The following is a 57,671-nucleotide window of genomic DNA, read 5'->3' as shown; positions in this document are numbered from 1 at the left end:
CGAAATCATCCAACTGGGGAATCAATTAGGAGTTCCTTGGGAGCTAACTTGGTCTTGCTATGCTGGTGGAGATGTCGCCTGCGGCGTGTGTGATTCTTGTCGCTTGCGGTTGGCTGCTTTTGCCGACTTGGGACTCGTTGATCCACTGACCTATGCTTCTTGAGTTAGGAGTTAGGAGTTAAAATTCATCAGCTTTTCGCCATTTAACTTTTATAATTATGGCGGGCAAGATGTCCACCCCATAACAAGACTTGTCGGTTAAAGGGAAAGGGGAAAGGGAAAGAAAAAACCTTTAACCTTTTCCCCAAATCAAATTCCGAGTTAAAAATGCACAAAGCGAGCAGTATTACACCCCATAAGAGTTTGATTTAATTCAATTATGTAACTTAGATGTTTTTCAGCTAAACTCCTAACTCTCAACTCCTAACTCTTGCAACCGTCGCAGTTGAATTTGATGCAGGCGTGGCCCAACAACTGATACCACTGTGAATTCAAGATTTTCATAACAGAAAATTTCGCCTTTTACAGGAATTTTCTGTAACTGATACAGCAAAAAGCCCCCTAGCGTTTGGTATTCTCTAGTCAGGGGTAAATTGAGATGCAAAACCTCATTGAGGTCTTCGAGGTTAATTTGTGCTTGCACTAGAAATTTTTGCTCATCTAACATCTGAATCAGTAAGTCGTCGCTGCTTTCAGGAACGCTTGCGTCGCCGATGATTTCGGCAATGACATCTTTGATAGTCACGAGTCCCACAGTACCGCCGAATTCATTTACTACCATGACCATAGCAGGCTTCTCTTGCTGCATCATGGGCAACAGTTCACTCAAGGGCGTGTGTTCGGGAACAAACCGGGCGGGACGCATCCAAGGTTGGATTTGTGTCTCTAAACTTAGGTTTCCGACAGCCAAAGGTTGTGCCAAATCTTTAAAATAAATAATGCCGCGAACATCGTCTAAAGATTCACCAATCACGGGGTAGCGTGAGTAACCAGTAGCAGCCATTTCTCTAAGTAATGTCTGGAAGGTAGCATCTTTTGGCAGCGTGATAATACTGGTACGGGGGATCATCACATCTTGGGCCATGACATCCCCAAACTCAAAGACATTATTGAGCAGTTCTCGTTCTGCACGCTGTAAACCCGTAGATCCCCATTCTGTAGAGATAATCAGTTGCAATTCTTCGGGAGTCACAGGCGGCCTCCAGCCTTGTCCTGTGTATTGGATACCAAAAATCCGCAATAAAAAACGAGTTGATTGGTTAAGAATCCAGATGAAGGGGCCAAAAAAACGCACGATCGCCTTTACTGAAGGGCCCAAAAACCGAGCTAGCTGTTCTGAGTACAGCATAGCTAAGGATTTGGGACATAATTCTCCGATGACAATTTGCAAATAGGCGATTAAGAAAAAGGCAATGGGAATTGATAGGGAATGAGCCAGGAAGTTAGTCATCCCACTGGGTAAAGGCCAGGATTTTAACCATGTATTTACCAGTACGACAATCGTACTTTCTCCAATCCATCCCAGCGCCAAACTAGAAAGGGTAATGCCTAACTGGGTGGTAGATAGTAGTCTGTCAATACTACGTTGTAGCATTTCGACTGCGATCGCTGGAATATCCCCTGCCTTAACTAGCTGGTGAATACGCGATCGCCGCACACTCACCATCGAAAATTCTGCCGTCACAAAAAAGGCATTTATGGCAATCAGTAGTAGCACTGACAACAACCGCAGGGTCACGTCCGTCCAAATTAAACCAGGAAAACTACTCACCACCAAAGCTCGTGTAAAACTCACGCCCTCCATTTAGGAGAATGGGCAAGAAGCAAGCGGTCAGGAAGTAGGGAGTAGGGAGGGGGCAGGGGGCAGGGAGCAGGGGGACAAGGGGGAATTACTGAATAAGTCTCTCTCTTGTCTCCCCCCTCTTCCTTGTCTACCTTGTCTCTTCTTCATGCCCAATTCCCAATTCCCCAATTCCCAATTCCCCAATTCCCAATTCCCCAATTCACCAATTCCCAATTCCCAATCTATCTTTCTACAGGAATATCCGATGCCTCTAACTTCAATTTTTGAGCTGGATAATCAGTAAGAGCAAGTGATATTTTTTTAACATCATCAAGTAAAGCTGTGGGAATGCTCACTGTACCTGAAAATGCTGGCCCATTTACTGGCAATTCTGTTGGTAAACCTTCTGTACTAGCACTCAGAGTTCGTCCTTTGTCATCGGTAACATCTAAAAAGCTATACAGGAAGCGCACAGAATCCTTACCTTTGTTCTGCATTTTCACTTTCAGTAGCAAATCACCACCAGAGTAGTGGGCAGATTGCACAGTCATGGTTACACCTTCGCTTTGGGCAGTAACTGGAAAACCTGGCAGAGGTTTTTCTTCAACCACTTCTGGGGGTTTCTCCTCTGGTTTCTGCTTGCTGGTATTGGTTTCTTCGTCATCTTCTTCTAGCTTTTCTGATTTAGCAGCCTTGGTCTTACCATCAATTCGCGCCTTGACGACTTTGAGAATCTCTTCTTCTTTTAATAGCACTAGCCCTCCCTGTTGAGAGCTATTTGCCTTATTGCTGGCAAATTTGGTTGTGGGTCGCCCATCTGGTGTGGTAACGCCTTTAAGTGCTGAACTCCCTAGTTCAAACCCCAAAAAGGCGCTCACAGAACCCGCTCCCATCATCAGGATTAACAAAATCAAAGTAAGAAGTACAGTAGAATTTATTTTCATTGCTGACAAGCTATCACATAATAATGCTGGTCTATTTAAGAATAGTGAAGCTTTTGACCTCAGTCCTTAAACGAACTTAATCAATATTAGTTTGCCCTATTTCATAATTAAATTATGTAGTATAAAAATTTGGTAAGCTATATGGCTTACGCACTTTACAAAATAATAATCTTGTCTATCAACGTAAATACGTTGTTTCAGGTTTTTGCAAATCACTTTTTATGGGTTGCGATCGCCATGCATGTATCATTTATACAGTACAACCTGTCTTTGACGGGTTGTGCCACAGTTTCGCTTTAATGGGATTTATATACGTTTTAGCTATCTCAATCTGTGTGCGCCACTCCACTATTACAGGAATATCATCAATTGTAAAAGAACTTAATTTTCCCCTGGAGGCTCCTCTGGTTAAGCTCCAGTAGCTTAAGTCACTTGTTTTAGTGGCTTAGGTTTTGGTGTAACTTTTTTATTTCTTGCCAAAGGAGGGACTAGACATCTCCTCCCCAGAAATTAATTATGTGTTACTCGAAACTCTTGTAGATAAATTGCATTGCAACATATTTAAATTATTTTTCATTTCTATATCTATTGTTTATTAGCTCTCTTTCTCGTTTCAAAATAAGCCAATAGACAGTGGAAGTTAGCAAGAAAATAAATAGCTGGTAAATAAGCTGCTAGGAAGGGTTGACTTTTAATGTAATTTAATATAGGCTTTTGCTGTGGCTGTAGAATAAAATTTCGTCATTGGTAGTAATATATATTTTAGATGTAAAGATTAAATGTAAAGAATTGATGTTTGTGGCAATATAAAAAATTATGAAACTTATCGCTATAAATATTCTCCGTTCCCTCATAGGTTTAGAAAACATACCTTACCTGAAACTTACTATAGCAAAATTATTCTTATCACAAGCAGCCCGTAAAGCAGCCAACTATGATTATTTGACTGGAAAAGTTATCAAAAAAGCTTTACACTCTTCCTCGATTTGTGTAGATATAGGCTGTCATCACGGGATTATACTAGGCACAATGTTGAGCCATTGTAGCCAAGGTAGGTTTTTTGCATTCGAGCCATTACCTGTTTCATATAAGTATTTGATTAAGCAATTTGATTTGCCAAATGTTGAAATATTTAACATGGCATTAAGTGATACAAAAGGGACTGCAAAATTTAACTATGTAGTAGATTCTCCTGCTTACAGCAGTTTACAAAAGGGTCAGTATCTTACATCAGATAAGAAGATAGTTGAAATAAGTGTAGAAACCGATCTCTTAGATAATATATTAAATAATAAATTAGATAGTAATCAAAAGGTATCATTTATAAAAATAGATGTTGAAGGAGCGGAACTCCAAGTTTTATCTGGCGCAAAAAATATTATTAAAAGAGACAAGCCTATTATAATATTCGAGTTTGGTTCAGTAGCGGCAGATTACTATGCAACTAAACCTGATGATATTTATAACTTACTTTGTTTGGAATGTGAACTTAAAATTTCTTTACTGGATTCATGGTTGAATGGCGAAAAGCCTTTAAATGAAGAGGAGTTTAAAAAGCAATATTATGAGAGTATTAACTATTATTTTATCGCTTATCCCTAATCTAAAATGAGTCTATTGCTTTAACTCTTGCTTTGGCATTGCTCACTGTAAATGCGATCGCTCCAAACTTATGACAAAATTCTCTCTTTATAAGTTGCTCGCTGTCGTGCGAGTGCGAATTTTGTTTTTTGAGCAGACAAATCTTTCTAAATTCATAGATTTTTTATTTGATTTCTAGCTGATTCCCAGGTTGAGTATTCATAGGCGAAAAATTCGTGCTATGATTATAGAATTGTCTAAGGTACAATAGCTTACACTAAGAATTAGCTAATAAAGTTGAACTAAAAGTTTAAATAATTAACTCTTAGTAACAAAAAGCTAAGAAAACAAGCGCCTTTGGCCGATTGGGGAGGCAGCGAACTCATAATTCGCCTTCAGGCTGGTTCGATTCCAGCAGGGCGCACTGAAGATTAAAAAATAGTAATAGAAAGAAGGGTATGGGGCATAGGTATAGGCGCTTACACTGAGCGTTGCTGAAGCGTTGGTTGGCAATTATTATCCCTTGCTCGCCGCTCCCTGTTCCCCACTCCCTAATTTTACCTAGATGGTAAGGTTTCAAACCTGAATTCAGTTCCGACTTTGAGTTTATTGCTATTCAAAGCAGGAGACATTATCAGTGATGTGTTATAAGGATTTGGTAAATCAGGAGTGCGAATATAAGGATCGTTGCCAACTTGCTGAGTCAGGGCATCATGATATAAAGAGTTAACCAACTCAGCATCGCGGGCAACTTCATTTTCTGGGAACGAACCACCGAAACCGGAACCAGACCCTAGCAATAAGTCTAGCTGACGTCTAAGGCTGCTGCTATTTTCGTAGAAATTGCGATCGTGACGAAAATAAGCTCGTTCAAATACATTACTCATAGTTTCAGCCTTGGGGGTTTCAGTTTGGGCAGATGCTACTGAGGGGAAAGTTATACTAGCAGCAAGCAGCACCAATAAGCCACCAAAGGTTTTAAATGTTATACCCACGTTCCTAACTCCTCAATTTTTGTGCAATCTTAATTTATGCTTAAGTTCAGAACTCTGATGAGTTCAACCTTTGGTGTAGCACAACTTTTAATGTTTTGTAATGACGTATCCTACTGAAACTCTTACCCACTCAGATATTTGGTCAACTACTGCTGATTTGACAACCTTGCGCCACAAGCTACTAGATTTATTTTCTCAACTGGCTTATCAAGAGGGTGATTTTGTTCTCGCTTCTGGGCTACGTAGTTCTTATTATGTCAATAAGATGCAGGTAACACTCCACCCGCAAGGAGCTTTAGCTGTTGGACGATTGCTATTTCCTTTACTACCTGTAGATACTCAGGCTGTAGCAGGTTTAACAATGGGGGCTGACCCAATGGTGACAGCAGTGAGTGTAGTTTCTGTTTATGAAAACCGCCCGATACCAGCGTTGATTATTCGCAAGGAAGCCAAGGGTTATGGAACGAAAGCTTATATAGAAGGCCCGACTTTACCAGAAGGCGCAAAAGTAGTAGTTTTGGAAGATGTGGTGACAACTGGGCAATCTGCTCTGAAAGCAGTTGAGCGTCTTAAGGATGCAGGCTATACCGTAAATCAAATAATTTCACTGGTAGATCGACAACAAGGCGGAGGTGAGTTGTACCAGTCAGCTGGGTTGAAGTTTGAAACTTTGTTTTCGATTCAAGAAGTTCAGGAACGCTACCGAGAACTTGCAAATTCATAAGTGTCGCTTGCCAAATTATTTGACAATTTGACAGATTTGTGTAATTTAAAATATTACTCTTATTACTCTTAAAACCCTAATAAGGGTTTTATTATTTTAGGTTCAAAATAGCCTTTACTGCACTGGCGATCGCAAAAGATGCTTTTTCGATTTCTTCTTTGGTTGTAAATTTCCCAATACCAATTCTTAACGCTAGGTCTAAACCTGTAAGAGCAGGTAGTTTAGGTGAATCAGGCGATGTGGTGAGCGTATTAATTAGATAGCAAGTCTAGGAAATAAAAGGTGTAGGGAGTTGGCGCGATCGCTACGCCAGCCGCATCGCGCATTGCACCAACTCTTGATAATTGAAATAACTAGAGAACTAATTGAATGACACGTTTCATCCATGACAAATTTGCCAAAGACTATCTTGAGGAATTGCTAAAAGATTACGGAGAAGTCAAGTCATCAGAAAAAGTCTCAGGAGAGATTAAAGAAATAGATGTTTTCTTCACTCCTGATAAACAGCAAGGCTCTAATTTACAAATACTGGGTTTACTAGGAAAATTCGCTGAAAATCCTGCACTCATAGAACCATTCCGTAATCCAGCTTCTAGCGATGAAATATGCGACTGTATTCTAAAATTATTAGAAGTCAAAGCTCTCTTACACCGAGAAGCTAAAGCTAATAAAACCAAACTTCAGGACTCAGAAATTCCCAAATTGTGGGTTCTAACTCCAACGATATCTGAAACTAGATTGTCTAGCTTTGGAATTATGCAAAAAGAAGGTTGGTTATCAGGAGTACATTTTCTCGCAGATGCCTTGCGGACAGCGATTGTGGCGATACATCAATTACCACAGATACCGGAAACATTATGGTTGAGGCTTTTGGGTAGGGGAAGCGTGCAGTCGCAAGCGATTATCGAATTGCAAGCGTTACCATTAAATCATCCATACCAAAAAGCAACCCTGGAATTAGTTTACAACTTGCGCGAAAACTTGAGAGTAAATCAAGAATTAGAAGCAGATGATAGGGAGTTAGTTATGCGATTAGAACCACTTTATCAAAGAGATAGAGAACAAGCGAAACAAGAGGGAAGGCTAGAGGGAAGGCAGGAAGGAGAACAACATTTAATTATACGTCTGCTCAATCGCCGTGTTGGGGAAATTAAAGAATCATTAATCGAGCGAATTAAAGGATTATCGATTGAACAATTAGAAAATCTAGGAGAAGCATTACTAGACTTTTCTAATGTTGCTGATTTAGAAGCTTGGTTTAACCAACAATAAGGATAAAAATTGTGAGGAGTTGGTGCGATCGCGCCAATTCTTTATCATTTAAATAGCACGCACAGAGACTTCATTGATACACGATCTGTATCTAACAGCCAAAGGATCATAAAGTGCTATTTATACTAACTCGCGCTCAGTACGCAGTTCCTGAGCCAGATCCGCAAACTCTTCATCTCCCTCAAACATCCCAATAAAATCTGTCCATGATTCAGCAGGTTTATCCGCAACAATCATCACCAAAGCTTCCAACTAGTGAGAATCACTTGCGGTTTCATCGGATGCTGCTCGAATAAAGCGTTTTAGTGAAGATTCAATACATTTTCCGGCTAAATAATTTGCCCTTACCCGCAAATCTTCTCTAAGTTTTGTTTCCTTACTTCTGACCCCAAACCCTTCATAAATAAATTTTTGGCAATCGCTCAACAAGCGATCGTAAGCTGTATGAATCTCTCGGAGGGCATGAACTAACTATATTGCGTAAAGTTTTCGCAGTGATACCATCATCCTCGGCTTCAGTGCCGATAGAAGGTAAATTACAAGCTGCTGTATCAAATATTAAATATGGCTTCTTCTCTTTGATGTATAAACCTATGTTCTTATTAATTTAACTAATTAAACTTCACTTTCGTGTTAATGCAGGTGTTTATACCATAAAAGAAGATCGCAATACCTAATGATATAAAAAGGTAAAAAACGCGTGATATTAATATAGGCTCCATCTACACAAAAGATTTACTATTTTAATCTGTTTCGGTGTGTATGGATAAAGATTAGGTTAATTTTGCATAACTTGAAGATATTCTGGAGGATGCTCGTTCAATTTGCCCTTTCATTTCCTTGCAGAAGTTTTAAGACATGATGCACTCTAGTAGATCGCCAATTAACTGAATTACTCTACACAATCGACAACTCAAATACTTATCTATAACTTAAAGCCAGCAGCGGGATTTGAACTCGCGACCTTCCGATTACAAGTCGGATGCACTACCACTGTGCTATGCTGGCAAGTTTGGTTATCGCTTTTAAATGGCAACCACAATTTATTATTGTACCATAATCAATTTATTTGTCTAGCAGCGATCGCTAAAATTATTTCCTTGTGACTACATTGGGCTAGGAAATCCGAAAGTTTGGCAAAAGCTAACTCAAATCCTGGGTTGGACGCAAAAATATTTGTATGGTTCTAAAACTGTATTTTCTTGCCACAGCTAAATAAAGGGACAGAAATATATAATTATTTTTTACAGATTACAAGCATGGCAGCATTGCTCGGACGAGATTTACTAAGTCTAGCGGACATCAGTCCTACGGAAATTCAAGAACTCCTGCAATTGGCAACTCAACTTAAATCACAACAGTTGAAGTTGCAGTGTAATAAAGTTTTGGGGTTGTTGTTCTCCAAAGCTTCTACTCGCACGCGCGTAAGTTTTACTGTGGCGATGTACCAATTGGGTGGACAAGTAATCGATCTTAACCCTAATGTCACTCAAGTTAGTCGCGGGGAACCTTTACAGGATACGGCGCGGGTGTTAGATCGATATCTGGATATTTTGGCAATTCGCACTTTTGCACAGCAAGATTTGGAAACTTTTGCTCACTATGCCAAGATTCCGGTGATTAATGCGCTTACTGATGCAGAACATCCTTGTCAGGTATTAGCGGATTTATTGACGGTTCAAGAAAGCTTTGACACTCTTGCTGGGTTAACTTTAACCTACGTGGGTGATGGGAATAATATGGCTAATTCTCTGATGTTGGGCTGTGCTTTAGTGGGAATGAATGTCAGAATTGCCACCCCTAGCGGATATGAGCCAGATTCTAAGATTGTAGAACAAGCAAGAGCGATCGCTAATAACAAAACGGAAGTCCTAGTTACTCACGATCCAGAATTAGCCGCCAAGAGTTCTACTGTACTTTATACTGATGTTTGGGCAAGTATGGGGCAAGAAGCAGAAGCAGACAACCGGATGCCAATTTTCCAGCCTTATCAAATTTCGGAGCAGCTATTGAGCCTTGCTGACCCAGAGGCAATTGTTTTACACTGCTTACCAGCCCATCGTGGTGAAGAAATTACTGAAGCTGTTATTGAAGGTTCTCAATCACGAGTTTGGGAACAGGCGGAAAATCGCCTCCACGCGCAAAAAGCTTTACTTGCAAGTATCTTAGGGGCAAAGTAAGGGAATAGGGCACAGGGGACAGGGTATAGTTTTCTTCCTTATAACCTGTAAGCTCTAACCTGTAACCTGTAATATTCTTATTTGTCAAAAGGCAAAAGAGAAGAAAATAATTTTACTTTTGCCTTTCATATTTTTATTTTCTCTTGTTATGGGGAGTTTTTTGTAGTACTAATGTTCTAGAGACATTAATAATTACTTCCCACAAAATTTATGGAACGTCTAACGGAAGCTCAACAAGAACTTTACGAATGGTTAGCAGAATACATCCGATCGCACCAGCATTCACCTTCAATTAGGCAAATGATGCAAGCGATGAACTTGAAGTCACCAGCGCCAATTCAAAGCCGCTTGGAACATTTACGCACTAAAGGATATATAGAATGGACTGAAGGACAAGCGCGAACAATTCGGATTTTACGTCCTGTGAAACAAGGTGTACCAATTTTAGGGACAATCGCTGCTGGTGGTTTAATAGAACCGTTTACTGATGCTGTAGATCATTTAGACTTTTCTAATTTCGATTTACCTCCCCAAACCTACGCTTTGCGGGTAGCTGGCGATAGCATGATTGAAGATTTAATTACTGATGGCGATGTGGTATTTCTGCGTCCAGTAGCAGAACCAAATCATTTAAAAAATGGTACTATCGTTGCCGCCAGAGTCGATGGATTTGGTACAACATTAAAACGTTTTTATCGCCAAGGCGATCGCGTTACCCTCAAACCAGCAAATCCTAAGTACAATCCCATTGAAGTCATGGCTCAACAAGTACAGGTACAAGGTTCTCTCATTGGTGTTTGGCGTGGTTACAACTGAGTAATCGGGACTGGGAACTGGGAAAGATAAATACTAATGCCCAATGCCCAATTATTAGGGTTCATGACCACCTTTGTGTTTAACTTATGTACCTGACGAAAAATTCAGTGCAACAACTGCCCACTTTCCGCTTGAAATTACCATTTACAAGGGAAAGTAAGGGCAGTTATCACACGCAACCATTACCAGGATGCCCAAGAATGCCTGTGTCTCTGCAATTGCGACAATATCAGCGCCAAGCGATCGCTAGCTGGTTTACCAACAATGGCAGAGGGACGCTGAAAATGGCTACTGGTAGTGGTAAAACTATTACTGCACTAGCGATCGCTTGTGAATTATATCAACAGATTAATTTACAAATTCTGGTGGTGGTTTGTCCCTACCGCCATCTCGTTACTCAATGGGCGCGAGAGTGTGAAAAATTTAATTTGCAACCCATTTTAGCTTTTGAGAATTTACGCACTTGGCAAAGTCAACTTTCTACGCAAATTTATAATCTGCGTTCTGGTTCTCAACGGTTTGTCACTGTAATTACTACGAACTCCACATTAATTGGAGATGGGTTTCAGTCTCAACTCAAATATTTTCCTGCCAAAACTCTAATTATTGGAGATGAAGCCCATAATTTAGGCGCACCCAAGTTAGAAGAAAGTTTACCGCGCAGCGTTGGATTGAGACTGGCTTTATCTGCCACACCGGAGAGGTATTTTGATGATTTTGGGACGCAATCTTTATTTGATTATTTTGGCCCAGTTCTGCAACCGGAGTTTACTTTGAGGGATGCGATCGCTCAAGGTGCTTTGGTGCATTATTTATATTATCCGGTGCTGGTGGAGTTAACTGAAGCAGAGAGTATTGCTTATTTAAAGCTAACTAAAAGAATTGGGCGATCGCTACTTTATCGGGATAAAGAAAATGGCGGAAATTTTGAAGACAATGAAGATTTAAAACCGTTGTTGATGCAAAGGGCAAGATTAATTGGTGCGGCGGAAAATAAATTAAATGCTTTACGGGATTTAATGGCAACTCGCCGCGAAACTAGTCACACTCTTTTTTATTGCAGTGATGGTTCACAAGATACAGGACAACGTTCATCTCTACGCCAACTCAAAGCTGTTGCTAAAATTCTGGGTGTAGATTTAGGTTACAAGGTAAGCACCTATACCGCCCAAACAACTTTACAAGAACGAGAAATCTTACGGCATCAATTTGAAAGTGGAGAGTTGCAAGGTTTAGTCGCAATTCGTTGTTTAGATGAAGGTGTCGATATTCCAGCAATTCAAACTGCGGTAATTTTATCAAGTTCTGGTAATCCTCGCCAATTCATTCAGCGACGGGGGCGAGTTTTACGTCCTCATCCTGGTAAAGAACGCGCGACAATATTTGACATGATTGTTTTGCCACCAGATTTAGATAGAGAAACTATAGAAGTTGAACGTAATTTGTTGAAAAAAGAATTACGGCGCTTTGTGGAGTTTGCTGATTTGGCTGATAACGCAGGTGTTGCAAGAATGAAGTTACTTGATTTACAAAAACGATATGGTTTATTAGATATTTGATGATGAACCAAAGAATAGTTGCATTTTTTTATAAAATTTTTCGAGTTTTGAAAAAAGAATCATTAAGTATGAAATAATAAAAGTATGGATTAAATTATAATGGGATGTAAGTTGCTTTAAAAATTTTACTTACATCCCATTATGATCTAGATTACTTAAAATATATAATAACCGAAAACCATTAAAGAATAAAGTATTTTTTCAAAGAAAATTAGGATTTTAAAGATAACGCTAATAGTGAGTTTACGGAGGCTATTCTAGCACTAGAGAAAGTTAAAATGTAGAAAAACAAAAACTATATTTTAAAATCCGATATGTCACAAGAGGCGAATATCGATGATGTTCAAGAGCCAATCACTAGCGCACCGCCAGAAGTTCGGCGAATTATTGAGCGGGTATGGAAGTTGGAAAAAGGCAGGTTAGATAAGAAGATTAACAGCCATATAAATGATAATATTTTGGACATTATTAAGGAGGAGGTGCGATGAAGCTGACTTCAATCAAGCTCTGCAACTTTCGCTCCTTTTATGGTACGACACCAGAGATGATCATCGCTGGGGGAGATGCTCAGAACACGACAATTATTCATGGCAATAATGGCTCTGGTAAAACTAGCTTGCTGAATGCCTTTACGTGGGTATTGTATGATAAATTTAGTGCAGCGTTCGCATCGATAGAGCAGTTAGTGAATAAGCGTGCGATCGCAGAAGCTCAAAAAGGTCAAGTTGTAGAATGTTGGGTAGAGATTGGCTGGGAACATGAAGGTAAACGCTATCGAGTGAAACGCGCCTGTCGGGGTTACAAAAACGAAGGTGATTTTGACGCTGGCAAAACTCAATTAACGATGTGGGTTGGTGCAGATGATGGCAAATGGAATATACCAACTCAGCAACCAGACGATATAATTAATCAAATTTTACCGGCTACTTTACATCAATATTTTTTCTTTGATGGCGAACGAATTGAAGAAATAGTCCGTTCTGATAAAAAAGCTGAAATTGCCGAAGCTACAAAAATCTTCTTGGGTGTGGAAGTAATCAACCGTTCCATCAGACATTTAGGAGATGCTAAAAAAACTTTAGAAAATGAATTGAAAGCAATTGGTGATTCTGAAACTAAACAGTTATTACGACAGCAAGAAAAGATAGAACGAGAACGTGAACGCATTACAAAACGGCAAACTGAAATTAAAGAAGAGTTAGAATATCAACAAACTTTTAAAAAAGAGACAAGTAACCGTTTGCGAGAATTGAGTGCTGCTAAGGAATTGCAAGAAAGATGGCAGGATTTAGAATCGCAGAAGACGGCGAATCAAGAAGAATATAAAAAAACTAAGGAAGCGCTAAAAAAAGTTATTTCGGCGCGAGGTTATACAGTTTTACTCTCAGAAACTACATCACAGTTCCGAGAGATTATCAATGATTTAAAGCAGCGAGGCGAGTTAACATCAGGAATTTCGCGGGAATTTGTGAATGATTTACTCAATTCTCAACGCTGCATTTGTGGTGCAGAGTTACACGAGGGTAATCATTCTCATACTCATGTGAGTACTTGGTTAAATAAAGCAGGTTCCTCGGCGGTGGAAGAAACTGCAATTCGGATGCTAGCACAAGTAGATGAAATTGATAAGCAAGCAATAGGATTTTGGGAAGAAGTTGATAGAGAACAAGCCAGAATTAATCAGTTAAGGCAAAGCATATCTCAAATTGAAGGCGATTTAGACAATATTCAAGAACGGTTGCGAAAAGATGCTAATGAAGAAATTAGCAGTTTACAAAAACGTTTAGATGAAATTGAAAGTAAAATTGATGAATTAAATCGAGAACAGGGTGCAAATCAGCAGCAAATTGCTCAACTCACAACTGAAATTGAAGCTTTAAACAAACAAATCGCCAAGCAAAAGCTGAATGAAGATAAGCAAACCTTAGCACAGCGACGAATTAACGCCACTCAAGATGCAATCGAACGGCTAACGGAAGTTAGAAATCGTCAAGAACAACAATTTCGTCTGCAACTAGAAAAGCGAGTACAAGAGATATTCACGGAGATTTCTGTAACTCCATACATTCCTAAAATTAGCGATAAATATGAACTGACATTAGTAGAAAATACTACAGGTGTGGAAGCGCCAGTTGCAGCTTCTACCGGGGAGAATCAAATTCTCAGTTTATCTTTTATAGCCAGCATCATTGACAAAGTGCGGGAATGGAGTGAAAAGCGGAAAATGATGATGATTCCCGATAGTAGTACTTTCCCAATTGTGATGGATTCACCGTTTGGAAGTTTGGATGAAAATTCGCGGCGACACATTGCGAAGACAATTCCCCAATTAGCCAATCAGTTGATAGTTTTAGTTACTAAGACTCAGTGGCGGGGTGAAGTGGAAGCAGAAATGACACAGAGAATTGGTAGAGAATATGTGCTTACGTATTATTCATCTAAGCCAGATTGCGAACAAGATTATATTGAGTTGGGTGGGGAAAGATATCCTTTGGTGAAACAAAGTCCGAACGAGTTTGAGTATACGGAAATTATCGCAGTTGAACGAGACGGGTAATTACTCATGCAGAGGCGCGGAGGTTTTTTTAGTTACAGTTGAGAAAAGGAATGAGGTGATGGTGGCGAATCCAGACAGAAATTATATGTCTCCACAGGAATATCTGAAATGGGAAGAAGGACAAGAAATTAAATACGAATATATTGATGGTGAAGTTTTCGCCATGACTGGAGGTACTATTCCTCACAATAGCATTGCTTTAAATTTGGCTTCAGTATTAAAAAGCCACTGTCGAGGAGGTTTATATCGTGTCAATATGGCAGGTGCAAAAGTAGGTGTATCTGAAAATGGGCCTTTTCATTATCCCGATGTTGTGGTGAGTTGCGATGAACGGGATAAACAAGCTATTCAATTTCTCCAATATCCTTGTTTAATTGTTGAAATTCTGTCCCCAAGTACGGAAGCTTACGATAGAGGTACAAAATTTACGCGGTATCGTCGCATTCAGACTTTGCAAGAATACGTCGTTATCGATGCTGAAAAAATTGGTTTAGATTGCTTCCGGTTAAATGATAAAGGATTTTGGGAATTACATCCTTATGAGGAAGGGGATGAGGTTCATTTAACTAGTGTTGATTTTCACTTTCCGATTTCTTTGATTTATGAGGATGTTCAGTTTGTAGGAAAAACGAACCGCCAAGACGCAGAGGACGCGGAGAGAAGAGGGTTAAATTGAGATTATTCTTAAGTAATTAGAAAATATATGAGTATTAAAACTGAAGCAACTATTGAAGATTTGTACCACTTACCTGATAATTGTAAGGCAGAGATTGTCAATGGAAAATTGATGCTGATGTCTCCAACTGGATTTTTACCAGGACGTGCAGGTGGTGAAATTTATGCAAGTTTACGGGATTATGAACGTCTGACAAAAAGCGGCTATGCTTTACCTGATAATGTCGGTTTTATTGTCAATCTCCCTCATCGTCGTTCTTTAAGTCCTGATGCCGCATTTTATACTGGCAAACCTACAGGTGGGAAGTTTCTTAATGGTGCGCCTGTGTTTGCTGCTGAGGTGAGAAGTGAAAATGATTATGGTGAGACAGCAGAGAAAGATATGGCTAGCAAACGCCGTGATTATTTTGCGGCTGGTACTTTGGTAGTTTGGGATGTGGATGTACTCAAAGAGGAAGTTATCAGAGTATATCGTGCTGGTAATCCTGAAGAACCCCAAATTTATCGCCGTGGTGAGGTGGTGGAAGCTGAACCCGCAGTGCCAGGATGGACTATGTTAGTGGATAATTTGTTTATTTAGTGTTTGTTTAGCGATCGCCCGCATACTAGTATAAAATAATGCGGCAAGAAGTGCGATCACTTTTGACTTTCGGTTAAGATGGCAACACGGTAAATATTAAAACAATGCCTGCAAACAGAATCAAGATTGCTAAAGATAAGGCTGAGTTGGTGAAATCTCTAGTCGCATCAAAAGACACAACTGGGCCTTTTCAAACTTATGTAGAAGTTATGGTGTTTGCAGCAGCTTTGGGAGTAAAGCAAAAAAAACGAGTTCCTTTAGAAGGAATTGCTAAAGATTTATCTCCATTACGACAAGATTATTTTGCCAGTAGCTTTATTCTGTTAATTAATTTGTTGTCAATCACTGAAACTAAAGACATCAGAATTATAGGTGATGATGATCTAGCTGACGAGCAGCGCATCCATATTTTTGAAGAGTATGCTAATGGTGGACTAGAAATTTTACAAAATAAATTGCATGGAGCAGTAGACTATTCAGAGAGACTTCTATTGGTTCTTAGCTCGGAAAGATTTAAGGAGGAACAACATGAAGAAGAATTTGATTTAAGCAAATTTTTAGCTTAAATTATCATGCCTAAAATATTTTTTGATTTTTTCCATTCCAGGGCATGTCTAAATATGAGTACATGAAGAGAGTAAACGTTTAAAACTAAATGAACTATCCAATAGTAAAAGTTACACTCCCTTCATCTCAAATTTTATAACTTTTACCAACCAAGTTGAATCTTTGCTACATGAACAGCCGTTTTTACGGCACTTCCACTAGCAGTGATTTTGTAAGGTTTTGCTGGATCTTTGGGATTTGGATCTTTTCTAACTACATTATTCTCCCATAGCTGATTTTCTCTTGACCAATCTAGTTTAACCAGTTTTAAAAGCATTACCTCATCAAAACAATTGTTCTCATCGTCATAAGTAAAGTAGAGCAATCTACCTAAAATTTCCAGCCCAACACTCACACCCAGTAAGCAGTCTTCCTTAAATGCAGTAATTTCCTCAACTGTCAATTTTTCAACAGGACGATCAAAAATATACTTAGTATCAGAGCATTTTGAGAAAAACTGATTCAAACACTCAATTAATACCTCGGCTAATGCATCAGAATCACGATTTAAAAGCTCATCATTTGGATTATTTGCAAAAGCACAGCTTACAGTCTTAGCTATGTAGTTGCTAGTATAAATGAATTTAGTACCAGAACCAGGAGATGCCTTAACCAACTGCGTTTTACCTCGAAACATAGGTACTTGCTCAACTAATTTTTGGGTAATTCCGTCACGCCCCAAAGCACCAAATGAGACTAACAAAGATTTAGGTAAAGGAGCGCTTTGAGCCATATCCCGAAAATCTGTTTGGCACTGACGAAAATCACCTTCTAAAACTAGGGTAATTGGAAAAGAGTCTTTACTAATTAAGTCTCGGTCATTGCCTATACTCATTATTAATTCTTGGATGGCGCGAGTACGATGTTGTCCATCCGTGATGTCTAGAAAAACTGATAGTGGAATCCTGACATAGCATACACCCAAGCCCAAGCGTTTGATCTCAATAATGGTAGGGTTTTGAGGATTGTCTGCCAAATTTGCAGTTAATGTCCCCAAAATCCACTTTTTACCAGCCGTAGCACGATCAATGACGTACTGTTTGATTTCTTCAGCGTGTCCTTTAATAACTGGACGATTCTTACCTGAGTGTGGATCGTTATTTGCTGCATCCGAAGGTTTAGCTTTCAGGAGTGTGGGCAAAAGACTAGCAGGAACATTGATTTGCAACATAGTTCGCCCTCCCTGCTTGAACTCCAGTGCAGGATACCACTTAGAGTCATCGTAGTGTTCATACATGTAAGGCTTGACAATATGTTTAAATAGTTCTTCCTCTGGAACAGGTTGAGGTGTAGTGGTATTGATGGTGTTGATATCAAAGTTTGTCATATAGAAGTTCCTTGCGAAAAAAGAGACAGAAATATTTGCAGCAGAAAAATTTCCCACAGATCAAAAAGTTTAGGGGCGAGTAGTCAGAATGCGCCCTGGTTCTTGTAATTAGCTAATACTGGTTTGCTTGAATATTTGACGCAACTCCTCTAAGCGCACCCATTGAGCATCTTTTTTTATTTCTATGTATTCCCATCCCCCAACGGAACTACCATTAACTTCTGTCGCTAATGGGCTAGGTAGATCGAATTCTTGCCCCTGAAAAATAATCGTGCCTCTACCTGAAATTTCCATGCTATTTATATAGCTCCGACACAACTCTTTAGCGCGATCGCGTTTGAGCCTGACTCTGATAGGCATACCCTGCTTGGTGATCCCAGCATCGTATAACTGAGTGAGAGTAATGCGAGTGTTATTTCCTTCCGATTCATGAGCTTGATACTCAGGTTTCAGTACTAGTGATAACTGTTTTGCAGATTCTTTAGGTTTGCTGGAATACCTTTGAAAAGATGTTTGTCTGATGCTAGACATTTTAGTCATTTGCCAGTGCAGTAGCTGTGTACGGAGCGCAGAAGGCATTTGCGATAGATCCTCTTCAGTCAGATTAATATTCATGATTTTTCTTTCCGTAAATAAGCTCACTCTATATAGCAACTAAAGAAACATTGTAATCCATATTCATAAGTTTTGTATCTATAAAAGAAAGTTTTGTGGATAAATTAGGTATTTTTTGGTATGTTATATTTAACAAACAAAATTAGCACTTTTAATCAGCTAGCTTGTCAAAATTAACTTACATAAAACTTCTGATTAGGAAACATCCCAATATCTCAACTTCACGGCAAAGCTAAAAAGTATAATTATGGACATTCCATTTGAGTACGTATTCCCTGCAATAAGAGGAATACAAGCAGGGCGGGAATATTACGTATCTATGTGTCCCTTGCGACTCATCCCCAAGCTCTTCTCTTTTGATGATGAAGAGATTCCGCCAGAAATGAGAGCGCAACGAACACTGAACAAATCCCGTGTACCGGAAATTGCCAAATACATTTTGCACAATCCCACGGGCTATATTTTTTCAGCTATCACGGCATCAATCAACGCCAAGATCACTTTTGAATCTATTGGTTTAGAGGCGGAATCGCAAAAAATTGGGCGATTAAGAGTTCCAATGGATGCTCCGTTTATCATCAATGATGGACAACATCGAAGGGCTGCTTTTGAACTAGCTCTAAAAGAGAATCCTGAACTGGGGTATGAGACAATAGCAGTTGTCTTCTTCCTGGATATCGGTTTAGAGCGTTCTCAGCAGATGTTTACTGACTTAAATCGCTATGCAGCACATCCCGATCCATCCTTAAATATTCTTTACGATCACCGTGATAAAAAAGCTATACTAGCTCGATCTGTAGTCAAGCAAGTAAAAGTTTTTCGTACACTTACACATACTGAGCGCAGCACTTTACCTACCCGTTCTGGTAAGTTATTCACTCTCAGCAGCATTTATAATGCTACACTTGCTCTTCTGGCTAACTATAAAAATGCTGAACTAGAACAACAAATTGAACTAGCAATACGTTATTGGGAGGCTGTTAGTACCTATATTCCAGATTGGGAACAGGTTTTAGGGCGCAAAGTTAGTGCGGGCGAAATGCGCCAAGATTATGTCCACAGCCATGCGATCGCATTAGCAGGATTAGGCGGAGCAGGAGCCACACTGATTTCAATTTATCCAGACAATTGGCAAGAGCATCTTCAAGGACTACAAACTATTGACTGGCTACGCTCGAACCCTGATTGGGAAGGGCGCATTATGCACAGTGGACGTATTTCCAAAGCTCGAACTTGCGTTAGTTTTATGACTGCATACATTAAAAAACGTCTTGAATTACCTCTAACAGTTGAAGAAGAGCGTTTAGAAACTACCCGTATGCGCCAAGATAAAAAAGATGACGATAAATCTAAAGATAAATAATAAACCTCAATGCGTAATTTGTGGTGAGGTGATCGTACTTCATCCTCATTACAGAAAAGAACACAAAACCTGCCGCCGTTCTGACTGCATGAAAGCATATAGAAACAAACATACTTCTGAACTGGACATTAGCAGAAGAGCAGCACAAAGAGCGGGCAATAAACAAAATGATGTAGAAATGATTTCTTGTAGTGTGTGCGGAGAACATTTTGAAATTATTCAACACACACATTTAAGAAAGCATGGACTAACTTTAGCCCAATATAAACAGGAGTATCCTTTTGCGCCTTTGATGACTGACAAAATGAAAAAATTGCGAGGTAGAGGCTCAATAGTTCAATCTCGTTATTTAAATTATGCAGGCAAGCAACCTGATAATTATCTATTTGAATTTTTAACAGGAGCGCTCTTAGGCGATGGGAGCATTGAAAAGCAACAACGCAGAATCAACGCTCGATATGCGGAAGGAGGTAACAATGAACTGTATCTTAAGTGGAAGCATGATTTACTTGAGCAATACTTTCCTTGTTCGTGGAAAGAAAAAATGTCATCTCCACACACTAAAACTGGCAAAAGGTATCATGGATGGTGGATCAAAACAAATGTACATCTTTTACTAACTGAGTGGCATGGCCAATGGTACACAGAAAACAGGAAGATTCTACCACAAAGCTTAATAGACAACTATCTCACTGAATTTGCGCTTGCAGTTTGGTTTTGTGATGACGGGCATTCTAGTCCACACTTTCCTCGCTCATACCTATATACTATGGCATTTTTACCAGAAGAAGTTAGATTTTTATCTGAGTTGCTTCACTCTAGATTTGGACTATTTAATAGTATACTTAATAATAAAAATAAACAGCCTTTTCTTATCTTGTCAGGTAATGCAAGTCAGCAAATTAGAGAAATTATTAGGTCTTTTTCAATACCGGGAATGGATTATAAAAGCCAGCAATTATCCGCAAGAAAAAGATAGATTACCAAATAGAATAACTAAAGATTAATTTAAAAAACATTATAGGAGTTAATATGACAGAAAAGCAGTTGTCTATCTTCCCACCACGCACTGTTCAAGACTTAGTAGAAGATATAGAAAAAATAACTAGAGAAATACAAGATTTATACTGTCTTGATGCAATACCTTGGATTATAGGGGTATCTTGGGGAAAAGATTCAAGTACAGTATTACAAATAATTTGGAATGCTATTGCTGGGCTTCCAGCAGAAAAACGAACCAAAATAATCCATGTAATTACAACAGATACTCAGGTAGAAAATCCAATAGTCTCTGCTTGGGTTCGCAAATCTTTAGAACAGCTGAAGGTTGCTGCCAAAGAAAAAGAAATACCAATAGAACCTAATCTGCTAAAACCAGAAGTTAAAGACACTTTCTGGGTAAACCTTATAGGTAAAGGCTATCCAGCCCCACGCAATCAATTTCGTTGGTGTACTTCGCGTTTAAAAATTAACCCTGCTAACGAATTCATTCGTAAGATGGTGCGAGCCAATGGTGAAACAATTCTTGTTTTAGGTACTCGCAAAGCAGAGAGTACAAAACGTGCCACCACTATGGAAAAGCATCAAGTAGGTAGAGTACGCGATCGTCTCAGCCCCAATGCCAGTTTACCCAACTCTCTGATTTACACTCCCATCGAAGACTGGAGCAACAATGATGTATGGATATATCTAAATCAATGGGAAAATCCTTGGGGACAAAGCAATAAAGAATTATTCAATATGTACCGAGGTGCGACAGCAGATAATGAATGCCCCCTAGTTGTTGATACATCTACACCTAGCTGTGGAGATTCGCGCTTCGGATGTTGGGTTTGTACAATGGTTAGTAAAGATAAGTCGATGGAGGCAATGATCCAAAATGACGAAGAAAAAGAATGGATGCAGCCTCTGTTAGATATTCGCAATGAATTAGATGTTGAAGATGATCGTGATAGAAGAGATTTCCGTCGGATCTGGGGTGAGGTTCAACTTTTTGAACGTAACGTAGATGGTAAAATTGAAGTTGACAATATTCCTGGCCCATATACTAAAGAATGGCGAGAACATTGGCTTAAACGTGTTCTTTCAGCACAAACTGAAATCCGTAAAAAAAGTCCAAAACAAGTAGACGAGATTACCCTTATAAACTCTCTAGAACTTAACGAAATTCGTAGGATTTGGCTAGAAGAAAAGCACGAATTTGATGACAGCCTACCCCGAATTTATAAGGAAGTTACAGGAGAAAGCTTTGACTATGACGATACTTATTATGGTACTGTCAATAGTTTGCTAGGAAGCGATGAATGGGAGGTACTTGAAAAAGTATGTAATGGCGATCCAATGCACCTAGAACTGATGGCGAAGTTATTAGGTACAGAACGTCAGTTTTACACAATGGCCCGTCGCAAGGGCATTTATGATGCTTTAAAGAAATGCTTTGAAAGTAGTTCCCGTTCGGAAAAAGAGGCGATGGATAATGCCCACTACAAACGGGACTTGAAAAAGGCTGCCCAAGAAGGTGACGTTGCTACTGTTAAAGAAGTAATTAGCAACCCCAACTACAAAAATAATTCAAAAAAAACTGTAGCAAAAAATGAGCTTTCTAATTCTAAACAACTTACTTGGGCTAGCTTAAAGTTGTCAGTTGATAATAATATCGACTCTGATGAATAGGAGCTATTAAGAAAAGTTCCTATTTATAATTAGTTAAATTGTTTGGTTCCGCACTGTGATATTTATCGAACTAGTTCTACAAAATTTTGGCCCATACCTTGGGAGGCAAGTCATTAACTTAGTTCCTAAAAATGATCTTAATGATTGCCCTATTATTCTATTGGGTGGTATGAATGGAGGTGGTAAAACTACCCTTTTAGATGCTATTCGTCTTGCTCTTTATGGACACAGAGCGCAATGTTCTACCCGTGGTAATTTAAGCTATAGTGAATTTCTCAATCAGTCTATTAATCATCATACTAAGCCACAAGAAATTACAACAATAGAACTTGCTTTTGAGCATATAATTGATAATGAAACTCAAGTGTTCAGAGTTATACGCACATGGACAAAGAATCAGCGTAATGGTAAAGACAATTTAGGTATTTTGGTAGATGATTGGCCAGATGTTTCCTTAGTTAAAATCTGGGATGAGTATATAGAAAATCTTATTCCTTTAGGAATTTCTAACTTATTTTTGTTTGATGGTGAACAGGTAAAAGAATTAGCAGAAAATGAAATAACTCCACCTGTTGTAATAAATGCAATTCAATCACTCTTAGGTTTAGAATTGGCAGAAAGATTATCAATAGATTTAGAAATTCTAGTTCATCGCCAACGCAAAGATATAGCTGGCGCTAAAGAGTTAGTTACGTTAGAACAAATTGAAAAACAGCTTGATTACCTGAGAAAAGATTATACATTAGCTAAACAAGAACTAGCCGCTTTACAGAATAATTTAGATTACAGCCGTAAACAGCACTACTTAGCGCAAGAAAAATTTCTCTCAGAAGGAGGTAAAATTGCAGCAGAAAGTAGTCAGTTAAAACAACAAAGCGATGATTCCAGTGCTGCATTAGAACAAGCACGCCAAAAAATTATAGAATTGGCATCTGATATTTTACCTCTGGGTTTAATTTTACCCCTATTAATCCAAGCTCAATCACAAGTAGAAAAAGAATATCGCACCTCACAAGCAAAAAGTGCATTAAATGTATTAATAGAGCGAGATAAACGTCTTTTGAATTGCATAAATCAGTTAAATTTGCTAACTGAACAAATTGACAAAATTAAATCTTTTTTGGCATCTGAAAATCAGTATCTTCAACAAGAAATTTGCTCTGAGAAAGACTTATGGTTGACAGACGATACTGAAATACTCAAACAGCTAGATAATCTCCTTCAGCAGGATCTGCCTAGTCAAATAAAACAAGCTCAAGAACAATTAGTTAATATCAGCAATCAAGAAGAAGAAATTCTAGCTATAGAAAAACAACTAGCCACAGCAGCATCTCCAGAAGAGTATGAAAAGTTAGCTAATGCAGTAAGAACATCACAAGTTTTACTGATTGAAAGTCAAACTACATACGATGTAGGTCAACGCCGAATAGAAGAGTTAGCGGCTGCAATTGAAAAGAAGAAAAAAGATTTACAAGAATATAGTAAACAAAACATAGATAGCAAAAATTACGAACATATCATATACGCTTCTGCAAAAGTTCAAGATACACTCAAGCTTTTTCGTGAGCAATTAGCCATCAAAAAGCTAGGTCAACTTGAAGATGAAATAACTAAACACTTCCGTTTCCTTCTGCATAAATCTGATTTAGTGCATCGGATCACTATTGACATAAGTACATTTAGCCTTTCCCTTTATGAATTCAATGGTCAACCCGTCCCTAAACATCGTTTATCAGCAGGTGAAAAACAACTACTTGCGATCGCCTTCCTCTGGGGTTTAGCTAAAGTCTCTGGACTCCGCTTACCAGTAGCTATAGATACACCATTAGGTAGACTCGACTCCTCCCATCGCCAAAACTTAGTGGATAAATATTTCCCCGCCGCCAGTCATCAAGTAATTCTGCTATCTACCGACACCGAGATTGGAAAGAAAGAAGTAGAAACACTGCGAGAGAAAGAAGCGATCGCCCGCGAATACCTGCTCAAATACGACTCCTCCACCCGTCAAACAACAGTGGTAGAAAATCAATATTTTTGGTAGGAGATATCGTCTAAAAAAGATATTTACAATATATATCACGACCTTTGGAAAGTAGATAAGCAATTATGAACTCGCCCCATGTATTAAAAATAGAGAATGACCTACGTGTTCTGTCATTAGAAGAATTAGAATGGTTATTAGAACTAATAGCAAAACAAGTGCAAGAAAAAAAGCAAATAGTAAATAAATTCACTGATGTTAAATATATGAATGAACAACTAGTTGCAATGGCTATTGATTTAGATATACAAACAGAACTCACCTCTATCAATAATGAATTTAAGGTTACAGAAATGGATGGTTTGGAAAAATTGTGAGCATCGAGAGAGGACAAATTTATTTTGTCAATCTTAATCCAGTGCTGGGTTGAGAACAAGCAGGAACAAGACCAGTTTTAGTTTTATCTATAGATGCTATAAATCAATCACCTTTGGTTGTGACTGTAATTGTCGGTACGAAAGGAACAAATATTAAGCGTGATTATCCAACTAATATACGAGTTTCGCCAGGTGACAGTGGATTGCTGATAGAAACAGTATTTTTATGTTTTCAAATTCGTTCTTTAGATCCAAATCGCTTTCCTGCTGATCCATCTGGCAAAATTTCTGACTCCAAGATGCTTGAAGTTGAAACTGCGGTTCGCTACTGTTTGGGTTTATGAGCAAAAACTCCTTCAATTTTTAGAAAGATTATGGAATCCCCAATCGAAAGAATTAAACTTTCTCAAACAGCCAAAGACCAACTTACCAAACTCAGACGCAGTACCAAAATCGACCAATGGAATATCTTATGCCGTTGGGCGTTTTGTCGTTCCCTCGCAGAAGCAACCACACCCTCTCCCGTCCCAATTCCCCAAGATAGCAATGTAGAAATGACTTGGCGCGTGTTTGGCGGCGAAATGTCTGATATACTCCTCCTCGCCCTCAAGCAACGCTGTCACAATGACGGCTATCCCACCGATAAAGAAACCTTAGCCACCCAATTTCGCTTACATTTGCATCGCGGTATTGGCTACTTAGCAGGCGATCCAAATATCAAGAAAATTGAAGATTTAATTGAACTGGCTGTTAAACCTTGAAAGAATATTAGCTGCTAACTGTCTTAATTACGAATTACGAATTACGAATTACGAATTAGTATTATGCCTGAAGCGCTAGAAATTGAGCGTCATAGAGCTGCGATCGCTCGCACTGACATATCTCGCCCTGTAAAATTGGCTATAGAATGGGCAATCCTGAACCCAGACACCACTTTTTTTGACTACGGTTGTGGCTACGGTGGTGATGTTCAGCGAGTAAAAAACTTAGGTTACACCAGCGCAGGCTGGGACCCTTACTACTATCCTGATGTACCACGCACCCCCGCCGATGTGGTTAACCTGGGTTATGTCCTCAACGTCATTGAAGACTCAGAAGAACGCCGTCAAAGCCTGCTCCAAGCCTGGGAACTCACTGGGAAAGTTTTAATTGTCGCGGCTCAAATACTCATTAATGCTCCCAGCAAAACCCAACTTGCTTACAATGATGGCATTGTGACGCGCCGCAATACTTTTCAGAAATATTACGAACAAGAAGAACTAAAAACTTATATTGATGAAGTTTTAAATGTTGATGCAGTACCGATCGCACTAGGCGTTTACTTTGTTTTTCGAGATGAAGCTGAAAAAGAAAGCTACAAAGCTATCCGCTTTTTTTCTGCGACTTCTACACCGCGAGTCCGCATCCCCACAAAGCGGTTTGAAGATTATCAAGAACAGCTGCAACCACTCATGGCTTTTTTTACCAAGCGCGGTAGACTACCTGTGAAAGGCGAATTGGAAAATGAGCAAGAATTACTAAGCGAATTTGGTAACTTCCGGCGCGCCTTTGGTGTAATTTTACAAGCTACTGATGAGGCTGAATGGGATGCGATCGCTTACCGTCGTTCTCTAGATATCCAAGTTTATCTTGCCCTCACCCACTTTGATAAACGTCCTGCATGGCAAAAGTTAGCGCCAGAAATGCGTCACGATATCAAAGCCTTTTTCAGTAGCTACGAGGAAGCGTGCCTTGTAGCCGACCAAAAGCTTTTCAGCTTGGGTAAAGCTGGGGTAATTAAAACTGCGTGTGAAAAAAGCAAAATAGGTAAACATACACGCGGTGCTATTTACGTCCATGTTTCGGCATTAGCAGCACTCGATCCCTTGCTACGAATTTGTGAAGGTTGCGCTAGCCGCACCATTGGGCGTGTAGATGGAGCCACATTGATCAAATATCACACTGATAAGCCGCAAATATCTTATCTGTTTTACCCCAATTTCGATACCGATCCCCACCCAGCCTTAAAAGCTAGCATCTGTATTGACTTAAAAACCCTCTTCATCACTCACCGAGACTACGAAACTAGGGCAAATCCGCCGATTTTGCACCGAAAGGAAACATTTGTTACCAGCGACTACCCACGCTACGAAGAATTTGCTAAACTCACTCAACAAGAACAGGAATTAGGATTGCTCAACGACAAAAGCGACATCGGCACTTGTGAAGGTTGGGCAAAATGCCTTGCTACCCACGGGGTAGAAATCAGGGAGCATCAAGTTTATTCAATTAAGGAAAATTAAGGAATAATCACACTGTTAGATCATTGTTGATATGTATCTTAAATAAAGGAAATCCTAGCAGATTTGTGTGCTTATACGAAATTAGACAGCAGGTATGGCAAGATAACTGCAATTCAACTTAGATAACAAGGAATCTTCAATATTGTGCAAGTAAATAAATCGCTGCTACGAATTTTTGGCAGCCAGAAGATGGGAGCTTTGTTATTTCTTGGCTTTTCATCAGGGTTGCCGTTATATTTAACTAGTCAGACATTACAAGCCTGGTTGACCAAAGAAGGGATCAGCTTGGCAGCGATCGCCGCTTTTAGTTTAGTCAAGCTACCCTATTCTTTAAAATTTCTCTGGTCGCCTTTACTAGATAGATTTGTACCGCCTTTTTTGGGGCGGCGTAGAGGTTGGCTGGTAATTATACAAGTAGCATTACTGTTAAGTATAGCTGCGATGGCTTTACAAAATCCATCCCAAGGGCTACAACCCTTAATAATTGCTGCTGTAGCCGTTGCTTTTTTTAGCGCCAGCCAAGACATTTTAGTTGATGCTTACCGCACTGATGTAGTGGAAGTAGAAGAAAGAGGTGCTGGGGCATCTATTTACTTGTTGGGTTATCGCATTGCCATTCTAGTAACTGGTTATGTCACCCTATTTTTGGCAGATAGAATGCCTTGGCAAGCTGTTTACTTATTGATGGCGCTGTTGATGCTCGTAGGCTTGCTAAGTTCTATTTTTGCACCAGAACCAGTCCTGCGCGATCGCCCGCCTCAGACTTTATCCGCCGCCGTCAAATTACCCTTTATTGAATTTTTCCAGCGTCATGGCTGGCTACAAGGACTTTTAATTTTGGTATTTATTGTGATCTACAAGTTGGGAGATTCTTTACTGAAGAATGTATCCACCCCATTTTTGTTAGATAAAGGCTTACATTTTACTCAAACCGACATCGCGTTTCCTGGTGCTTTGGGAATTTTCGCCACTATTGTTGGCACCTTAACAGCAGGAGCAATAATGACTAAAATTGGTGTTAATCGCTCGCTCTGGATATTTGCTATACTTCAAGCTGTCGGTAATTTGGCTTTTTTTGCGCTAGCAGTAGTCGGCAAAAATTTCTATCTGATGTTAGCTGCCGTTAATATCGAACAATTCTGTGCTGGTCTAGAAACTGCTGCTTTTGTAGCATTTTTGATGAGTCTTTGTAACCAAAGCTTTTCAGCTACACAGTACGCCTTACTTTCCAGTTTACAAGCTTTTAGTAGAGATATTCTCACCGCTCCAGCAGGTACATGGGCACAAGCCACCGGTTGGTCTACATTCTTTCTACTGACAGCAATAGCAGCTTTGCCAGGATTACTATTATTGCCATTTTTTGCCCCTTGGAACCCCAAGCCAGTGGTAGTATTATCCAGACCAGGACTTGACGACGAAGAAGAGGATATATGGGGAATCAAGTAGTTATTGCTGTCGGCACATTTATTCTCTTACTGACTGGTTTATTACTTGGGTATGTTCTCTCGCAGTTAGTTCTGGGATATCTAGCATTTAATCTCCTAACTTTTTTCGGAACACTTAGCCTAATTTTAATTTTTGGTACACTTTATTACGTTTTATTTTGGCAGTTACGAAGAGATCAGTCTCGACCATCAACTATAAATCAAGGGATATCAAACCAGGTAGACGAAGGTGTATCTGATAGTTATCTCAAAAACAGGCTAATCGCTAAATTATCCGGTGACACTGCCGCAGCCGAACGGTTGATTGAACAGGCAAAGGAAACTTATCCTGGAATGCCAGAAAATTGGTATTGCGAAAGAGTGCTTGATGACTTGGAGCGCAGCTAATATGTGGGGGCAGGGGGCAGGGGGCAGGGGGCAGGGGGACAAGGGGAATAATTATATTCAATTCCCAATTCCCAATTCCCAATTCCCAATTCCCAATTCCCAATTCCCACATACAGAAAATTGCTAAAATGAAGAATAATTCACAAATCTTCAGCTAAGTTCTCATAAAAGTTCCTAGCTCCCTTTGCAATTAAAATATGGCTATTTTTCGTCAATACATCGCCCCACTGCTTGTAGTTTTGGTATTTGTCTTTGCTTTAGTGGCAGTCAGCGCCCGCATCTTCTTACCATCAGACATGGCAGCACCCGCACCAATTGAAGAGGTAGGAGTAAGTTCTCAAACTACTCCTGGTAATTTGCCACCAGCAGTACATACTAATTCGTAATTCGTAATTCGTAATTGGTATAAGTCACATAGTCAACTCAATAAACGCCAGAAGTGTCTGAGCAACTACTACCAGGGTATATTATCCGCAGTGGTTCCTTATTGGAGCGATCGCTGCTGCTTAAATTCATACAGCGAACTTACCAGGATCTCTTTCCCAATGAGGATTTTTCTCACCTAGAGCAAACTGTTAAGCAATACTTCTCCAGCGATACGCCCTTGTGGTGGGTAGAAGATGAGGGGGAGCAGGGGGACAAGGGGACAAGGGGACAAGGGGACAAGGAGAATAACTATACTCAATTCCCAATGCCCAATTCCCAATTGCCCATTGCTTGCCTCTGGGTGGGCAATGCTATAGATCAAGTGCAGGGTAATCGCCATGCTCACATCTTTATCCTCTATGTTGTGCCAGAATATCGGCGGCGAGGTATTGGTACAGCCTTAATGCAATATGTGGAAAATTGGGCCATTCAAAGAGGCGATCGCCAGATTGGATTACAAGTCTTTCAATCCAACAAACCTGCATTAAATCTTTACAATCAGTTAGGTTATCAAACCCAATCCCTGTGGATGGTAAAATTCCTGAGTGCAGAAAAATAAATAGAGGATAGCCGTAATATACTTTAGTGTTTGAGTATGTAGCGGTTCTCGTTTGGATAAAATTCAACGAGGGGAAAGGAAAGTGTATAATTACGCAACTTATAAAGTTTTAACTTATTGGCACGGGGGATTATGTGTTAATCCCTTTTCGGGATTGAAATGAAATTATGTATGACGAAGACGATCTAAGCCTACTCGATATTGAGGAGGAACTAGAAAGCCCCCTAGATAAAATAGAGCCGCTAACTGACGATTCAGTTGTGGTGAAGCCCGATCCAGAAGTGATGCTAGCCCTCCTGGAAAATCCCCAACCTCAACAAAGAATGTTAGCGGCGCGTGCTTTTTGTGATATAGAAGATGCGCGTGCTACTCCCCATTTAATTCGCCTGTTAACTGATATCTGCCCCTTAGTCAGGGTTAGCGCATCTTATGCCCTCGGACGCAATCCCAGTTCCGAAGCAGTGACTCCATTAATTACTCAACTAAACAGTGATTGGAATGGCTATGTGCGTAAAGGCGTTGTTTGGGCTTTAGGAAACTGTCGCGATCGCCGTTCTTTACCGCCCCTAGCAGATGCCTTAAGAACTGACATTTCCGCAGTGCGTTTGTGGGCTGCTAGCGCTTTAGCACAGATGGCAGAAGTGGGTTATGAAGCAGTTATCGGGGCAATACCACCATTGATTGAAGCCTTAGTCAAAGATCCCGTGGCAGCAGTGCGGAGTAATAGTGCTTGGGCAATTGGTCAACTGTGCCGCGAACTGCCTTCTAATGTAGTTTATGCCACAGCGATCGATGCTCTAATTCAAGCCTTTGCCGAAGATCAAGATTTGGGAGTCAGGGAAGATGCGAAAGCTTCACTGTTAGGAGTGGGCGATCCACGTGGCTTACAGCTGATTGAAACCCTAGAACAAGAAGGATGGTTTTGATTGGGAATTGGGAATTGGGAATTGGGAATTGGGCATTAATTGCTTGAATCTCAACTCCTCACTTTTGTACAGACGCGATTAATCGCGTCTCTGTCTAACCTTCAGCTACAGCTTTGACCAAATTTAAGTCATAAGGACGCTCAGTATCATCTTCACCTAGATATTCACCATTTTGAATTTCCAGAATAACTAGGGGGATATGTCCAGGATTTTCCACCTTATGTAAGGTTGCTGCGGGGACATAAGTTGATTCGTTTCGATTCAGCAATATTTCTGCATCGCCACAAGTTACCTTAGCTACACCAGAGACTACAACCCAATGTTCATTGCGGTGATAATGAATTTGTGGTTTAATTCCGTGCCTGGGCTTGATTTCAACACGGCTAATTCTATAAGTATCTCCCTCTTCGATCACCTCCACCTCACCCCAGTATCGTGTGCCTGAATGTGGAGGCAATTCGTTGATATTTGACTGAGTATTATTTTCATTGGGAGTCATAATCAATTTCTCAACCAGATAAGTATTAGTATTTTTCTGTAATTTACAGTAAATTTACCGTAAACGGGATAAACCTGGATAGGCAGATACAGCCACAACTGCCCTAACCTGACTCTAGGGAATTATCGTAAATAAAAGGGCAGGACTTACGCAAGAACCCTCTAAAACTCTTATTCCTTTGTGTCCTACCCTTCAGGAAGCCACTTCGTGTCTATGCGTCCTTTGCGGTTCGTTTTATCAAGATTTTGCGTAAGTCCTAAAGGGTTTAAGACCCCAACCTTTATAGGTAGACCCAGCTTCAGCCGGGGTTTAGATCCCCATCTGAAATTGTCTTTAATTTTGAATTTTGAATTGTTATTCATCCCCCTGTATACTGAATCCGATAAATCCGATTATTGGCTTCTTCTGTTACTAATAAACTGCCATCTGGCAACACGAGTAAACCTACAGGCCGTCCCCAAGTGGTTGGTACAGAAGGATTTAGTAAAAATCCTGTGAGAAAGTCTTCGTAGTAGCCAAGCGATCGCCCTTTAGCATCGAAGGGAACAAATACAATTTTATAACCAGTGCCGCGATCGCGATTCCAAGAACCACGAAAAGCAGCAAAAGCACCATTCCGGTATTTTTCTGGAAACGTTTTACCATCATAAAACTGCAAACCCAATGCTGCTGAATGCGCTTGGAACAGCACATCTGGGGTTTGGGTACGGGCTGCTAAATCGGGGCGTTTACTTTTGCCATCAGTTTTTTGACGCGGATCTAGGTTATTTGGTGTCAGATACGCATAAGGCCAGCCGTAAAATCCCCCCTGTTTAACCCGTGTCAGGTAATCTGGAACCAAGTCATCACCGATGCCATCGCGTTCGTTAATAGTGGCGTAAAGTTCCTTCGTTACAGGGTTAAAATCTAAACCAACTGGGTTACGCAAGCCTGAAGCGAAAGTTTGCTGCTGGGAACCATCTAAATTCATCACCTGTATCGAAGCGCGTGGTAGAGGTTCTTCATCTACATTGGTTCCCGATCCAACTGAGACATATAATTTATTGCGCTCGGGCGAGACAACGACATTGCGCGTCCAATGGTTGTTATAACCTTGGGAAGGCAAATCGGCGATTTTCTTCCCTTCACCCGTAATTTTGTTTTGGCCTTGGCTATAGGGAAAACGTACTACAGCATCTGTATTCCCCAGAAAAAAGGAATTATCTGCAAAAGCCATCCCAAAGGGTCTATTAAGTCCGTTGTCTCTACTAGCAAAGGTTTCTCGAACATCGGCTACACCGTCACCATTGCTGTCACGTAACAAACGAATGCGGTTTTGCCCGGTTTCAGTCACCAAGACATCACCACTGGGAGTTAAAGCTAGCCAGCGTGGTGCATCTAAACCTTCGGCAAAGACATTAACTCTAAAGCCTCGTGGTACACGCAGCACCGGATTTTGTGGGATGGGCACAACTTCAGGCCGCTTAGAAGCACTTTCAGTTGCGAAGGGTGCTGGTAAATTCTTGAGATTTATCCGAATAGGCGTAGGTGAAAGTGCTTCTGTGCGGACAATATTTTTTTGCTGTGTAGGATTCTGTGTTTGTTGGGTAGAAGATAGAGATATTTGTGGTGTGGGATTATCTGAGGAAGCGCGAGTCTGGTTACACGCTGCTGCCAAAGTCAGTAAAAAAACTGGTAGCAAGAAACGCGCAAAGACTTTCATGGCGATACTATGACACAATTTTCTTACTTTAGACTTGAGACTTGATAGTTGTCACCAGTCTAAAGTCCGATTTTTCTTACCTAGTCAACCTATAGGAATCCGGTTTGAATTTATGAAAACATACGTAGTAACGCACCAAACCCTCTATAATAGTGCGTTACGAACTCCGTTCTAACACACCCTACAATACCTAATTTTGTTCAAAAATCAAATAGTAATCCCATATTACAAGATTAGATACTGGGAAAATAATTCCCAATTTCCAACATTCATACATATAAGCATTTGTTAGCTAATAAAAGTTTTTCAAATTCGGGTGCTGGCAGTGGACGACTAAATAGAAAACCTTGCATAGAATTACAGTTGTGTTGGCGCAAAAAAGCTAGTTCTGCTTCCGTTTCTACACCTTCAGCAATTACATCTAAATTTAGATTATGACCCATTTGAATTAATGCTTTTGTAATGGCTGATTTCTGGGGATCGTTAGTAACATTGTGGATAAAATAACGGTCAATCTTTAATGTATTAATTGGTAAATTTTTCAAATAAATTAAAGAAGAATAGCCTGTACCAAAATCATCGATCGCAATTTTTATACCCAAGGATTGCAATTTAGTCATAGTAGCGATCGCATTATTTACATCTTGCATAATCATGCTTTCAGTTAGTTCTAACTCTAAATCATCTGGTTGCAAATTATTCATCGCTATAAAATTGACTATTTTACTAATAAAATCTGGTTGGTTAAATTCAATTACTGACAAATTCACAGCAAGACTCAAAGAACTAATTCCGGCATCTCGCCAGCTTTTTATTTGATTACATACACTTTTTAATACCCATTTCCCAATTGGAACAATTAAACTACTAGACTCTGCTAACGGAATAAATTCTGTTGGGTAAACCATACCTAATTCTAGACTTTGCCAGCGTAATAAACTTTCCGCTGCTACTATTTTTCCAGAAGCAATATCGACTATTGGTTGATAATAAATTTCAAATTCTTGAAGTTTATGTTGTTTGATCGCTCTGTGCAAGTTAATTTCTAATAACTGCATTTTAGGAGATAAGTTGTTAATGGCATTTTGAGGAGATAAATACTTTTTTAAAGTAGCGTACTTTTCCAAACGATTTATAATTGCACTTAATAACTCAGCCCTAGTAAATGGCTTAGTTATATAGTCATCTGCGCCCATATCCATACCTTGACGGAAGTCAGATTTGGCAGATTTGGCAGTGAGAAAAATGAAGGGAATTGTTGCTGTTGATGGATCTTGGCGTAACGCTGTTAACACGCCATAACCATCAATTTCTGGCATCATCAGATCGCAGAGAATTAAATCCGGAACTTCGCTAATAGCTAGATGTATACCGATTCTGCCATTAGCCGCAGCAAGAGTTTCAAAATCCTCTGCTTCTAACAAATCTAAAATGTTTTCACGTACAGCTTCCTCATCTTCTATTACTAAAATTTTGGGCATAATTTTCCTCAATTTATCTTTTATTATTTAATTACAAAATGATAGGAAACTTTGTACTAAATCCGGCGTGCCTATGACAAATATTTTACCGTGTAGATATCTACACACTTTTTTACAATTGCTATTCTTAATCCAGTGTCTAGTATACGATCGACATTACTAGCACGATGAAAGGATTCTAATACCCAATGGAAATGGTTAGCCCAAAAGCCAGGATATTCAAGTTTTTCCTAATAAACCGTAATAGCAACAAAATTTTCGCTAATAAATGTACTAAGAAAATATCTTGAATTTTAGTAAGTGTAAATTATTTCTCCGAGAGAGAAATATGTATCGCAGATGTTGTTGGCTGACAATTAGCGTCCACCATATTTCCCAATATGAAGACCCAACGAGGTCTTTTGGTTGTAGTCTGCAAAAGTTGATTGCTGTTTGCTTCACCTCTATCAGGAACCTTCTGTTATCAGCAATCCGCTCAACTGGAAAGTACCATTTAATACGGCGTGAAATTAACTCTCACCTTTATGCAATGATACTTTTGCTACACATGAGATACTATTCACACAAACTCCCATGAGGCAAGCCCATTTGTCGTATCTGTCAGTACTATAGCGTGTGCTAGTTACCATTTCTACTTGGGTAATTGTCTCTCAATGAAAAACCGAATAGCCCGGCGTAGACATCGCATTTACACATAACTATTAGTGTTTTTAGTACAACTAGCAGCTATAAATAAACAGTCAATTCTTAACTCTAAGCCTTGTAGCTCAATAAGCACAGGTAAAGTTTGCATAGATTTTTACAATAGCTATTATCGAAAAATAGTTATATAAAGCTGCTTATCTAAAATATTCTCCAATATTTTGACCCTAAAGAAGTGATAATAATTGGGATATAAAGACAGCAAAGATTGTGTTAAGAATTACAAAGTAGCTTATATACAGTTACCTGGTCATAGGGTATGAGGCATTAGACATTTTTTGGACTTACGCAAAACTACACGTAGTAGGGGCAATTTTTTGCGTAAGTCCTGATTTTTATTCTTTTCCTACTCCTCTACCTCTTGACTAAGGACGCATCTGCACCCGTCGTTCGCCGTAACGCAATAGCCTTTCTATAGTTACAAGTCGATTTTCCCAAACTTTGACTTGATAGGAATTCGACTTAATTTCTTGGCTCATCAATACTCGAAATTGTGACTGGAACCGAGTTAGAGAGGCTTTCGCCACTAGTAACTTACTAGGAGAAGGAGAAGCAGCAAGCTGATTTAAAGCACTGCGTAAAACTTCTGCCTGGTTGTTAAAATCTGATATTTTCTGGGCAGGTCTTTGCAGTGGGTCATTTTGGAAAACAAACTTCCATTCTCGTTGCAGCGCGGTGTAACGGATGGCGGCAGTTTGAAAAGGTTGGCGGTGAGGAATCGGTTCGCTTTTTGTAGATTGAACTCTACCTTGGGTGTTAATAAAAAGTTTTTGTAGCTCGTTGTTAAAATTCTCTGCGGCAAAGAGTGCGTAACCGCTAACTGGCAAGTCCCTTACCAACTGGAGTTGATCGAACGTGCCGATAGTTGGTAAAGAAAGTAAGCGAATTCCCGGCACTAACAATGTAGCTCCCAATTGTTTAGAGGCGATCCAGGGTTGGGCTAGTCTTTGAAACCGAGAAGTATCCAGAGCATAAGTCATGGGAACGATTAAATCGACATCTCCCCGCCTTGCCCAAGTTTCCCAGTTTTGTTGAATTTTTTGAATTCGCTCTTGTTCTGGCAAAGGGAATACAGCAACCGACAAAATCAAATTCGGTCGTTTTTGTCGCAACTGCTCTGAAACTTGGGCAACAAAACTATCAACTTTTTCGGTGCGAAATGCCGTCCATTTTTGCCACAAGTCTGGTTGACTGGGAGAAATATTTATCGGATCTATGCCAGTAAGTTGCTGAAACTGAGTTCTTGCAGCTTTGCCATAGCCGTAAGTTCGACCTGCTGATGGGTCTTGAAAGGGGTAGCGAATATAGTCTAGCTGTAAACCATCCACGTCATAGCGAGTAACGATTTCCTCGTACAGCTTGAGTAAGTATTGCCGCACTTCGGGGTTGGCTGGATCAAAGAATGGTTTAGTTTGACCTACGGGAATCATGTTGCCAAGATTATCGTAGTTTGCCCAATCGGGATGAGCCGCCAGTACTGGCCCTGGATAATTTGGACTAACGTTGATAATCTCATTATGCCGTTGATTACCAGCAGCAAAAGTCCAAACCCAAGCGTGTAATTCCATGTCGCGCTCATGGGCTAATTTCACGGCATCTTCTAGTGGGTTCCACCCATGAATTAATGGGTTTTGCTCTTTTGCAACTTGGCTGGGATAAATGGTATAGCCAGCATTAACAGTTTCAAAGAAGACAGTATTAATCCCAGTTTGGGCTAGGCGATCGAAAATTTGGGCTAATCCCGCTTTGCTACCAGCACGAACAATCGTCCCGCGATCTAACCAAACTGCCCGAATTTCTGGTTGAGCCAATCTCCGATCAACAGGGAACTGTTGCCACAAAATTCTCTTTGCTGTCAGCCACTGCTGACGAGCTAAAGCGTAGTTTTTTTGAGCAATCAATTGGGGTAAGTTGTTGGCAATTACTCTTACTTGTGCCAAGGCTTGGTCTTTGCTTATGGCTATCCCCCCCAATTTAGTTGAGGCTAATTGGATTGGCTGCTCCTTGATAGATTGGGGGGTGTAGGTATCCAGATGCCTAGAGGACTGTTTTCCTTCAGATATCCCAACGCCTTCGTTAACCGCATCGGCTGACACCGCTAAATTAGCGCTTTCCACCCGACCAATAAGATTTTCTAGCTCTTGTTGGAGAGCGATCGCTTGATTAGTGTCAATCGGCTCATTGGAGTTGGGTGCAACATCTAGACGCACCGCCTGTTCCAACTGATCGATCGCCTCTTGAGAAGTGGGTGGTTTAACTATAGGAACCGCTCTCGGTATGGGAGCAGTGGCAGTTTTAGCAGGAGAAGATAAGGGAGATGAACTACTCCTGTGCCCCTCTGCCCCCCTGCCCCCTGCCCCCTGCCCGCCTACCCCCTGCCCCCTTGGTGCAGCCGCCACTGTTGTAGAGCAGTTTGGCGAACCTCCTGCTATTTTTTTCATCCGATTCGATGGTGCTAGCGCTGTCAAATAATGATTTATAGAAGCTTTTAACCAGGCATTATCTAATTCTGCTGCTGAGGCTGTATCTGTTCCCCAGCGCCAGCCCAAAAAGGTGGTACGCTCGGTTGTCACTACTGCGGCTGGATTATCTTTGGAATTCCAAACAGCAGGAGATTCAACGCCCATATCATTAGGAATCACAACGCCGCCGCGTACTTTGCCAAAGAGTTCAGTTTGATTTGCCGATTCTGAGATTTTAGTTTTTGTGGGCTTGATCTGTTCTGTGTCACTGAGGCTGAATCCCCAATAACCTCCTAAGAGCGATCGCAATAACTGCCGCACTCCTGGCGATGACAAACTACCTACGGGGCCACTAGCAATCAAGCGCCCTCCCTTACTCATCCAATCTTCGAGAGCGATCGCTTGGGTTGGCGTTAATGTCTCGACGTTGGGCAAAAATAATACCCGGCGATCGCCCCAATCTGCACTACTTTTGACATCACTTAAGGGAATTACACAATATTTCATCCCTATTGTCTGCAAGCGGTCAGTTATCCCTGTCCATTGATTCGCATTTTCTTGGCTATGCACTACACTCAATACAGGTTCTTCAGTCGCCGCCGTGACTGGCAAAATACTAAAACTATTTAAAATCAAAAAGTTAAAACTTAAAATGAAGAATCCGGCTTTCTTTATTTGGAAATTTGCCTTTTCATGAAATTCTTTCCGATTCTTCACTACTGACTCCTCAGTGGATTAACTATTAATCATTACTTCTTATTTATCATCCAGCATAACAATAAATTACCTCCGAAGAACAACTGATCTTTGATAACTAAACCTGAACAAAATTAGAAATGCATGTTTTGATTAAATCTTCAACTCCTGCTAGGGGGAAAACTTTTGTATTTAGTCTTCCAGCTAATTCCTCAATACTCATATCATCTAAAAATACCAATTCCCCATTTTTTAACATTACATTGGGCAGCAAAATCCCATCACCTAAATCTTGCCCTTCTAAATTTAGAAGTAAATCATAACCAGTTAGTAATCCGGTTACACTGATAGTTTGCCCCCAATAATCACTACATAAAGCACGCATATTAACTTCTAAACCTTCAACACAATTTAAGCGTTTCAAAATAGGTTGAAATGCTTTTTCTACGGCGTTGCCCACTACCCAGGTCAATTTTCTTTGAGGATATACTTTTGGCGGAAGTAATTCTGCTGCAACGGTGGCAAATTGCTTGATAAATAGTTGAATTGAGCCAACTCCGTTATCAATTTGAGGATATTCTTCATATTCAGACTCGCTGGGTAATTCCTCACCCGCAATCAAAAACCACTCATCGGCTAACCAAACAACGCTAGAACCGAATTGTTTGCGAAATTGCCCTGAAAGCGTTTTTACTTGAGAAATCACTTCTTGAGCTTTTTCTTTAGTTACAGGGATAAGTTCATCTTCTGGAGGGCGAAATCGTGTCAACCCAACTGGCACAACTGCCACTGATGCCACCGCAGGAACTTCACCAGTATGAAAAGACGTTAAATCTTTGAGAGTTTGTTCTAGATGTTTGCCATCATTTATACCAGGACAAACAACAACTTGAGCATGAATTTGTAATCGCCTTTTTTGAAACCACTTGAGTTGTTGTAAAATTTGTCCGGCACGCTGATTTTTTAATAGTCTAATTCTCACATCAGCTTCTGTCGCATGAACAGAAACATATAATGGAGACAAACGCATTTGCTCAATTCGCTGCCATTCTCTTTCTGTCAAATTAGTCAGGGTAAGATAAGAACCATACAAAAAACTCAGACGATAATCGTCGTCTTTCAAATACAAGCTGGTGCGTTTACCAGGTGGCTGTTGATCGATAAAGCAAAATGGACAGCGATTATTACACTGAATTAAGCCATCAAATAGGGCTGTTTCAAATTCTAGTCCCAAGTCTTGATCGTAATCTTTTTCAATTTCCAGACTATGAGTTTTACCAGAGGCATCTAAAACTTCTAGTTCTAAAATTTCATCAGCACACAAAAACTGATAATCAATTAAATCACGGGGACGTGTGCCATTGATTGCAACGATCGCATCCCCAGCCTCAAAGCCAATCTCTGCGGCTATTGAGTCGGGAAGAACCTTGGTAATTCGGGCAGGATTAATATTCATTGGGAATGGGGAATTGGGAATGGGGAATTGGGAATTAGTCATTTGCTTTCAACAAATGACTAATGACTAATGACTAATGACAAATGACTATTATTTAATTATCCTTTCCAACCTGATGCGATCGCAGCTAAAATTGCGCTACCGAATGCTAATCTATACCAAACAAAAATTAAAGTATTTTTGGTTGCTAAGTACTTGATTAAGAATGCAATTGATAGGTAGGAAAAAATAAAGGTTGAAATAATCCCTACAATTAACAGTCCCACAATGTTATCTGGCAATTCGTGGGCTTGAAATGATTTGAATATTTTCAAACTTTTATACAGCGTCGCAATGGTAAGAGTTGGAAAGCCTAACAAAAATGAGAATTTCGCTGCTGTATCGCGTTCTAATCCCAAAAATAAGGCAGTTGTCAACGTTGATCCAGAACGAGAAACGCCGGGAATTAAAGCAAGTGTTTGTCCCAAGCCAACTAAAATCCCATCCCGAATCTGCAATGAATTAAAATCTCGCTTGCGAGTACCAATTTTTTCTGCCAAACCTAGTAAAAGTGCCATGATGATTGACATAATGGCAATAATTAATGCACTTTCCGGTAGAATGTCTTTCAAAAGAAAGCCGAAAACCAAGGCAGGTAGCGTTCCTACTACAATCCCCACCAGAATTTTCCACTCTTCACGTTGCCAATCTTTCTCTTTGAATGCTTCAATTCCACCTTTGATAATATTAGTAATCAGCGACCAGAAATAACCCACAATTGCGATCACACTGCCAAATTGAATGGCATCGACAAAATCTTTAGAACCTAACTCTTTCCAACCAAATATCTTGGTAAAAATTAGAAGATGTGCAGTGCTACTAATTGGCAAAAACTCTGTAATACCTTGAACAATACCCAAAATAAAAGCTTGAATAAATTCCATAGCAATTAATACCTTTTTCCTTTCCTAGACATCATTATGAACATTGATTGTCTAGATGATGTTGGTTTATATACTCTCTACTGCACCTAATCTTATAGAAATTTGATTTTACCGATCAATAACATCATCTAAGACGCTGACCATGTTCTTACACCCACCTGAATAAGTCAACGAAATTTTAGCAGTTCATCAAACTTTAATATTTAGCGGATTGATACCGTCCACTTTTTAACTGTTAAATTTTACAGTCCAGTTTTGTAGTGCTTAAGTTACAAAAACTACAAAACCGTTTTGTACGTAGTGCAACTTCAATGGATTAGTCTGGTGCAGAATGTTTGGACTAGTTTGCACCCGCGTTGGGTGAAATTTCAGTATAATTACAATGCCCCAGGGGGGGATTTTAAAATGTGATATCTTAAATAAAATAAAGTTTAGTAACAAATATTAAAAACTTTGATTAATAATACACTATCGTCTTACAGTGCTTCTACCCCTTCTATTGATACCGAGTTGGATTTGGCTGATACTCAGCAAAAGGGAATCAGGCAATTGGAATCTGCACTCTCTTTTTCTCCTTCTTTACCTTTATCTATTTCTGCCCGACAACATTGGTTAGTATTTGCGGCGGCGGTGTTTTTGGTGTCAGTGCCAGTATTTATAGAAGCGCCAATAGTGCGATCGCTACCAACTCTCAGTTTAGCGTTGACAGCATTTTGGGTATGGCTAAGTTTTACCTTAATGTCACGTCCTGCAACTTATGTCTGGGGCGATTTGCTCTTAGGCTTTAGCTGGAGTTGGTTAGCAGGCGCGATTTACTGGGGCTGGTTACGTTGGGAACCCGTATGGCATCTCCCAGTAGAATCTATAGGATTACCGTTTGCTTGCTGGTGTCTAGCAAAGAATTGGGGCAAGGTTGGTAGCTGGTTTTATTTAGGATCTTTACTCGGTACTGTTTTAACAGACGTATATTTTTATCTAGTAGACTTGATGCCCTACTGGAGGCAAATTATGAGAGTAGATGTAGATTTAGCGCCACAAATCTTACAAAATGCCCTGATGCAAGTACAAACACCTTGGGGACAAACTTGGGCCATAATTCTCGCCTTAATGCTTTTAACAGTCGGGATTTTCGCTTTAGGTGGAAAGCAAAGACATTGGTATGCCTTTGGTGGCGCAGTTTTAAGTACCATTTTGGTAGACAGCCTGTTTTTGTTAGCTGCGATCGCAGCCTGAAAAAGGCAGGACGTTACAACGATCGTGTAGGCTTCTCTTACCAAAACTTTTTCTAGTCAGCCTACAGCACATCAAGAATGATGCTGTAGATAAGTAATTAGTTAAGAAATATTACATAACAGTCCATTACCCTCAAGTCTTCTTGCTAGGGTTTTTGGTATTAGACATCAGACGGTTTTGTATCTGCTTAAAAGGTAAAATCAGCCACCCCGAAAAGATTTCATCTGGCAAGGAATACACCAGGATCGTTGATATAAGGCTATTACAGCTATATAGACACTGCGATCGCGATAAAAATTTTTGTCAAAACTACAGTCAAACCCAGTAACAGTAAATATTGTGGATATTAATACGCTGTATATTAGTTTCTGATGACTGCTGTGTTAATTAAGCTATCAGGTTTTGTTCTTTGTCCTTTGTCCTTTGTCCTGTGTCCTCTAACGTAGACGCATTAGCGGCTTCACGCAGGGTATGACCAATGACCAATGACTAACGAGCAATTACGGCTGTTAGCTTAAAACTTTTATTTCTGTTGATGGAAAGAGGTAGAAAATCGTGAAAGGATTGGCGCGTTTATTAACAGTGTTTAGTTTGTTACTTAGTTGCTGGGGATGGTTGGGAACAACTCAGATAGCCCAAGCTGCTAGTTTCAACAGTTTTGTTCCTCAAGTGCCAATTCTGGCAATTGAGCGGCAGAATCGGGCAGATGCGAAGCTAGGAACGGAATTTGGTAAAAAAATTGATTTAAATAATACCAACGTCCGAGCTTTTCAACAGTTTCCAGGGCTTTATCCTACCTTGGCTAAAAAAATCATCAAAAATGCTCCCTACAAAAATGTAGAGGATGTATTGGATCTTCCAGGATTGAGCGATCGCCAAAAAACAACTTTGCAAGCAAACTTGAGTAATTTTACCGTCACAGAACTAGAACCTGCCTTCAACGAAGGAGACGATCGCTTTAACAACGGCATCTACAGATAACTGCACGTTGCAGTGAATGTAGCCAATAGCAGCCCACTCCTGATTCCAAGGAGTGGGATTATTCTATTAAAGATAAGGAAGGACAAGGAAGACGAGGAAGATTAGGGAGATGAGATAGACAAAGTAAAACTTTTTCCTTGTCTCCCCCTGCCCCCTGCCCCCTGCCCCCTGCCCCCTGCCCCCTCTCCCCTCCCCCATTACCTTGCCTCAGATAGATATTCCTAGCCAATTTGATGTCTTAGTAGTCGGCGCTGGTGCTGCTGGACTATACACAGCACTGTGTCTACCAGAGTCCTTACGAGTCGGCTTGATTACCAAAGAAACTGTTGCTTTGTCCGCTAGCGATTGGGCACAAGGTGGTATTGCCGCAGCCGTTTCCCCGGAAGATTCTCCTACGCTACACATTGAAGATACGATCCGGGCAGGTGCAGGTTTGTGCGATCGCACCGCTGTAGAATTTCTCGCCCAACTTGCCCCTAGCTGTATTCAATCCCTAGTTAACTTGGGAGTTGCTTTTGACCGTCATGGTCAAGCCTTAGCTTTAACTTTAGAAGCTGCACATTCTCGCAACCGCGTTCTCCACGCTGCGGATACCACAGGGAGGGAAGTTACAACGACCCTCACCGCCCAAGTATTACGTCGTCCGAATATTCAAGTCATTCAGCAAGCTTTAGCTTTGAGCTTGTGGATTGAACCCGAAAGCGATCGCTGTCAGGGAATCAGCCTGTTTTATCAAGGTGAGATCGCATGGATTAAAGCTGGTGCTGTGATATTGGCAACTGGCGGCGGCGGCCAAGTATTTGCCCAAACCACTAACCCGGCTGTAAGTACAGGTGATGGGGTAGCGATCGCATATCGGGCTGGGGCTATTCTCCGCGATTTGGAATTTGTGCAATTTCACCCCACAGCACTGACTAAACCTGGTGCCGATCGCTTCCTCATTAGCGAAGCTGTACGCGGCGAGGGGGCACACCTTGTCGATAATGAAGGGCGGCGTTTTGCCTTTGACTATCATCCTGCGGGTGAACTTGCGCCCAGAGATGTGGTCAGCAGAGCAATTTTTAGCCATTTACAACGTACCGCCGTTGATTTAGCAACTGCACATGTGTGGTTGGATATGCGTCCCATCCCCGCCGACAAGATTCGTCACCGCTTTCCTAACATCATTAAAGTTTGTCAGCATTGGGGAGTTGATGTCTTCCATGAACCAATTCCTGTAGCGCCTGCTGCCCATTACTGGATGGGTGGAATTGTCGCCGATCTGATGAATCGCACAAATATCCCTGGTTTGTATGCGGTGGGTGAAACCGCTAGTACTGGGGTACATGGGGCAAATCGCCTTGCCAGTAATTCCCTGCTGGAATGTATTGTCTTTGGGGCCCAGATGAGTCAAATTGAGTTGGAAAATATCGGGTTCTCGTCAGAAATACCAGTGTTGCCATCACGGAAATTTAGCGTTGATCCTAGTGAGTGGCACATCCAGCAAGCACAACTAGAAGCACTCAGAGAGAAGTTACCGCGTCTAGTGTGGGAAAATGCTGGTATTTGTCGAGAGCAATCAAAGTTGGAAACTGCGATCGCCACTGTTGAATCTTGGCAGCAAGATTTTGCTTCTTTGCCTTTAAGTCAATTCTTGCTTGGTTTACGCCCAGCAGAACCAGCTAGTTTTGACTTACCAAATGTTGAACGGCAATTGCGACTTTGGGCAGAAACCCGCAATTTATTAGATGTGGCTGATTTAATTCTCAAAAGTGCTGCTTTTAGAACCGAAAGCCGTGGTGGACACTACCGTTTAGACTATCCTCAACCAGACCCAAACTGGCAAGTTCACACACTCGTACAAACACATCATTGGCGGAAATCTCCAATATTATCTTGAAGATTCTTCTGTGCCGCATTCCTCATCCATGTAATTATGGCTGGGTTAGGGACAGCCCCGTTCTAGTAATATTTTTTAATCAACCACCTTTGGTATCTCCCAAAGGAACAAGACTCTCTAACGCTATCAGGCGGAACTTCAGGCACTCTGATTTTGGTATATTTCCAAAGAAAAGATGTGGTGTCTAAGTATATGCGCTGCTTTACCACAATCTAAAATCCAAAATGACCATCAGCGAGTGCCGCTACCATGCTGACTGTCAGGGCCACCATAATTTGGTGGGATATATGTGTCTTTTAAATTTTGAGAATTGACTTTGCGGGCAATCAAAACATTGCTGCTAGTAGCACCAATAGTATTAGCACTTGCAGTACTAAATAGACTCGTGCAAGCAGCAACTTTCGGTAATAATATGTAGGCACTTATACAGAATATTATGACCTTTGTGATTCGGAAGTTAGTTTTCATTCGTTTCAGCAAATTTACTAATTTTTCGTTTCAAGAGTATTTTCATTGACTATCGTATATTCACTTATTTTTAAAAAAAATATATTTGAACTTTATTAAATTATTCCCAATAGCGTACAAGTAATTGTGGTGTTTGCTTGTATTTCAACCTTAATCTACTGATAATAAATAGTTTTCATACCTAAGTGGTATTCTTAATAAATCATTTTTACATCAGTCTAAAGTTAGATATGTTGATAGATTGCTGTAAGCGTTTTGCTTAATTCACTGTTTATTAATAATATCTTAATACTTTTAAGTAAAAATACCATGTTTCCTAAATAAACATTTCAAAAGATATAAAAAAATACTTGTTTTATTGTATATTTTTATTATAACTCTAGTAAAGGGATGTAAACTTAAAATAACAAAATTCTTCTATTGTAATAATTTCAACAACTATGAAAATACAAAATTACGTAATAACCTCAGATAGTATAAGTATTTTTTTGCGTGTAAAAATAATTACGATAAATTCTAAAAAGATAATTTTTTTGATTAATTCCGATGACTAATTGCTTTCTTGCCGATATTCTTAGTTTTATCGATCCGGTCAAAAAGCCTTGCTAAGTCTGCATTTTGACTAAACAAACACCTCTAGACATGTACAAAATGCTTTCTCAAAATCGCGCCTTGCAGATGTTTAAAGTCTATATTGCTAATTTGGTAGTAAAATTTTTTACTATAGTCAAAAAAATTTGAAAGTTTGACTTTTAACTAATTAAGCAAACTCGTAGCGATTTTTACCCAAGTGCTTGGCACGATACATTGCTGCATCGGCTTGTTTTATCAAAGTTTCACTGTCTTGACTGTTGTATGGGTAGACACTTATGCCAATACTGGCAGAGATTCGGATTGCATAGCCATCCAAAACAATTGGCTTGGTAATACTGCCTAAGATTTTTTCGGCAACTTTAGCAGCTATTTGGACATTCGGAATTGCCCGCAAAATTATAGTAAATTCATCGCCACCCAAACGAGAGACTGTATCGCTAGCGCGTAAAGAGTTGCTGAGTCTTTCAGCGATAGTCATTAGCAAGCGATCGCCAGTCTCGTGTCCCAAAGTATCATTAACTTGCTTAAAACCATCTAGATCGATAAACAGCAGTCCCAGCAACAGGTTATTGTGTTGCGCCCAATTTAATGACTCGTAAAGTTGTTCGGCAAAAAATTTGCGATTGGATAAACCGGTAAGGGGGTCGTGATACGCTAGATAACGCAAGTGGTCTTCTTTGAGCTTTAATTCATTATTAGAGCGGAATAGTTCAGCAGCAGTCCGCTTCAGCTGCTCCTCCATCAGCTTGCGCTGAGTAATATCTCGGATGACTCCAACTAAAAAGAAATTGCCAGCTGCGTCTTTGTGGAGCGATCGCTTAGTGGCAATTTGATGAGTCTGTCCATCAGCATTTGTAAATTCTTCTTCATGTTCCTGGGGTTTTTGAGTTCGGAACACCAGATCGTCCTGTTGTCGAAACACATCAGCTTCATGTTTAGGGAAAAAGTCATAGTCTGACTTTTCAATTAACAACTTATTCGGATAACCGATAAATCGACAATACGCCTCATTTAAAACAATCCACTGGTGTTGTTCATTTTTTACAAAAATTGGATCGGGAATTGTATTGATTACGTGATGCAAAAATTCTTTAGAACGTTTCCACTCTTCCTGAATATGGGCAATATGGCTAATCATCCAAATAGCTGAACTGCCAAAGCTAAACAGTGAGGGAAGGAGCGGTATCCACCAACCATACAAAAAAGCAATGTATGTAGTCAGAATCAATACAAAGCAAGAAACTACGATACAAAGCAGGTTCCTGGTAGCGTGTCGTATCCGCCATGTCGTCATGGCTCCCAGATAAGACCAGATAAAAATCCACAAGTATTCCATCAAGTCAGACCAAAATTTGAATAATGGTCGTCCATCAAGAGCAGCAGAGATTAACTCACTAATAAAATAAGCTTGCAGTTGAATGCCGGGTACAGGCTTTGCCGTACCTATTAGATTGCTGGAATATGGAATAAATACAAAATCCTGGAGACTGGGTGCAGTCGAGCCAATCAGTATAATCCGATCTTTGATTAAATTTTCTTGGACTTTATCTGCCAGTACATCTTTTATTGATACCTGGCGAAAACTACATAATTCTCCAGATGAACTTTGACATTTAGGTTTGGGAAAATTGGTCAGAATTTGGTATCCTCTATCATCAGCCCTCACATAAGCACCATCATTACCCTCAAAACGAGTAAATGATGCCTTACCCAATTGCAAGTACTTAGGGTTGCTTTTTGCTTTAGTGGGGGTAATTCCCTTTGGCTTTAAATACAATAAAGCCAACTTCAGGGCAAAACTTTCGTGTAACTGATTATCAACGTGCCAATACAATAAACTGCGGCGTACTTTCCCATCAAGATCGTACAGCACGTTATTAAAGCCAACTTGATCCTTATTCAGTCCTAGTGGAGGCAAAACACTAAAGTTTTTGTTTTTGTCATTTGCCAATAGTTCAATACCAATTAAGTTGGGCATTGACTGATAAGTATTACGGAGTTCTTGATTGCCAGGTTCTACGGGCAAATTTCTGTAGATATCTAAGCCAATAGCACGGGGTTTGTGGACATTTAATTTTTGCAACAATACTGCAATTTTCGCATCTGGAATCGGCCACAAACGTATTTCGTTTAAATATGCTTCATCAATCACTACGATTGTAATACGATCTTCTGGCGGTTCATTTGGACGTAAGCGAAACAATTGATCCAAAGCCGCAAACTCCAGAGATTGCAATAATCCGATAGAGTGCAACAGCACGACGCAGACTGCAATGCAGACGGCAGTAATCAATTCTCTGTGTCCTCGACTAAGCGATTGTTTGAGTCTCAAGATTAACTTTACAAAACGCTTGTCTAGCTGCTGATTCATTCCCATTACCTAGTGGGGAGAAATATTCTCTATTTCCGATAGCTATTAACTATCGGACTAACATAGCTCAAAGGAGAGCTAAATAGAGTTTCTAAAAGTTTTTTCAACTGCATAAGATTTTTCAAGATATCCTGATATTTGTGATGTATTAGCATATATTGAGGCCAATTATCTTACCAAACGCCAACTGGAACTTTTTTGGCTATCATCACAAATTAAGTATAAATCTTGATTAATTTCCTTCAGCTTTGGGTGTTCGCGGATCAAAGCCGCAGGAAAATTGGTTGTTGGTTATTAGACAAGACTTATTATCTATCACCAAAAACAAAAAAGCCAACTGGAAACAGACCTTGCTGTATTCATCCAGTTGACTCTACTCAGGACTGAGTTCCGAGTGATGAGTAATAAAAGGTACTCAATACTGTTGTATCTGACACATATCCTGACGTTCCTAATAAATTGGGAACCGTAACAGGGACTTACTAAAGGCTATTATTTGAAATATTTGAAGCTGCGAGGCCCTGTGTAACCAGAAACTTTTGCTAGTTCTTCTAAATTTTGGACTCCGCTATAGCTTTTACCATTAATAATCCAAGTAGGAAAGCCTTCAATTTTTGCGGCTTTACATAGTTCTGGTTGAGCATTGAGTCCTTCGGGAGCGCACTCTACCTTAACATCTTTGTTGATTATTTCCTCAGCCTCTTTACCAAAAATCATTTTTTGTTCATGGCAGTGAGGACACCAGTAAGCAGTATATTCCTTCGCACCTACTTTTGCTAGATGCGTTGCTAAGGCTATTTCTGCTTCACCAGAAGTAGTTGTAACTTCCCAACCGAACGCTGGGTTGGGGTCTCCTTTGGAATTAAAGGTAATTTTTGCTGGTTGTCCTGGAGTTTCAGGTGTAACATCTGATTTATTCACACCAGCATAAACCCCTAAAGTGCCAATCAACGTTACCATACCTACAATTAGGGCAGTAAATAAGATTTGTCCAATATCTTCCCAAGTTCGACCCATAATTGTTAGTATCAAAAGACTCACAGAGAACAAAGCTGAACCGATACAGTAAGGACAAATAGCTTTAATTTGGGATGTCAACACATACATTAAGTAGCCGCTAAAAACAGACATAGCGATCGCACCCACTAGCAGCAACCACCACGTCAGATTTTCTAATTGTTTGCGGCTATTGTTTTCTCCTGAGTTGAATACCAAGGGAGCTAAAGCCAATATCACCATACTGATGTATGCCAAAAAGCCAAACAAAGCTAATGGCTGACCAAAAACTGTTGCCCAAGGGCTGGAAAGTACATCATTACAACCCTTGACACCAGCCTGGGCCACACAAGCGGCACTGCCTCCTGTTAACTTTTCTATGGTGAGATAACCTGTGATCAAGGCACCACATCCAGCGATCGCGGCAATCAACGGACGTGACCATTTATGAATCCAAGGAGTAGAACGACGGCGAATCATAAATATTGGGGAATGGGGAATGGGGAATGGGGAATGGGGAATGGGGAATGGGGAATGGGAATTGGGAAGAGACAAAGGAGTAACTTGTCCTTTATGTCCTCCTAGTCCCTAGTCCCTAGTCCCCATTCCCCTTTTAAGAATGTAACTTCACTTGTTTTACTGATTTCTTTTCACTTTTGGAGTTCCAACTGCGACGTGCGGCTTCGACAAATTGGCTGACGCGAATTGGGTCAATTGGTTGCTCAATGCGTCCGTGACGTTTCAGGGAACTGGAAACTATTACACCATCTGCTGCCTGCATCAATGTATCAATATTTTCCCAACTCGCCCCACTACCGATGAATACTGGCGTGCCAGCTGCTGCATCACAAGCTAGTTCCAAATCTTCTAAGTTAGGTGGACTACCAGTAGCCCAGCCAGATAAAATCACTCCGTCTGCTAAACCCCTTTCAATGGTGTCTTTCACGGCGACTGTGAGATTTGGAGAACTCAAAGGACGGGCGTGTTTCACTAACACATCGGCCAGGATTTTAACATCGCTGCCTAACTCCCGTCGATAACGGAGTAGTTGATGGGCTTCTCCTTCAATTAATCCCTGATCGGTCGCCATCACTCCTGTAAGAACGTTGACGCGGATAAATTGTGCCTGTACACAGTTAGCGATCGCCATTGCACTTTTGCCATCGTTTCGCAAAACATTTAACCCTATAGGCAAAGTCACCAAGTTTTGTATCCGTTGCACCACAATCGTCATGGCACTCACAACCACGGGATCGACTTGGCTTTTGGTAAAGGGCGCGTCGAAAAAATTCTCCACAATCAACCCATCAACCCCTCCACTTGCAAGGGCTGCGGCTTCTTGCTCGGCTCGGTCAATCACCGCTTTTAGGCTACCTCCCCAACGGGGCGAGGTAGGCAGTGGTAGCAGGTGAACCACGCCAATAATCGGTGAGCGAGTTTTAAATAATTGATATAAGTCCACGTCTTTAATCCGCCTTGCGGAGTCCAGAGTCTAGAATGTTTTGACTATTGACTGTATGACCCTTGACTCTTGACTTTTCATTAACTAGTCAAATGTGTTTTATGATAGTCGGTTTATTGCCTCCTTCCTCAGATGGAAATTGGCCTCAAACCTCCCATAAGATATGTTAAGATAAAACTTGGCTACAAGAGGAGTTTGCCACTCACTAGACGCAAGGCAGCTTTCCGTGGTTTAGGCATATTGTCCGCGCTCAGTCGCAAGACTTGCCAACGGCCAGGCTAGTATTACTGCTTTATCAAGCGTAGTCGCTTTCGTCGATTTCCCGGAGGGTAGCGACTTCTCAACAACAGGCCCTTTGGGCGGCTTCCCGATGGGTAGATTAACAAGGCACAAGCTATGGTAATGTAAAATACCAATAGACAAATTGTTAAAAAAGATTACAAGTGTCAAATGTACCCAAAGACACTTCAATTTACCCTGGGGAACAGATTGATAGGAATATCATAACATGACCTCTATTTTTATTTATTGATAGGGTTATGAGTCCACGTACAGTTACTAACAGTGGGGATTTGCCACTGTAGTGTTTTCATGAAGATGCTGATAGCAAAAAAGCAAAGTTAGCGCCGGAATGTTTGACAACAAGAAGAAAAAAATGAAGATATTTTCAAAATATGGGTGACAAGCCAACAATTGCCATTTCTCACCTGGGCTGCGAGAAAAATCGAATTGATACAGAACACATGTTGGGAATGCTCGTAGAAGCAGGCTACGGTGTAGATACAAATGAAGAATTAGCAGATTACGTTATTGTTAATACTTGTAGTTTTATTGAAGCAGCGCGGCAAGAATCTGTCAGAACTTTGGTAGAACTGGCAGAGGCAAATAAAAAGATCGTAATCACAGGCTGTATGGCGCAACACTTCCAAGAACAACTTTTGGAGGAGTTACCCGAAGCAGTAGCGGTGGTTGGTACAGGTGATTATCACAAAATTGTTAATGTAATTGAGCGTGTTGAACTTGGCGAACGGGTCAAACAGGTTAGTATTGAGCCAACCTACATCGCCGACGAAACTACACCGCGCTATCGCACTACAACTGAAGGCGTAGCTTACCTCCGCATTGCGGAAGGATGTGATTATCGTTGTGCATTTTGTATAATTCCTCATCTTCGAGGGAACCAGCGATCGCGTACTATTGAATCTATAGTCGCCGAAGCGGAGCAGTTAGTTAGTCAAGGGGTAAAGGAAATTATTCTAATTTCCCAAATCACTACTAATTACGGTTTGGATATTTACGGTAAGCCAAAATTAGCCGAATTACTTCGCGCCTTGGGGAAAGTAGATATACCGTGGATCAGAATGCATTATGCTTATCCCACGGGACTGACCCCAGATGCGATCGCGGCGATTCAAGAAACACCAAACGTCTTGCCTTATCTGGATTTGCCCTTGCAGCATTCTCATCCAGAAATTCTCCGCGCCATGAACCGCCCTTGGCAAGGGCGCGTCAATGATGGGATTATAGATCGCATCAAAACGGCGTTACCAACAGCCGTATTGCGGACAACATTTATTGTTGGTTTCCCAGGAGAAACACAAGAGCATTTTGAGCATCTACTAGAGTTCGTCGGACGGCATGAATTCGATCATGTTGGTGTCTTCACCTTTTCCTCAGAGGAAGGAACCCCAGCTTACAAGCTACCAAATCAGTTGGCCCAAGAAGTGATGGACGATCGCCGATACCAACTGATGGAACTCCAGCAACCGATTTCTCAAAAGAAAAATCAGCAGGAAGTAGGCAAAATCGTCGATGTCCTGATTGAGCAAGAAAATCCTGAAAGTGGTGAACTAATAGGTCGTTCAGGTAGATTTTCCCCAGAGGTTGATGGTCTGGTGTATGTCAAAGGCCAGGCAAAGTTAGGAACCATCGTGCCAGTAGCGATTCACCACGCTGATACATACGACCTCTATGGTCAAGTAGTCAATAACTAAGTTGTCATTTGTCCTTTGTCTTTTGTCCTTTGTTAAATGACCCTTACAGATTCGCGCTTATTTTGATGTCAATGCTGCATTAATGGCAGTTTTCATGAGGGTTTACCTGAAACGCTGGCCAGCTTGCTGGCATAACCTCTCTAAGAGTTGAGGCTACGCTATCACCCTTGGCTTACTAATAACTAATGACTAATGACTAATGACTAATGACCGTTGTACAGACGCGATTAATCGCGTCTCTACTGACTAAATGACTAATCCAAAAATCCTTACATAAAATTTAGGACGAATTAATGACTCTTTCATTCCAAGAATTAGGCATTTCCCAAGAACGTGTCGCCCAACTAGAAAAAATCGGTTTTACCGAACCAACTAACATTCAAGTCCAAGCAATTCCCCAATTGCTGGGTGGTCGTGATGTAGTCGGTCAATCTCAAACTGGAACAGGCAAAACGGCGGCATTTTCACTGCCTATTTTAGAGCGGCTAGATGTTAATCAAAAAGCCGTACAAGCCATAGTTTTAACACCAACTCGTGAATTAGCGATGCAGGTTCACGATGCGATCGCCCAATTCATCGGCGATGAAGGATTGCGGGTGTTAGCAATCTATGGTGGTCAATCAATTGACCGCCAAATGTTACAACTCAGACGTGGCGTTCACATGGTTGTGGGCACTCCAGGACGGGTGATCGATTTACTCGATCGCGGCTGTTTAAAGCTCGATCAAGTGAAGTGGTTTGTGTTGGATGAAGCCGATGAAATGTTGAGCATGGGCTTTATTGATGATGTAATCAAAATCCTCTCGCAAGCGCCCGTAGATCGCCAAACAGCTTTATTCTCGGCAACAATGCCACCATCGATTCGGATGTTGGTGAACAAATTCTTGCGATCGCCTGCAACTGTTACCGTTGAACAACCAAAAGCTGCTCCCAACAAGATTAATCAAGTAGCTTACTTGATCCCCCGCCATTGGACAAAAGCCAAAGCATTACAGCCGATTTTGGAAATGGAAGATCCAGAAACAGCTTTAATCTTTGTTCGCACCAGACGCACCGCCGCAGAACTCACCAGTCAGTTACAAGGTGCTGGTCACAGTGTAGATGAATACCACGGTGACTTGTCACAACAAGCGCGGGAACGCTTATTAAGCCGATTCCGTAACCGTCAAGTGCGCTGGGTGGTAGCAACTGATATTGCAGCACGAGGGTTAGATGTAGATCAACTCTCCCACGTAATTAACTTCGACTTACCTGATAGTGTAGAAACCTACGTCCACCGCATTGGCCGTACTGGTCGTGCTGGTAAAGAAGGAACAGCAATCTCTCTAGTACAACCATTTGAGCGTCGCAAACAGCAAACATTTGAACGTCATAACCGCCAAAGTTGGCAATTACTGTCGATTCCAACACGCGCACAAATTGAAGCGCGGCACATCTTGAAATTGCAAGAACAAGTTCGGGAAGCTTTAACAGGTGAGCGTTTGGCTTCATTCTTGCCAATTGTCAGCGAATTGATCGAAGAATACGATGCTCAAGCGATCGCCGCAGCTGCATTGCAAATTGCTTACGATCAAACTCGTCCCGCTTGGTTGAGTTCAGACGTAGAAATTCCCCAAGAAGAATCTTCTACTCCCAAACCAAGACTTGGCAAGCGTCGTGAATCTTCTAGCGATCGCCCTCGTACTGCGTGGAAATCAGATAGCAACAATGGTGAAGAAAGACATTCTTCTCCCAAGCCAAAACTGCGGACAAGTGGGCAGGATTCTTCTGCATCCCCTAATAAAAAGATAGGTTCACCTACAGCTAGAGAATCAGCTTCTTAGTCAACAGTTAGAAGTTAATTAATTTTGGATTTTAGATTTTTTCTTCAATCCAAAATCCAAACATAAAATTGGAGAGTTGAGAGTTAAGAGTCAGGATTTTGACTTTGGCTCTTGACTTTTTGGCTTTTTCGGTAACTTTTTCTACCTGTTTGTAGGAAGATAAAACAGGAGTCAGAATTCAGAATTCAGAATTCAGAATTGGTGAATACTCTACCCATAAAGGGATAGAGTAATAATCAAGGAAAAATATTTAATACTAGTTTCGCCCACCAGGGGCGTTAGCGTAGCGGGACGTTCGCGGTAGCGTCTCGTAGAGAAGTACGGTTTTAAACCAATATTCATAGAATTCATGCTGTTAGCGGTAGCGGGGCGTTTAGCCCATTCTGACTCCTGAGTTCTGAATTCTTCTGATAAATTACAGATGCATTCTTCGTGGTCTTATGTTCACTATCCCAGACTTAGAGCAACTACAAGCAGAGCATCCAGAATGGCAGATGGAGCTAGTAGACGGAAATATATTTCTTATGGGGCCATCAGATTATGAGTCAGAGGAAATAGGCATAGAGTTTGCGCGGCAACTGGCTAATTGGGTGCGCCCACAGAAGCTAGGACGGGTAACTGGTTCTAGCGCTGGCTTCATTTTACCTACCTTAGAAACTGAAAACGGGAAAGAAACTGATGACGAAAAACGAAATCTCCGCGCTCCCGATGTGTCTTTTGTTCGCGCTGATAGACTGAAAACGAGCAAGCGCGACTTTGTAGAACTCGTACCTGACTTGATGGTAGAGATAAAATCTAAGTCAGACCGGATCAAACCATTGGTAGAAAAGATTCAGCTATTTTTAGAACTCGGATCTACAGTTGGTATCCTGATTGATCCTGACAAATTGACGCTTACAGTTTATCGACTCAACCAAGAACCAATAGTTTTGCAGGATAACGATAAACTGACACTACCAGACTTATTACCAGGTTGGGAGTTAGTAGTGTCAGAAATTTGGCCTCCTGTGTTTGAGTAGTTCAGAAATACTACAGCCAAGGACGACTAAGTAGTTCTAACTCTGCAACTTCATCGTCGCTCAATTTCCAGCCCAAAGCACCAGCGTTTTGCCGCACCTGTTCGGCTGTCTTCACTCCAGCAATGGGAATAACATTCCCCTGAGCAATTAACCAGTTGAGAGCAACTTGGGCGGGAGTGCGATCGTATTTTTCCCCGAAGTTTCGTAGCAAAGATATAACTGGCGCAATTTTTTGCAGACCTTCTTTCTTAAATCGCAGGTCTATTTTCCTCGCACCAGTTGGAGTTTCAGCATTATCAAGACTGTACTTACCTGTGAGTAATCCCTGTGCTAAAGGACTATAAGCCAAAATAGTCACACCCAACTCACGGGCAGTTGCTAGAATACCCTTACTTTCAATTTGGCGAGTTATTAAAGAATAACGTACTTGGTTCACAGCCAAAGGCACTCCACGCGCCGCCAATATTTGATGCGCGTCTCGCATTTGCTCTGCTGAGTAATTACTTACACCAACTGCCGCAATTCTGCCCCGCTTCACTTCATCCGCTAGGGCATTTATCAAAGTTTCTTGGCTTAAAAAGAAGGCAAAAGGCCAATGCACTTGGTACAGCGCGATTCGCTCTAATTGTAAACGTTTGAGGCTTGCTGTTAAAGCATCAGAGACAGATTGGGCTGTAAATCGCCACGGTACGGGGCCAAATTTTGTGGCAATTTGTACAGGTTGTTGTGTCTGTTGGAGAAATTGCCCCAAAAATTTCTCTGATAGTCCCATTCCGTAGATTTCGGCAGTATCAAAGAAGGTAATACCAGCTTCTAAGGCTGCTGTAAAGGCTTCTTGTAACTGTTCTGGGCCGTAGGCGTTGCCATAATTCCAAAATAGTTTATCACCCCAAGCCCAAGTGCCGATGCACAAGGGTGTAACAACTGGGCCATTTTGCCCCAATGTGATGTTTTCCACGGTTGCAAAATTTAGTTTATTTACATTTCTTTACTTTTATAGTGTATCGTTACAGACAAAATTGGGTGTGGGGCATTGGACACCATAGCTCAAGCTGAAAATATTTCAACTGACCTGTGTAACGATTATGATGTCCACAATTCCAGATTGAACCAACTCAAATCTCTGTAATCCAACGTCCAAACACTAGCGTCATGTTGTACCCTCATTGTACTTGCTAGGGTGCGATCGCCAACCTCTTAAAATTCTGTTTCAGTAACGACAGTAAGCTGTTACGCTGCTAAATTTAACGAACAGCATTACCTTTATTTTTAATTTTGCGTTCCCATTTAATAATAAACTGCTACACAACTTAAGAATTGAGGGAGGCTAATAACCTCCCTTTGATGAGACTTAAGTGTATTTAATTTTATTTATGAATTAGATGATTTCTCCTGCTTGGCTTTTTTGATTAATTCCATATAGACATTAATCTCACTAATTTCTATATCATGCTCAACTCTGGTTACTTTCCATCTCTCCTTTTTTAGGTAAACTTCCTCTCCGACTCTGGGAGTAAATTGGAGATCGTAGAACTTTTTGAGAAAATCTTTTTGATTTTCTTCCCATAATATTACTTTGACTACTTCTTTGCTCATTGCTTATGCCTGTTTTTTACTAGATGAAGGTAAGTATTTTTAGGACATACATACGGCAAGTTTATCTTACTAATTCAATACAATAGCGTAGTTAAAACCACATTTTAACATTGATATTTTTATGTAGCTTTATTTTGTCCGATACAGTTACAGCACAATACCAAAACTTTAGTAAATATTACTATCTCAATTTTGTGATCAGTCTTTGTTCAAGCTTTTTGACTTTTATAGTGCATCTAGTGTAATTTTGAAGCGTTTTTTAAGTCCTCCATTGCACCTTGGTAATCTTTTAGGGCAGCACGAATGCTACTTCGTTTGTTATAAGCTTGAGAATTGTTAGGATTAATACGCAGTAATTAATTTAAATCTTCAAGTGCTTGTTGATAGTTTCCTAGATTGTAATGAACACTAGCCCGATTATAGTAAGCTTCGGTAAAGGCGGGATTGATTTCCAAAACTTGGTTATAGTCCTTAAGCGCTTTGATATAGTCACTTAAGTTCTCATGCACAAGTCCACGATAGTAGTATGTTAGAGTATCCTCACAATTAATTTGCACGGCTAGGGAATAATCTTCAAGCGCTTCTTGGTAATTTCCCAGGAAATAGTGTGCAAGCCCTCGCCGACTGTAAGCTTCACCAAAATTGGGATATATCTGTAAAGTGTAATTGTAATCCTCAATTGCTCTATGTAAGTCTTTTAG

At 40.5% G+C, this 57,671-nt stretch carries 48 protein-coding genes, 2 tRNA genes and 1 pseudogene (2 of these 51 running past the window's edge); 32 read left to right on the top strand and 19 right to left on the bottom strand.

What is annotated here, in order from left to right; genetic code table 11:
* Nucleotides 1–163, top strand: the final stretch of a protein-coding gene (gene queC / locus RMZ41_RS12600) for a 7-cyano-7-deazaguanine synthase QueC (protein ID WP_322642842.1). 515 nt of this gene lie to the left of the window's left edge; 163 of the gene's 678 nt are visible here — the last part of the coding sequence; its start codon lies off the left edge, out of view; its stop codon occupies nucleotides 161–163.
* A 246-nt stretch (nucleotides 164–409) separates the two neighbouring features.
* Here queC and RMZ41_RS12595 read toward each other — a convergent pair whose 3' ends face one another.
* Complete coding sequence (locus RMZ41_RS12595) at nucleotides 410–1,804, bottom strand: hemolysin family protein (RefSeq protein ID WP_322642827.1); 1,395 nt, start codon at nucleotides 1,802–1,804, stop codon at nucleotides 410–412.
* Nucleotides 1,805–2,025: 221 nt separating this feature from the next.
* Nucleotides 2,026–2,727 (bottom strand): hypothetical protein, encoded by a 702-nt coding sequence (locus tag RMZ41_RS12590; protein ID WP_322642826.1) that lies wholly within the window; start codon nucleotides 2,725–2,727, stop codon nucleotides 2,026–2,028.
* A gap of 816 nt (nucleotides 2,728–3,543) precedes the next feature.
* On the opposite strand from RMZ41_RS12590, the gene RMZ41_RS12585 reads away from it, so the two are divergent.
* The gene (locus tag RMZ41_RS12585; protein WP_322642825.1) at nucleotides 3,544–4,329 is read left to right on the top strand and encodes an FkbM family methyltransferase; all 786 of its coding nucleotides are present in this window, start codon (nucleotides 3,544–3,546) and stop codon (nucleotides 4,327–4,329) included.
* Nucleotides 4,330–4,659: 330 nt separating this feature from the next.
* Nucleotides 4,660–4,732: transfer RNA gene (locus RMZ41_RS12580), tRNA-Ile, on the top strand.
* A gap of 133 nt (nucleotides 4,733–4,865) precedes the next feature.
* Here RMZ41_RS12580 and RMZ41_RS12575 read toward each other — a convergent pair.
* Nucleotides 4,866–5,303: a hypothetical protein gene (locus tag RMZ41_RS12575; protein WP_322642824.1), complete on the bottom strand. Its 438-nt coding sequence runs from the start codon at nucleotides 5,301–5,303 to the stop codon at nucleotides 4,866–4,868.
* 100 nt (nucleotides 5,304–5,403) lie between these two features.
* Here RMZ41_RS12575 and pyrE point away from each other — a divergent pair, with 100 nt between their 5' ends.
* Both pyrE and RMZ41_RS12565 read left to right on the top strand, forming a co-directional pair.
* Entirely contained in the window at nucleotides 5,404–6,027 is a 624-nt protein-coding gene (gene pyrE, locus RMZ41_RS12570) for an orotate phosphoribosyltransferase (RefSeq protein WP_322642823.1), read from the top strand.
* A gap of 369 nt (nucleotides 6,028–6,396) precedes the next feature.
* Nucleotides 6,397–7,299: a DUF4351 domain-containing protein gene (locus RMZ41_RS12565; protein WP_322642822.1), complete on the top strand. Its 903-nt coding sequence runs from the start codon at nucleotides 6,397–6,399 to the stop codon at nucleotides 7,297–7,299.
* Between the two features lie 936 nt (nucleotides 7,300–8,235).
* Here RMZ41_RS12565 and RMZ41_RS12560 read toward each other — a convergent pair.
* Nucleotides 8,236–8,307: transfer RNA gene (locus tag RMZ41_RS12560), tRNA-Thr, on the bottom strand.
* A gap of 251 nt (nucleotides 8,308–8,558) precedes the next feature.
* Between RMZ41_RS12560 and argF the strand changes: the two genes are divergently transcribed.
* The 8 genes from argF to RMZ41_RS12520 all read left to right on the top strand — a co-directional run bounded on the left by argF (nucleotide 8,559) and on the right by RMZ41_RS12520 (nucleotide 16,232).
* Complete coding sequence (argF, locus tag RMZ41_RS12555) at nucleotides 8,559–9,479, top strand: ornithine carbamoyltransferase (RefSeq protein ID WP_322642821.1); 921 nt, start codon at nucleotides 8,559–8,561, stop codon at nucleotides 9,477–9,479.
* A gap of 210 nt (nucleotides 9,480–9,689) precedes the next feature.
* Nucleotides 9,690–10,295 carry a transcriptional repressor LexA gene (lexA, locus tag RMZ41_RS12550; RefSeq protein WP_104909820.1) on the top strand — a complete coding sequence of 202 codons (606 nt, stop codon included), beginning with the start codon at nucleotides 9,690–9,692 and terminating at the stop codon, nucleotides 10,293–10,295.
* Nucleotides 10,296–10,381: 86 nt separating this feature from the next.
* Nucleotides 10,382–11,854: a DNA phosphorothioation system restriction enzyme gene (locus RMZ41_RS12545; protein ID WP_322642820.1), complete on the top strand. Its 1,473-nt coding sequence runs from the start codon at nucleotides 10,382–10,384 to the stop codon at nucleotides 11,852–11,854.
* Nucleotides 11,855–12,168: 314 nt separating this feature from the next.
* The gene (locus RMZ41_RS12540) at nucleotides 12,169–12,342 is read left to right on the top strand and encodes a hypothetical protein (RefSeq protein WP_167407660.1); all 174 of its coding nucleotides are present in this window, start codon (nucleotides 12,169–12,171) and stop codon (nucleotides 12,340–12,342) included.
* Nucleotides 12,339–14,411, top strand: a complete 2,073-nt coding sequence (locus RMZ41_RS12535; RefSeq protein WP_322642819.1) for an AAA family ATPase — start codon at nucleotides 12,339–12,341, stop codon at nucleotides 14,409–14,411. The genes RMZ41_RS12540 and RMZ41_RS12535 overlap by 4 nt, the downstream gene beginning before the upstream one ends.
* A 58-nt stretch (nucleotides 14,412–14,469) precedes the next feature.
* Entirely contained in the window at nucleotides 14,470–15,087 is a 618-nt protein-coding gene (locus RMZ41_RS12530) for a Uma2 family endonuclease (protein ID WP_322642818.1), read from the top strand.
* A 27-nt stretch (nucleotides 15,088–15,114) separates the two neighbouring features.
* A complete protein-coding gene (locus RMZ41_RS12525) occupies nucleotides 15,115–15,666 on the top strand; it encodes a Uma2 family endonuclease (protein WP_322642817.1) in 552 nt (183 codons plus the stop codon).
* Nucleotides 15,667–15,770: 104 nt separating this feature from the next.
* Nucleotides 15,771–16,232, top strand: a complete 462-nt coding sequence (locus tag RMZ41_RS12520; protein WP_322642816.1) for a DNA phosphorothioation-associated protein 4 — start codon at nucleotides 15,771–15,773, stop codon at nucleotides 16,230–16,232.
* A gap of 143 nt (nucleotides 16,233–16,375) precedes the next feature.
* On the opposite strand, the gene RMZ41_RS12515 is transcribed toward RMZ41_RS12520, so the two are convergent.
* Entirely contained in the window at nucleotides 16,376–17,599 is a 1,224-nt protein-coding gene (locus RMZ41_RS12515; protein WP_322642815.1) for a DNA sulfur modification protein DndB, read from the bottom strand.
* A gap of 108 nt (nucleotides 17,600–17,707) precedes the next feature.
* Entirely contained in the window at nucleotides 17,708–18,214 is a 507-nt protein-coding gene (locus RMZ41_RS12510) for a hypothetical protein (protein WP_322642814.1), read from the bottom strand.
* Nucleotides 18,215–18,461: 247 nt separating this feature from the next.
* Here RMZ41_RS12510 and dndB point away from each other — a divergent pair, with 247 nt between their 5' ends.
* The 13 genes and pseudogenes from dndB to RMZ41_RS12445 all read left to right on the top strand — a co-directional run bounded on the left by dndB (nucleotide 18,462) and on the right by RMZ41_RS12445 (nucleotide 30,633).
* On the top strand, nucleotides 18,462–19,577 hold the full coding sequence (gene dndB / locus RMZ41_RS12505; RefSeq protein WP_322642813.1) for a DNA sulfur modification protein DndB: 1,116 nt from the start codon (nucleotides 18,462–18,464) through the stop codon (nucleotides 19,575–19,577).
* Nucleotides 19,552–20,556, top strand: coding sequence for a hypothetical protein (locus tag RMZ41_RS12500; RefSeq protein WP_322642812.1), 1,005 nt, complete (start codon nucleotides 19,552–19,554; stop codon nucleotides 20,554–20,556). The genes dndB and RMZ41_RS12500 overlap by 26 nt, the downstream gene beginning before the upstream one ends.
* Nucleotides 20,557–20,609: 53 nt before the next feature.
* A complete protein-coding gene (gene dndC / locus RMZ41_RS12495; protein ID WP_322642811.1) occupies nucleotides 20,610–22,250 on the top strand; it encodes a DNA phosphorothioation system sulfurtransferase DndC in 1,641 nt (546 codons plus the stop codon).
* Between the two features lie 55 nt (nucleotides 22,251–22,305).
* Nucleotides 22,306–24,291: a DNA sulfur modification protein DndD gene (dndD, locus tag RMZ41_RS12490; RefSeq protein WP_322642810.1), complete on the top strand. Its 1,986-nt coding sequence runs from the start codon at nucleotides 22,306–22,308 to the stop codon at nucleotides 24,289–24,291.
* A 65-nt stretch (nucleotides 24,292–24,356) separates the two neighbouring features.
* Nucleotides 24,357–24,608 carry a hypothetical protein gene (locus RMZ41_RS12485; RefSeq protein ID WP_322642809.1) on the top strand — a complete coding sequence of 84 codons (252 nt, stop codon included), beginning with the start codon at nucleotides 24,357–24,359 and terminating at the stop codon, nucleotides 24,606–24,608.
* A 65-nt stretch (nucleotides 24,609–24,673) separates the two neighbouring features.
* Nucleotides 24,674–24,952: pseudogene (locus tag RMZ41_RS12480) on the top strand (type II toxin-antitoxin system PemK/MazF family toxin); the annotation flags it as partial.
* Nucleotides 24,953–24,982: 30 nt separating this feature from the next.
* On the top strand, nucleotides 24,983–25,369 hold the full coding sequence (gene dndE, locus RMZ41_RS12475; protein ID WP_322642808.1) for a DNA sulfur modification protein DndE: 387 nt from the start codon (nucleotides 24,983–24,985) through the stop codon (nucleotides 25,367–25,369).
* Nucleotides 25,370–25,432: 63 nt separating this feature from the next.
* A complete protein-coding gene (locus RMZ41_RS12470; RefSeq protein ID WP_322642807.1) occupies nucleotides 25,433–26,890 on the top strand; it encodes a DNA phosphorothioation-associated putative methyltransferase in 1,458 nt (485 codons plus the stop codon).
* 144 nt (nucleotides 26,891–27,034) lie between these two features.
* Nucleotides 27,035–28,336 (top strand): AmpG family muropeptide MFS transporter, encoded by a 1,302-nt coding sequence (locus RMZ41_RS12465; RefSeq protein WP_322642806.1) that lies wholly within the window; start codon nucleotides 27,035–27,037, stop codon nucleotides 28,334–28,336.
* Entirely contained in the window at nucleotides 28,321–28,722 is a 402-nt protein-coding gene (locus RMZ41_RS12460) for an ABC transporter permease (RefSeq protein WP_322642805.1), read from the top strand. Before RMZ41_RS12465 ends, RMZ41_RS12460 begins: the two co-directional genes overlap by 16 nt.
* A gap of 197 nt (nucleotides 28,723–28,919) precedes the next feature.
* Nucleotides 28,920–29,108 carry a hypothetical protein gene (locus RMZ41_RS12455; protein ID WP_322642804.1) on the top strand — a complete coding sequence of 63 codons (189 nt, stop codon included), beginning with the start codon at nucleotides 28,920–28,922 and terminating at the stop codon, nucleotides 29,106–29,108.
* Between the two features lie 53 nt (nucleotides 29,109–29,161).
* Nucleotides 29,162–29,707: a GNAT family N-acetyltransferase gene (locus RMZ41_RS12450; protein ID WP_322642803.1), complete on the top strand. Its 546-nt coding sequence runs from the start codon at nucleotides 29,162–29,164 to the stop codon at nucleotides 29,705–29,707.
* A 167-nt stretch (nucleotides 29,708–29,874) separates the two neighbouring features.
* Nucleotides 29,875–30,633 carry a HEAT repeat domain-containing protein gene (locus tag RMZ41_RS12445; protein WP_322642802.1) on the top strand — a complete coding sequence of 253 codons (759 nt, stop codon included), beginning with the start codon at nucleotides 29,875–29,877 and terminating at the stop codon, nucleotides 30,631–30,633.
* 94 nt (nucleotides 30,634–30,727) lie between these two features.
* On the opposite strand, the gene RMZ41_RS12440 is transcribed toward RMZ41_RS12445, so the two are convergent.
* The 6 genes from RMZ41_RS12440 to RMZ41_RS12415 form a co-directional block, all read right to left on the bottom strand.
* Nucleotides 30,728–31,132 carry a phosphomannose isomerase type II C-terminal cupin domain gene (locus tag RMZ41_RS12440; protein ID WP_094345013.1) on the bottom strand — a complete coding sequence of 135 codons (405 nt, stop codon included), beginning with the start codon at nucleotides 31,130–31,132 and terminating at the stop codon, nucleotides 30,728–30,730.
* A gap of 358 nt (nucleotides 31,133–31,490) precedes the next feature.
* Nucleotides 31,491–32,834: a sorbosone dehydrogenase family protein gene (locus tag RMZ41_RS12435; protein ID WP_322642801.1), complete on the bottom strand. Its 1,344-nt coding sequence runs from the start codon at nucleotides 32,832–32,834 to the stop codon at nucleotides 31,491–31,493.
* Nucleotides 32,835–33,103: 269 nt separating this feature from the next.
* Nucleotides 33,104–34,315, bottom strand: coding sequence for an EAL domain-containing response regulator (locus RMZ41_RS12430; RefSeq protein WP_322642800.1), 1,212 nt, complete (start codon nucleotides 34,313–34,315; stop codon nucleotides 33,104–33,106).
* A gap of 1,067 nt (nucleotides 34,316–35,382) precedes the next feature.
* Nucleotides 35,383–38,196, bottom strand: coding sequence for a glycoside hydrolase family 10 protein (locus RMZ41_RS12425; protein WP_322642799.1), 2,814 nt, complete (start codon nucleotides 38,194–38,196; stop codon nucleotides 35,383–35,385).
* A gap of 97 nt (nucleotides 38,197–38,293) precedes the next feature.
* Nucleotides 38,294–39,673: a TIGR03279 family radical SAM protein gene (locus RMZ41_RS12420; RefSeq protein WP_409875207.1), complete on the bottom strand. Its 1,380-nt coding sequence runs from the start codon at nucleotides 39,671–39,673 to the stop codon at nucleotides 38,294–38,296.
* Between the two features lie 56 nt (nucleotides 39,674–39,729).
* The gene (locus RMZ41_RS12415; RefSeq protein WP_322642798.1) at nucleotides 39,730–40,554 is read right to left on the bottom strand and encodes an undecaprenyl-diphosphate phosphatase; all 825 of its coding nucleotides are present in this window, start codon (nucleotides 40,552–40,554) and stop codon (nucleotides 39,730–39,732) included.
* Between the two features lie 453 nt (nucleotides 40,555–41,007).
* Between RMZ41_RS12415 and RMZ41_RS12410 the strand changes: the two genes are divergently transcribed.
* From RMZ41_RS12410 to nadB, 3 genes are all read left to right on the top strand, one after another.
* Nucleotides 41,008–41,787 (top strand): DUF3120 domain-containing protein, encoded by a 780-nt coding sequence (locus RMZ41_RS12410; RefSeq protein ID WP_322642797.1) that lies wholly within the window; start codon nucleotides 41,008–41,010, stop codon nucleotides 41,785–41,787.
* Between the two features lie 555 nt (nucleotides 41,788–42,342).
* Entirely contained in the window at nucleotides 42,343–42,768 is a 426-nt protein-coding gene (gene psbU / locus RMZ41_RS12405; RefSeq protein WP_322642796.1) for a photosystem II complex extrinsic protein PsbU, read from the top strand.
* A 202-nt stretch (nucleotides 42,769–42,970) separates the two neighbouring features.
* Nucleotides 42,971–44,647 carry an L-aspartate oxidase gene (gene nadB, locus RMZ41_RS12400; protein WP_322642795.1) on the top strand — a complete coding sequence of 559 codons (1,677 nt, stop codon included), beginning with the start codon at nucleotides 42,971–42,973 and terminating at the stop codon, nucleotides 44,645–44,647.
* A gap of 231 nt (nucleotides 44,648–44,878) precedes the next feature.
* On the opposite strand, the gene RMZ41_RS12395 is transcribed toward nadB, so the two are convergent.
* From RMZ41_RS12395 to btpA, 4 genes are all read right to left on the bottom strand, one after another.
* The gene (locus RMZ41_RS12395) at nucleotides 44,879–45,115 is read right to left on the bottom strand and encodes a hypothetical protein (RefSeq protein WP_322642794.1); all 237 of its coding nucleotides are present in this window, start codon (nucleotides 45,113–45,115) and stop codon (nucleotides 44,879–44,881) included.
* A 760-nt stretch (nucleotides 45,116–45,875) separates the two neighbouring features.
* Nucleotides 45,876–48,080 carry a CHASE2 domain-containing protein gene (locus RMZ41_RS12390; RefSeq protein WP_322642793.1) on the bottom strand — a complete coding sequence of 735 codons (2,205 nt, stop codon included), beginning with the start codon at nucleotides 48,078–48,080 and terminating at the stop codon, nucleotides 45,876–45,878.
* Nucleotides 48,081–48,572: 492 nt separating this feature from the next.
* Nucleotides 48,573–49,556: a vitamin K epoxide reductase family protein gene (locus tag RMZ41_RS12385; protein WP_322642840.1), complete on the bottom strand. Its 984-nt coding sequence runs from the start codon at nucleotides 49,554–49,556 to the stop codon at nucleotides 48,573–48,575.
* 133 nt (nucleotides 49,557–49,689) lie between these two features.
* Nucleotides 49,690–50,538 (bottom strand): photosystem I biogenesis protein BtpA, encoded by an 849-nt coding sequence (gene btpA / locus RMZ41_RS12380; RefSeq protein WP_322642792.1) that lies wholly within the window; start codon nucleotides 50,536–50,538, stop codon nucleotides 49,690–49,692.
* 674 nt (nucleotides 50,539–51,212) lie between these two features.
* Between btpA and rimO the strand changes: the two genes are divergently transcribed.
* The 3 genes from rimO to RMZ41_RS12365 all read left to right on the top strand — a co-directional run bounded on the left by rimO (nucleotide 51,213) and on the right by RMZ41_RS12365 (nucleotide 55,374).
* A complete protein-coding gene (gene rimO, locus RMZ41_RS12375; protein WP_322642791.1) occupies nucleotides 51,213–52,532 on the top strand; it encodes a 30S ribosomal protein S12 methylthiotransferase RimO in 1,320 nt (439 codons plus the stop codon).
* A gap of 293 nt (nucleotides 52,533–52,825) precedes the next feature.
* Nucleotides 52,826–54,355 (top strand): DEAD/DEAH box helicase, encoded by a 1,530-nt coding sequence (locus RMZ41_RS12370; protein ID WP_322642790.1) that lies wholly within the window; start codon nucleotides 52,826–52,828, stop codon nucleotides 54,353–54,355.
* 440 nt (nucleotides 54,356–54,795) lie between these two features.
* Nucleotides 54,796–55,374: a Uma2 family endonuclease gene (locus RMZ41_RS12365; RefSeq protein WP_322642789.1), complete on the top strand. Its 579-nt coding sequence runs from the start codon at nucleotides 54,796–54,798 to the stop codon at nucleotides 55,372–55,374.
* A gap of 10 nt (nucleotides 55,375–55,384) precedes the next feature.
* Here the strand turns inward: RMZ41_RS12365 and RMZ41_RS12360 are convergent, their stop codons facing one another.
* The 3 genes from RMZ41_RS12360 to RMZ41_RS12350 all read right to left on the bottom strand — a co-directional run.
* On the bottom strand, nucleotides 55,385–56,332 hold the full coding sequence (locus RMZ41_RS12360) for an aldo/keto reductase (RefSeq protein ID WP_322642788.1): 948 nt from the start codon (nucleotides 56,330–56,332) through the stop codon (nucleotides 55,385–55,387).
* Nucleotides 56,333–56,745: 413 nt separating this feature from the next.
* The gene (locus tag RMZ41_RS12355; RefSeq protein ID WP_322642787.1) at nucleotides 56,746–56,970 is read right to left on the bottom strand and encodes a hypothetical protein; all 225 of its coding nucleotides are present in this window, start codon (nucleotides 56,968–56,970) and stop codon (nucleotides 56,746–56,748) included.
* 356 nt (nucleotides 56,971–57,326) lie between these two features.
* Nucleotides 57,327–57,671: the final stretch of a tetratricopeptide repeat protein gene (locus RMZ41_RS12350; protein ID WP_322642839.1), read on the bottom strand. 396 nt of this gene lie beyond the right edge of the window; the window shows 345 of its 741 coding nt (coding positions 397–741); its start codon lies beyond the right edge, outside the window; the stop codon is at nucleotides 57,327–57,329.

Origin of the sequence: Nostoc sp. DedVER02 (assembly GCF_034530675.2) — a bacterium.
In the GTDB taxonomy this organism is placed as follows: Bacteria; Cyanobacteriota; Cyanobacteriia; order Cyanobacteriales; family Nostocaceae; genus Nostoc.
This window is presented reverse-complemented; position numbering and strand designations above follow the sequence as displayed.

Excerpts from the sequence above, each read along its gene's own strand:
- RMZ41_RS12485 (WP_322642809.1), top strand. The coding sequence starts at position 24,357 with ATGAACTCGCCCCATGTATTAAAAATAGAGAATGACCTACGTGTTCTG.
- RMZ41_RS12510 (WP_322642814.1), bottom strand. The coding sequence starts at position 18,214 with ATGAATATTAATCTGACTGAAGAGGATCTATCGCAAATGCCTTCTGCG.
- RMZ41_RS12595 (WP_322642827.1), bottom strand. The coding sequence starts at position 1,804 with ATGGAGGGCGTGAGTTTTACACGAGCTTTGGTGGTGAGTAGTTTTCCT.
- RMZ41_RS12470 (WP_322642807.1), top strand. The coding sequence starts at position 25,433 with ATGCCTGAAGCGCTAGAAATTGAGCGTCATAGAGCTGCGATCGCTCGC.
- RMZ41_RS12435 (WP_322642801.1), bottom strand. The coding sequence starts at position 32,834 with ATGAAAGTCTTTGCGCGTTTCTTGCTACCAGTTTTTTTACTGACTTTG.
- RMZ41_RS12545 (WP_322642820.1), top strand. The coding sequence starts at position 10,382 with ATGTACCTGACGAAAAATTCAGTGCAACAACTGCCCACTTTCCGCTTG.
- lexA (WP_104909820.1), top strand. The coding sequence starts at position 9,690 with ATGGAACGTCTAACGGAAGCTCAACAAGAACTTTACGAATGGTTAGCA.
- RMZ41_RS12415 (WP_322642798.1), bottom strand. The coding sequence starts at position 40,554 with ATGGAATTTATTCAAGCTTTTATTTTGGGTATTGTTCAAGGTATTACA.
- RMZ41_RS12525 (WP_322642817.1), top strand. The coding sequence starts at position 15,115 with ATGAGTATTAAAACTGAAGCAACTATTGAAGATTTGTACCACTTACCT.
- dndC (WP_322642811.1), top strand. The coding sequence starts at position 20,610 with ATGACAGAAAAGCAGTTGTCTATCTTCCCACCACGCACTGTTCAAGAC.
- RMZ41_RS12420 (WP_409875207.1), bottom strand. The coding sequence starts at position 39,673 with ATGACTAATTCCCAATTCCCCATTCCCAATTCCCCATTCCCAATGAAT.
- RMZ41_RS12535 (WP_322642819.1), top strand. The coding sequence starts at position 12,339 with ATGAAGCTGACTTCAATCAAGCTCTGCAACTTTCGCTCCTTTTATGGT.
- RMZ41_RS12385 (WP_322642840.1), bottom strand. The coding sequence starts at position 49,556 with ATGATTCGCCGTCGTTCTACTCCTTGGATTCATAAATGGTCACGTCCG.
- argF (WP_322642821.1), top strand. The coding sequence starts at position 8,559 with ATGGCAGCATTGCTCGGACGAGATTTACTAAGTCTAGCGGACATCAGT.
- RMZ41_RS12440 (WP_094345013.1), bottom strand. The coding sequence starts at position 31,132 with ATGACTCCCAATGAAAATAATACTCAGTCAAATATCAACGAATTGCCT.
- RMZ41_RS12565 (WP_322642822.1), top strand. The coding sequence starts at position 6,397 with ATGACACGTTTCATCCATGACAAATTTGCCAAAGACTATCTTGAGGAA.
- RMZ41_RS12395 (WP_322642794.1), bottom strand. The coding sequence starts at position 45,115 with ATGAAAACTAACTTCCGAATCACAAAGGTCATAATATTCTGTATAAGT.
- RMZ41_RS12590 (WP_322642826.1), bottom strand. The coding sequence starts at position 2,727 with ATGAAAATAAATTCTACTGTACTTCTTACTTTGATTTTGTTAATCCTG.
- RMZ41_RS12520 (WP_322642816.1), top strand. The coding sequence starts at position 15,771 with ATGCCTGCAAACAGAATCAAGATTGCTAAAGATAAGGCTGAGTTGGTG.
- dndE (WP_322642808.1), top strand. The coding sequence starts at position 24,983 with ATGGAATCCCCAATCGAAAGAATTAAACTTTCTCAAACAGCCAAAGAC.
- RMZ41_RS12500 (WP_322642812.1), top strand. The coding sequence starts at position 19,552 with ATGACGATAAATCTAAAGATAAATAATAAACCTCAATGCGTAATTTGT.
- dndB (WP_322642813.1), top strand. The coding sequence starts at position 18,462 with ATGGACATTCCATTTGAGTACGTATTCCCTGCAATAAGAGGAATACAA.
- RMZ41_RS12460 (WP_322642805.1), top strand. The coding sequence starts at position 28,321 with ATGGGGAATCAAGTAGTTATTGCTGTCGGCACATTTATTCTCTTACTG.
- RMZ41_RS12540 (WP_167407660.1), top strand. The coding sequence starts at position 12,169 with ATGTCACAAGAGGCGAATATCGATGATGTTCAAGAGCCAATCACTAGC.
- RMZ41_RS12390 (WP_322642793.1), bottom strand. The coding sequence starts at position 48,080 with ATGAATCAGCAGCTAGACAAGCGTTTTGTAAAGTTAATCTTGAGACTC.
- pyrE (WP_322642823.1), top strand. The coding sequence starts at position 5,404 with ATGACGTATCCTACTGAAACTCTTACCCACTCAGATATTTGGTCAACT.
- rimO (WP_322642791.1), top strand. The coding sequence starts at position 51,213 with ATGGGTGACAAGCCAACAATTGCCATTTCTCACCTGGGCTGCGAGAAA.
- RMZ41_RS12455 (WP_322642804.1), top strand. The coding sequence starts at position 28,920 with ATGGCTATTTTTCGTCAATACATCGCCCCACTGCTTGTAGTTTTGGTA.
- RMZ41_RS12585 (WP_322642825.1), top strand. The coding sequence starts at position 3,544 with ATGAAACTTATCGCTATAAATATTCTCCGTTCCCTCATAGGTTTAGAA.
- RMZ41_RS12530 (WP_322642818.1), top strand. The coding sequence starts at position 14,470 with ATGGTGGCGAATCCAGACAGAAATTATATGTCTCCACAGGAATATCTG.
- RMZ41_RS12365 (WP_322642789.1), top strand. The coding sequence starts at position 54,796 with ATGTTCACTATCCCAGACTTAGAGCAACTACAAGCAGAGCATCCAGAA.
- RMZ41_RS12515 (WP_322642815.1), bottom strand. The coding sequence starts at position 17,599 with ATGACAAACTTTGATATCAACACCATCAATACCACTACACCTCAACCT.
- RMZ41_RS12430 (WP_322642800.1), bottom strand. The coding sequence starts at position 34,315 with ATGCCCAAAATTTTAGTAATAGAAGATGAGGAAGCTGTACGTGAAAAC.
- RMZ41_RS12370 (WP_322642790.1), top strand. The coding sequence starts at position 52,826 with ATGACTCTTTCATTCCAAGAATTAGGCATTTCCCAAGAACGTGTCGCC.
- RMZ41_RS12445 (WP_322642802.1), top strand. The coding sequence starts at position 29,875 with ATGTATGACGAAGACGATCTAAGCCTACTCGATATTGAGGAGGAACTA.
- RMZ41_RS12355 (WP_322642787.1), bottom strand. The coding sequence starts at position 56,970 with ATGAGCAAAGAAGTAGTCAAAGTAATATTATGGGAAGAAAATCAAAAA.